Genomic DNA, 50706 nt, shown 5'->3' on the forward strand with positions numbered 1-50706 from the left:
AGCCGTCGTGACTGCTTCCCCTCGCCAGGCCCGTGGCTTCAGCCTGCTGGAAGTGATTGCGGCCATCATGTTGCTGGCGATCACCTTCGGTGCGCTGATGGAAGTGGCGGGTGGGTCGATCCGGCTTTCACAGAAGTCATCCGACTATACGCAGGCGGCGCTGTGGGCGCGGTCGGCGCTCGACACACGCTTCGTGCTGGAACCCTTGCAGCCGGGCGTGACGCAGGGAAATTTCGACAATCGCTACCGCTGGCGTCTGCAGGTAACGCCGTGGACAGTGCCGAACTCAACAGCGCCGAGTACGCAGTATGCGTTTCGAATGTACAAGCTTGATCTCGACGTGATGTGGGGCTCGGCGCCGTTCGAACACACCGCGCGTTTCAGCACCTTGCGCATTGGTAGCAACGCGCCATGAAGCACCTCTCCAACCACCGCGTGCGCAAGACCGGCCTCGTTCCCGAAGGCAAAGGGAAGGCATGCAAAGCGGGGCACGCCGCGGGCTTCACCCTGCTGGAAGTCCTCGCCGCCATGGCGCTGCTCGCCCTGCTGCTGCTCGGTGTGTACTCCGGTGTGCGCTCGGCCACGCACACTGTGCAGGCCGGCAGCATAAAGATCGAGCAGCTCGATGAAATACGTTCCGCGCAACAGTTTCTCGGCCGCGAACTTGCGCAGGCGATGGCGCAGCCGATGGGACACGACGACAACGGCAACGGCATCTTTTTTGTAGGCGGCGGCGACAGTATGCGTTTTGTCGCACCGCTGCCTGGCTATCTGGGGCGCATGGGGCCGCAGCTGATCGAAGTGAAGCTGGTCAAGGGCGAGCATGGCAAGCAACTCGTGGCGAGCCTGGCCGTGCTGCCGCCGGATGGCAGCGCGCCCAAACCCCTGGGCGAACCGCAGGTGCTGCTGGACGGCGTGATCGACGGCAGCTTCAGCTATCGCGGCGTGAACCAGCAAGGCCAGCCCACGGACTGGCAGAACGCCTGGAATGCCCCGGCCACCATGCCGAACCTGGTCACGATCAAGCTGGCGCTCGACCAGGGCCGCCCGTGGCCGATGCTTAGCGTGCCGTTGCGGGTGAACGCGGCGGCGATCCAGGGGCCGGGCAACCTGCTGCGTGGCTTGCGTGGGCCGGGAGTCGGGCCATGATGCGCGCCTTGCGCCGAAACCAGCGCGGCGTTGCCTTGCTGCTGGTGATGTGGGCATGCACCTTGCTCGCCATTCTGCTTGGCGGCTATGCGGTACTGGCGCATACGGAGGGTGTACAAGCGAACTATCAATTCGAGCAGGCGCGAGCGCACTACGCGGCTGAAGCCGGCGTGATGCGCGCGATCTACGCACTGCAGGCGCCTAGCATCAACGACCGCTGGATCGCTGACGGGCGCGTGTATCCGATGTTGTTCGAGCAGGCCAAGGTGGGGGTGTCGATCACGGCCGAAAGCGGCAAGGTGGACCTGAACTCCGCTTCGCCCGATGTGCTTACCCGTCTGTTCCAGAACGCCGGCGTCGACAATGGGCATGCAGGCCAGATCGCTCAGGCGATCGCGGACTGGCGCAGTTTCCCGATTTCGCCGCAGCAGGTTGCGCAGCGCAATGCCGCTTACACCGCGGCGGGGCGCGACTACGGTCCGCGCAACGGACCCTTCGCCAGTGTGGAAGAATTGCAGATGGTGCTCGGCATGACCCCTGAGCTGTACGCGAAAATTGCGCCGTATGTCACGATCTGGTCCGGACGCGCCAGTCCCGATCCGAATACGGCACCTCTGCTTGCGCTGGCTTCGAGTCCCGGTATGGATCTGCAACATGCCGCTGCCATCATCGCCGCGCGCCCCAGCTCCGCGGGGGCCAATGCCGCGGCCGGGCTGGTCGCCAATAACGGCATCACGCATAGTATTCGTGCAGAGGCCGTGCTTGCCGACGGCACGCGCGCGATCTTGCGCGCCACGGTACGCTTACAAGGATATCGACCCGGTTCGCAGGCTTTTGCGGTGCTGCGCTGGCAAGAGGGAGAAGGGGAGTGAATTCCGCTACGCAGACACTGCGACCACAACTTGAGCGCGCACGCCGCGCATGGCGCGGCTCGCCCATGCCGGGCTTCCTTGCCTGGTGGTGGGGCGAGTTGCGTGAGCTGCTGCCGGCACGCTGGCAGGCGTTTTTCGGTGGTGGCAACGTGTGGTGTCTGCTGCACCACCACGACGGGCAATGGTCCGTGCGCCGCAGCGGCCGGCCGGCCACCTCCGCACCCTGGAGCGATGCGCTGGACGCGCCCGATCAGCAGGCCCTGTTGAACGCTGCGGTGGCCGACGTGGACCGCCAGGATCTGCGCCTTGCCTTGTGCCTGCCGCAGGAAGCCGTGTTGCGCCGACGCCTGCTGCTGCCGGAGGCCGCGCGCGAAAACCTGCGCCAGATCGGCACCTTCGAAATGGACCGGCAAACCCCGTTCCGAGTCGACCAGGTGTACTACGACTTGCGCGAGCTGCCCGGCCCGGCGCCGGCCGGGCGCATTGCAGCCGAGCTGGTCGTGGCCACGCGTACGGCGGTGGACGCCAAGCTCGGACATCTGCGTAATGCCGGCATCGCCATCGATGCGGTGGATTTGTGCGATGGCGATACACGGCTCGGTGTGAACCTGTTGCCGCCGGAAATGGCATCTGCGCATCGTGATCCGCGTCGCCGGCTCAACCTTGTGCTTGCCGTTGCCGCGCTGGTGCTGTTGGTGCTGTGCCTGGGCCAATACCTGCACAATCGCCAGGAGGCGCTGGCCGCCATGCAGGCCCAGGTCGATGACATGCGCGCCGATGCGCAGAAGATCGGGCAGCTGCGCAAGCAGCTGGAGGACAGTACCGGCGCGTCCGGCTTCCTGGCCAAACGCAAGACCGATTCCGTGGCGGTGGTGGATGTGCTTGAGGATCTGACCGCCCGCATCCCGGACGACACCTGGTTGGAACGCTTCACGGTGGACAGTGCCGGTCGCGTGGGCATCCAGGGCCAAAGCGGGAAAGCCGCATCGCTGATCGACGTCCTGCAGGGCAGCAAGCTGCTCACTGGCGCGAATTTCCAAGGCGTAATCCAGCGCGATCCGGCCACCAACAAGGAACGCTTCTTCATGGATGCGCAATTGCGCAAGCCTGCCACCGGCAAGCCTGCCGCGAACAGCAGCACCGGGGGCGCGCCATGAAGATGAGGCCGATGAAACCGGCCGAAAGCCGTGTGGCCGCGATCGGCCTGCTGATGCTGTTGCTGCTGCTGGCGTATTTCCTGTTGCTGCACTGGTGGTTCGTTGCGCCGCTGCGCGAAATCGACAGCCAGATGGACGATTTGCGCGACACGCAAGGCCGTTATGCGGCAGCCATCGCGCAGAAGCCGCAACTGCTCAAGCGCATCGAACAGCTCGGTCAAAATCAGAGCGACAGCAGCACCTTCCTGCCCGAATCCGATCCCAATGCAGCCTCCGCTGCGTTGATGCAACGCGTGGTGGACGATGCTGCCAAGTTTGCGCAGCAGGGCAGCTGTGAAGTCAGCCAAAAGATGCCGGTGAACAATCCGGGCAGCAGCTCTTCGGATCCTTATCAGAAGGTGGTAGTCAGCATCAGCCTGCATTGCGACATGCAGCCGCTGGTCGGATTGCTGTACACCCTGGAGAAGGGCAAGCCGTATCTATTCGTGCAGGATTTCAGCGTATACCGCAACCCGCTGGTGAACACGCAGAAGAATGTCGCCCCGCTGGAAGTGCAGTTCACCTTGGCCGGTTATGTGCGTGCATCTGGCGCGCCGGCGGCGAACGCGCCGGGACCGACCGAACCACAGGCGCCGGGAGACGACAACGAATGAACGCCGCCGCCCAACGTCGTCTTACCCCTGTCTTCGGTGCCGTCGTGGCGGTGCTTGGCGTCGGGCTGCTTTCGCTGCTGTTCGGCGCAGGACGCGGCGTGAGCTGGGAAGCTCCGCGTCCGGTACCGTCGCTGCCCGCCGTGCGAGCCGTGACCTTGCCGACACCTGCGCCGCTGCAAAGCTTTGCGCAAACCTGGGACCATCCCCTGTTCAGTGCCGACCGCAAGCCCATTGTCACCCAGGGCGGCGGTAGCGAAGGGGTGAGCCTGGGTGACCTGCAGCTCACCGGCATCATCCTCACGCCCAAGCTGCATATGGCCTTGCTTGGTCCCGTCAACGGCAAGGGGGACGATGACAAGCAGGTGAGCGTGCGCGAAGGCGCCAACCTGCCCGACAGCAACTGGAAGTTGCTCCAGGTACTGCCGCGCTCGGCGATTTTCGCCTCGCCCAGCGGGCGTACGGAGCTGAAGCTGCCGGCCGGCGCCCCGATCGACCAGAAGGCGACGCCGAACCAGGCGCCGGTCCCGATGAACAGGCCAGGGCAGGAGCCGGAAGCGCCGAGCAGCAGTGGGCACATGATCGAGCCTTCGCCGCCGCCTGCGCCACCGCAATCCAACGATGCGCAAGCGGAGCGCTTGCAAAAACTCAGGGCCGCCATTCTCAAGCAGCGTTCCCAGCGACAAACGGGGAATCAGGGAGATCACTGATACATGTCACACACGCTCATGCAATCCCATACCCGCCTCGGTCTGCGTATCGGCGCGATCGCACTGGCGGTCTTCCTGAGCGGCTGCGCCGCGAACAAACCCCTGGTGCCTGAAAACCACGACCTGGAACGCGAAGCGATCGCCGGAACGGAAAAGCCGGCACCGCAACCGCAGCCGTTGAACAACAACCTCAGCAATACGCCGCCGGCGCCGGCCGTGGCCAGCATTGCGCAGGGTACCGGCCAGTTCGTACGGCCGACCGGCCCCGCCACGCCACACCGCCCGGCTTCGGGCGCCGGTGCGGTGACCTTCAACTTCGAGAACCAGCCGGTGCAGGCGGTGGTGAAAGCGATCCTGGGCGATCTGCTGCACGAGAACTACACCATCGTGCCGGGCGTGCAGGGCAACATCTCCTTCTCCACCTCCGAACCGGTGGACAGCAGCCAGGCGATGCCGATCCTGGAAACGCTGCTGTCGTGGACGCACAACGCGCTGGTGAAAACCGACGGTCGCTATGTGGTGATGCCGGAGAAGGATGCCGTTGCCGGCAATGTCGCTCCCAGCCTAGGGGCTGCAGCGCCCGCCGGCGGCATGCAGGCGCGGTTGTTCCCGCTGCACTACATTGCTGCCGACCAGATGCAGAAGCTGCTGAAGCCGTTCGCGCGGCCGGATTCGATCCTGCTGGTGGACAACGCGCGCAATGTGCTGGTTGTTTCCGGCACACCTGATGAACTGGCCAATTACAGCCGCACCATCCGCACCTTCGACGTGGACTGGCTGCGCGGCATGTCGGTGGGGGTGTTCAACCTGCAGCACGCCACGGTCGAAGACCTGATGCCGCAGCTGGATGGGATGTTCGGCCCCAAAGGGGATACCCCACTGGCCGGCATGTTCCGCTTCATTCCGATCAAGCGCACCAATGCGCTGGTGGTGATCAGCACGCAGCCCAGCTACCTCACCGAAGTGGGCAACTGGATCGCCAAGATCGACCTGGGCGGCGGCAACGAACCGCAACTCTACGTGTATGACGTGCGCAATATTGGCGCGGCGGATCTCGCTCATTACCTGGCGCAGATCTATACCGATAACGGCGGCGGCAGCTCGGACCGAGGTGGCAGCGTTGCTCCCGGTGCGGGTGGCGCGACCACGCTGGGTATAGGCAATAACGCTGGCGGCAATAGCAGTGGGATGGGCAGTACGGGGGGCGGCTTCGGCAGTTCCGGCACGGGTGCGAGCGGTGGACAGCAGAACGGGCTTTCCAGCGGCGGCCTCGGTGGTACGGGCAGCAATTCGTATTCGGGCGGTGGTGGTATCGGCGGCGGGGGTATTGGTGGTGGCACCGGGATCAATGGCGTCGGTATGAACGGTGGCTTGGCCAATGGTCAGAGCCAGGACCAGGGCTATAGCTCCAAGGACGGCAGTATCCGCATCGGATCGGTGAGTGCCAATAATCAGTTGTTGGTGCGTGTGCGTCCGGCGCAGTGGCAGGAAATGCTCGGCGTGATCAAGCAGCTCGACGTGGCACCGTTGCAGGTGCAGATCGAGACGCGGGTGTTCGAAGTGGCATTGACGGGAGATTTCCAGTTCGGCGTGCAGTGGTATTTGCAAGGACTGGCTAACGGGCAGAAAAACAGCAGTGGTGGATTTACGCCCGGCAATCCCTTTTCGCATCGTCAGATCGGTCTGGGTGGCGGTGTTGACAGTAACGGCAACTACGGCAACAGCTATACCGGGCAGCCTCTCTTTTATTCCTTCCTGAGTTCGAGCGGAAAATTCCAGGTTGCCCTCAATGCGCTGGAAACCAGCGGCAACACCAAGACGCTTTCCGCGCCATCGCTGGTTGTGCTCAATAACCAGGTGGCGCACATCACTGTGGGCAACCAGATACCGGTGAACCAGACTTACTACAATGGCCTGGGTACGACGGGAAGTACCGTAGGTGAGGTCCAGTACATCAGCACTGGCGTTATCCTGGACGTGCAGCCACGCGTGAATCCGGGTGGCCTGATCTATCTCAATGTCGATCAGGTGGTCAGCACGCCTAGCAATACCACCAACGCGCAAGGGAACTACACGATCGCGAACCGCCAGATCGCGACGCAGCTGAGCGTGCAGAATGGCCAGACTGTGCTGCTGGGTGGCCTCATCCAGCAGGTGGACAGCAACGGCGATACCGGTGTGCCATGGCTGAGCCGCGTTCCGCTTTTGGGCAAATTGTTTGGCACGACCAACAAGAGCAAAAATCGCACGGAACTGATCGTACTCATCACTCCGCGCGTGATCACCAATAGCGACGACGCCAAGCAGATCACCGACGAGTACCAAGAGAAATTCCAGTCCTTGGCGCCGCTTCGCGGCGGACCGGCGCCCGCGCTGGAATATCCGCTGCGGCGATAAATGCTGACCCCTACCTCCCTTCTGGCGCAAAGGAGGTGGGGCAGACGCCGAGATCGGTTTCCCTAAGGCTCCCGTTCTTTTCGCACGCGTCAATGGGTCGATGTTTCCGATCATTCTCGATGTTCGCTTGATGTCGCACCCGCTGGCTCAGCTAGCTCTGAGGCTAGCGGGTACGGCGCCGCCACCATGTCGAACACAATACAGAACCCTGCACCGCCGATAGATAAGCGGAAGGATGATTTACTTGTAGGAATTTGCCGATACATGCGTTTTTTCGGCTGTCTGACGTTGAGAGAATTTTTTTAAGAAATAGCATCGTCAGCCACGTCCAGCTGTCGATACATAAACTGATGTCATCCTACCCACGCCCCGCACTGCGCATAGGCGCAGCCGCGTTGGTGATACTGCTCAGCAGCTGTGCGGGCAACAAGCCGCAGCCCGAGAACCACGACCTGGAACGCGAGGCGATCGCCGGAACGGAAAAGCCGGCACCTAAGCCGCAACCACTGAACAACAATCTCAGCAATACGCCGCCTGCGCCGGCCGTAGCCAGCATCGTTTCGGGCACCGGTCAGTTCATACGGCCGACCGGACCTGCCACGCCAAGCCGCCCGGCTTCGGGCGACGGTACGATGATCTTCAACTTCGAGAACCTGCCGGTGCAGGCAGTGGTGAAGGCGATCCTGGGCGATCAACTGCACGAGAACTACACCATCGTGCCGGGCGTGCAGGGCAACATCTCCTTTTCCACGTCCGATCCGGTGGACAGCGGCCAGGCCATGCTAATCCTGGAAACGCTGCTGTCGTGGACGCACAACGCGCTGGTGAAGATCGGCGACCGCTATGTAGTCATGCCGGAAAAGGATGCCGTCGCTGGCAATATCGCGCCGAGCCTGGGCGCCGCGGCGCCAGCCGACGGTATGCAGGCACGGCTGTTCTTGCTGCACTACATCGCTGCCGACCAGATGCAGAAGCTGCTGAAACCGTTTGTGCACCCGAATTCGATCCTGCTAGTCGACAACGCGCGCAATGTGCTGGTCGTGTCCGGCACGCCCGACGAACTGGCCAATTACAACCGCACCATTCGCACCTTCGATGTGGACTGGCTGCGGGGAATGTCGGTGGGCATATTCAACCTGCAGCATGCCACAGTGGAAGATCTGATGCCGCAGCTGGAGGGAATGTTCGGTCCCAAGGGCGATACGCCGCTGGCCGGCATGTTTCGCTTCATGCCGATCAAGCGCACCAATGCGCTGGTGGTATTCAGCACTCAACCCGGCAATCTCAAGGAAGTTGGCAATTGGATCACCAAGATCGACCTCGGTGGCGGCAACGAACCTCAGCTGTACGTGTACGACGTGCGCAATATCGGCGCGGCGGACCTGGCGCATTACCTGGCGCAGATCTACACCGACAACGGTGGTGGCAGCTCCGATCGTGGCGGCAGCGTTGCCCCCGGTGCGGGTGGTGCGACCACGCTGGGCATAGGCAATAACGCTGGCGGCAACAGCAGTGGCATGGGTAGTGGCGCGGGTGGCTTCGGCAGCCCTACTACGGGTACGGGCGACGGACTTCCTGGTAGCTCGGGTAGTAACGGCGGCTTCGGTTCTTCATTGAGCGGCGCCATGGGCGGCGGGGGTATCGGAGGGGCTGCAGCCAATGGCGTGGGCATGAATGGAGGCCTGCCCAGCGCGCAGAGTCAGGATCAGGGCTATAGCTCAAAAGACGGCAGCATTCGCATTGGTTCGGTGAGTGGCAACAACCAATTGCTGGTGCGTGCGCGCCCTGCGCAATGGCAGGAAATCCGTGGCGTGATCAAGCAGCTCGACGTGACGCCCTTGCAAGTGCAGATTGAGACGCGCGTATTCGAGGTGGCGTTGACGGGTGACTTCCAGTTCGGTGTGCAGTGGTATCTGCAAGGCCTGGCGGGTGGCAAGGTCGCCGCCACAGACAGCAACGGCAATGTCACCAAATTTGATCCCGGAAACCCATACGCGCATCGCATGATTGCATTGGGCGGCGGCAGTTCTGCGACCAATACGTATACCTCACAACCGTTTTTCTATTCCTTCCTGAGTTCGAATGGGAAATTCCAGGTGGCGGTCAGTGCACTGGAAAGCAGTGGAAATACAAAGACGCTATCGGCTCCGTCGCTGGTCGTGCTCAACAACCAGGTGGCACACATCGCAGTAGGAAATCAGTTGCCGATCAACCAGGTTTCCTACATTCCAAATGGCGGTTCAAGTACGCCTACTCTGAATCAAGTGCAATATCTTTCCACCGGTGTCATTCTGGATGTGCAGCCGCGCGTGAATCCGGGTGGTCTGATCTACCTCAATATCGACCAGGTGGTCAGTCAGCCAAGCGCCACAACCAACCCCCAAGGCAACCCCAGCATCGCGACACGCCAGATCGCCACGCAACTGGGGGTGCAAAATGGCCAGACCGTTCTGCTTGGAGGCCTGATTCAACAGGATAATATTGACAGCACAACCGGCATTCCGGGCTTGAGCCGGATTCCGATTCTACGTTGGTTGTTTGGATCCAATTCCAAGCACAAAGACCGCACCGAGCTGATCGTGCTGATCACTCCACGTGTGATCAGCGACGGTGATGAAGCCAAGCAGCTCACCGACGAATACCAGGAAAGATTCGAGTCGTTGGCGCCCCTGCATGGCAAGTCGGTGTCCAAGCCGGGGTATCCGCTGCGGCGATAAGGGCCTGCCTGCCCGTTTCCATGCATATCAAAGAGGGAGGCAGGATGACGGATTCGAGTTGCATGGGTCACCGGCTATCATTTGCGCATGAACGCGCTGATGTTTCCCATTACTCCACTGTTGCCGGAGATCCAGGCTGTATTGGCCACGCAGTCCAGGCTGGTGTTGGAAGCCCCGCCGGGTGCTGGCAAAACCACGCAGGTGCCCTTGGCCCTGCGCGGCGCGCCATGGCTCAAAGGTAAGAAGATCGTCATGCTGGAGCCGCGCCGTATTGCCGCGCGCGCTGCTGCGCAATTCATGGCGCAGCAACTGGGCGAGCCTATTGGGCAGACGGTGGGTTATCGCATCCGTTTCGAATCGAAGGTAAGCGCCGCCACCCGCATCGAAGTGGTGACCGAAGGCATTCTTACCCGCCTGATTCAGGACGATCCCGAACTCAGCGGCATCGGCGCGATCCTGTTTGACGAATTCCACGAGCGGCATCTGGCTGGCGACCTGGGGGCGGCGCTGGCACTGGATATCCAGCACACCCTGCGACCGGATCTGCGCATTGTGGTGATGTCCGCCACCCTGGACGGCGAGCGTATCGCGCAATGGCTGGATGCGCCGCGCATTAGCAGCCCTGGGCGCAGCTTTCGGGTGCGCATCGAGTACCCGCCTGCGCGTACGCAGGAAGGCACGGAGCAGCATCTGACGCGCGTCATGCGGCAGGCGTTGGAAGAAAACCCCGGCGACGTGCTGGCTTTCCTGCCGGGTCGGCGCGAAATCGCGCGCGCTCAAGGCATGCTGCAGGCGCTGCAGCAGGATGACCTGGAAGTCGTGGCGCTGCACGGCGAACTCTCGCTGGCCGAGCAGCAGCTCGCCCTGGCTCCAGCGGAAGAGGGTATGCGGCGCATCGTATTGGCCACCAACGTCGCCGAATCCAGTGTGACGCTACCGGGTATTCGCACGGTAATCGATACCGGCCTCGCGCGTGAGCCGCGTTTCGATCCCAACTCCGGCTTCACCCGCCTGGAAACGGTGAACATTTCGCAGGCTTCGGCCGATCAGCGTGCCGGACGCGCCGGTCGTGTGGCGGAAGGCGCTGCTTATCGGCTGTGGCCGCAAAGTCGTCGGCTGGATGCTTCGCGCACGGCGGAAATCATGCAGGCGGAATTGTCCGGCCTTGCGCTGGAGTTGGCGGCTTGGGGCAGTGCGCAATTGCCGTGGCTCGACCCGCCGCCGACAGGCGCACTGGCGCAGGCACGGGAGCTACTGACGCGGCTGGGAGCGCTCGATGCCCAGCAGCGCATCACGGCTTTGGGGCGCCGCATGCTGGAGCTTGGTGCAACACCACGCCTTGGTGCTGCAGCCCTGCGCGCACCGGAAACGCTGCATGCATTGGTCGCTGATCTGCTTGCGCTGATGGAGGCGCGTTCTCCGCTGCGTGGAGAGCAGGCGCGCACTGATGATTTTCGCGCGCGCGTCTCAGCGCTACATGCTTGGCGTGACCGGCGCAGCGCGACCGGTTCCAGTCATGGCGCCGATGCCGGAGCGCTGGCCGCCATCGAACAAGCCAGCAAAGGCTGGCGCCAACGCCTGAACTTGCGCAGCGCGGCCAGTGGTGTGCCGCATAGTCACGCTGTGGGCGACTTGTTGCTGCATGCTTTTCCCGATCGCATCGCGCGCCAGGATGAAGGCAATCGGCTGCGTTATACCTTGGCCAATGGCCGCGGCGCACGTCTGCATGAACAGACGGCTTTGATGGGCGAGCCTTGGCTGGTCGTGCTGGATTTGCGCCATGAAGCACGCGACAGCCTGGTTCTTTCCGCCGCGCCATTCGATCCGCGCGTATTGGAACAAGACTATCCGGACCAGTTCCGTCGTGTGCGCAACGTGCGCTGGAACGAAGATCGTGCTGCGGTGGAGGCGTTCGAGGAACATCGCTTTGGCGCCATCGTGTTGGAACGCCGAAGCGTTCCTGTGCAAGTCGAAGACGCCGTTGCGGCTTTGCTCGCCGCGATTCGACAACGCGGCCTGGATGCGCTGCCCTGGAGCGAGGCGGCACGCCGCTTGCGGTTGCGCATGCAATCGCTGCGCGGATGGATGCCGGAACTGGGCCTGCCGGATGTTTCTGAAACGCATTTGCTGGCCACGCTGGAAGACTGGCTAGCCCCTTATCTGCAGAACAAACGCAAGCTCGATGCCTTGTCAGAGGATGAGCTTTCACAAGCGCTGGCTGCCTTGTTCGACTATGAGCAACGCAAGCGGCTCGATGCGCAAGCACCCGATAGCCTTACCGTGCCCAGCGGGCAGACGCGCCGTCTTGAATACAGCCCTGGCGGGCCACCCGTGTTGGCGGTAAAGCTGCAGGAACTGTTCGGTCTGGCCGATACGCCACGCGTGGCCGGTGGTCGGATTCCCGTCACCCTGCATCTGCTGTCCCCGGCGGGGCGCCCAATCCAGGTTACGCAGGATCTGCATGGCTTCTGGGAGCGCACCTATCCGGAAGTGAAGAAGGAGCTGAAAGGACGCTACCCCAAGCATCCCTGGCCGGACGATCCGTGGACGGCGACGCCGACGCATCGGGCCAAACCAAGGGGTACATGAATCGCGTGGTAAACGTAGGCTGGGATGATAATCCCAGCTGCTACCCTCCGAAGCTGGGATTATCATCCCAGCCTACATACAACCAAGTCCCACCAGCGTAGTGCGCAGTGCCGTGTCAATCGGCGTATAAGGCTGCTTGCCGAGAAACGCTACCAGCTTGGCGTCATCCAACCGGATCGTTTCCTTCCATAGATAACGCATCTTGCGTAGTTCGCGCAGCGTTTCCATGAAGGGTGCGACCAGGGCAGTCAGCCACCAGGGGAAGCGCCGCAGCGCGATGTTCGGATTGTTGGTCACGCGGCGAACCGCATCCGCTATCGAGTGGCCATCCAGCCAATAGCCACCGAAGTTGTAAGTGGCGAAAGCGGCCAATTCAGGCTCGCGCTCAAGCAGCAGGGCTATCGTTTCCGCTACATCGGGTAGATAAGCCCAGGCGTGATGGTGTGCGTAATCGGCAGGGTAGCGAAGCGTCGTGACCTGCTTGCCGGGCTGCACCAGCCCCTGCCCGAACCAGTTGTTGCCCGCATGCGGCCCGATGAAGTCGCCGCAGCGCAGGATCAGTGAGCGCACGCCGATGCGTGATGCTTCGGCCAGGCGCCGCTCCATCTCGGCGCGGATTTCGCCCTTTACGGTGGGGGGATGCTGCGGCGAATCCTCGCGCACTAGCGGGAACGCGTCGGCACCAAAATTGTAGATCGTACCGGGCAACACGATGCGCGCCCCCGTCGCTTTGGCCGCGGCGATCGTGTTGTCGAGCATCGGCAGCACCAAGCCGCCCCAATTACGGTAACCCGCAGGATTGACCGCGTGCACGATTGCGTTCGCGCCCTGTGCAGCCGCGAGCACATCGTCACGCTGCATGGCATCGCCCCTGATCCACTCGATGCCATCAAGTTCCACGGGCAGGTTGCGTACCAAGGCACGCACCTGCCACCCATGCCGCTTGAGCGCCAGGCAGGCTTCACGACCGATGCCGCCGTTTGCACCGATCACCAGTACGGTTCGGGATGTACGCATGACTTTTCCTCCGTTGGGATGGGCAAAGTCTGGTCCCGGCACAGATAAAAGAAAATTGCTTAATCATGTAGATCTGCTATACAAATATGTATGGCTGACCTGGATCCCGGCTGGGAACTCTACCGATCCTTCCTCGCCGTCATGCGCGAAGGGAGCCTGTCTGGTGCCGCGCGGATGCTGGGCATGACCCAGCCTAGCCTAGGCCGGCATGTCCGCGAGCTGGAGGAAACCCTGGGCGTCTCCTTGTTCGCTCGTTCGCCGCAGGGCCTGGCGCCCACGGATCTGGCGCACGCCTTGCTTCCACACGCGCAGGCGATGGCATCGGCCTCGGCTGCTTTGCGTCGGGCCGCCGCGACCCGGCATGACATGATGTCAGGTGTAGTGCGCATCGCCGCCAGCGAAGTGATTGGCGTGGAGGTGCTGCCGCCCATGCTTGCCGCCTTCCGGCAACGCCATCCGGGCGTGGTCATCGAATTGTCTCTGTCCAGTCAGCTGGAAAACCTGCTGCGCCGGGACGCTGATATCGCCATCCGAACGGGACGTCCCACCCAGGACGCGCTAGTGGCACGGCACCTGGGCAAGATTGCGTTGGGCATGTATGCGCACAAGCGCTATCTGAAAGCGCATGGTTTTCCAAAAACGATCGCGGACCTCGCCACGCACGCGCTGATCGGCTTTGATCACGAAAAGCCCTATATCCGAGCCATGCGGCCGGCCGGACTGCCGTATACGCGCGAGAACTTCGCGTTGCGTACGGATAACGACCTGGCCGCTTTGGCTAGCTTGCGTGCAGGCTATGGCATCGGCTTCTGCCAATGCGGTGTCGCACAGCGCGACCCGGCGCTGGTACGCGTGCTGGCCGACAGCTTCGATCTATCCATGGATACGTGGTTGGTGATGCATGAAGACCTACGCCGCAACATGCTGATGCGCGCGCTATACGATCATCTCGCCATCGCATTGGTCGACTACGTCGAAACGGCGTCTCCCCCGGAGGAGACGCGTGACCGCAAGCGCATGCTTCGAGCACCAACGAAACGTTGATGGCAGTCGGCGATTAGACTGAGCGCATGAACGACGCCAGCCCGCTCAACCGATACCAGCTGGCCGGACTCGGCGCTTTGCTGGCCGAGCCGGCACGCGCGGCGATCCTGCTTGCGCTGATGGACGGCAGCATGCGCCCCGCGGGTGAATTGGCGGAGATCGCCGGCGTCAGTGCCGCAACCGCCAGCGCCCATCTCAAGCGACTGCTCGAAGGTGGCCTGCTTGGCCTGCACGAACAGGGACGTCACCGCTACTACCGCCTGGCGAATGACGATGTGGCGGCATGGCTGGAAGCGATGGCGCTGCCGCATGTGGCACTAGCCGCTCCCAAATCGGCACCGCGTGATGCTGCACTATGCCGGGCACGTACGTGCTATCGCCATCTTGCCGGGCAAATGGGGGTGGCCCTATGTGAAGCATGGTTGCAGCGTGGCTGGCTGCAAGCCGAAAGCGACGGCATGCTGCTGCTTCCTGCCGCAGCGGAGGCACTGGTGTGCGCGGGATGGCAAGAGGCACCGACGCAACATCTGCTGCGCTTGCGTGGACGCGCTTGCCTGGATTGGACCGAGCGGCGCCTGCACCTGGGTGGTCCGCTAGGCGTCGCCATTACCAGTGCCATGCTCGATGCGGGCTGGTTACGGCGCGCGCAGCGCAATCGAGCATTACTGCCTACACCCGATGGGCTACGTAGGCTCGCCGAACTGGGTGTGCGCATCGATCATTGAGCAAGCATTCATGCTTGTGGTCGGCGGTTTCACTTATGCAGGTAGCCGCATGCCGATTCCTGCGGAAAAACGTGAAAATGTTGTGCACATGTGACCGTACAAGCTTGCGAAAAGCGCATGTTTTCATGGGCGTTGATTGTTGCGGCCTATCGGAAAGGCGTCATTGCAAAATCCAATCGCGTGAAGCGAAAGCTTGGCCAAAGTAGAAGGAAAACCAGTCAGGAAAGGCCGAACGGCATCGATACCGGTACGAACTCGGGCGCACGCAGGCAGCAGCTGCTCGCGAAATTAAAACGCACGCAATAGAGCATTGCTATTAAGTATGGTGTATTTCCCGTGCATATGTTTTCTTAAAAGTCGTTGCATGCGGCTTGCTTGACGCTGACGTTTTCCCTGGATACTTTCAAACGCATTCGCCCGCAGGGAGTCACGCGGCGGATGATTCCGTGACGACGCGGCTGCAAGGGGAGCGTCGTTTGAGCGCTGGAGTCGGCACTGCCCGCAATGGGAGCGAAGGGGGAGCAGCAGCACGCCGAAGCTCGGGGAATCGCAAGCGTCCACTGTTCCAATCGGCGTCGCGCGCCTGCGCGACTTCACTGTCATGAGGTACACGCGACCTCAGCGGTTGCGTGCGCCCTCAATAATCTGGGGAGTGAGAAATGTCTAGCCGTTTTCGCATGAAGGCCATGCTGGTTGCATTGGGCCTTGTTTCGATGAGCGCCGTGTACGTGGAAGCAGCACCTTTGCCGACCGCTGACAACGCGGTGCAGGCGCCGAGTTCGGCCATGGTGGCGATCCATCCGGCGGTCAGCTTGCACAGTGGCGATCAGGTGCTGGGCGCTTTGGCGTTTTCGCACCCGATGCATGTGGTGGTCACGCTCAAGTTGCGCAATGAGCAGCAACTGGACCAGTACATTGCCAAGCGGGGTTTCAAGCCATTGACCGCCGATCAGTTCAATGCGCAATACGCACCTACGGCGGCGCAGGCGCAGGCTGTGGCCGACTATCTGAGCAAGGCTGGGTTTAGCAACGTACACATTGCGCCCAATCGTGCGCTGGTGGAGGCCGATGGACACGCCGACACCGCGCAAGCTGCCTTCAATACGACGCTCGTGCACGTGAAAACGCACGACGGACGCGATGCTTTTGCCAATAACAGCCCCGTACACGTTCCAGCGAACCTGCAAGCCTCCGTTAACGCGGTGCTCGGCATGCAAAACGTGCATATCTCGCACGTTTTCGCCAAGCGCCTCAATCCGAACGTGGTGCATCATGCGAACCAGCCCTTCGCAACGGGTTCGGCGGTTGGGCATCAGCCTTCCGACTTCCCGTCGATCTATGGCGCCAGTGGCATGGGCAACGTTACCTCGGTAGCGGTCGGCTCGATCGCCCAGAGCCCCTTGACGAGTGTCAAAAGCGACTTGCAGTCGACCTTCCCCAGCGTCAGCGTGGTCGTGAAAGGCCCTGCGGGCGGTGCCAGCAGCGCCAGTGGCGATGGCGAGTGGGACCTGGATAGCCAGGACATCATCGCCATGACCGGTGTCTCGACGTATTACTTCTACAGCGCCAATTCCTTGTCCGATGCGGACCTGGAAACGGTCTACAACGATGTGGTGTCGGACAACCTGCTCAAGGCGATCGACGTCTCCCTGGGCGAATGCGAGACCACCGCGCAGTCCAGCGGCGCCGCCTCGTCGAACGACACCACGTTCAAGCAGGCCGCGGCGCAAGGCCAGACGTTCTTTGTCTCGGCCGGCGATTCGGGGGCCGATGAATGCGGTACCGGCGGGGTCACGCCAAGCTGGCCGGCCAGCTCCCAATACGTCGCCGCCGTAGGTGGCACCGAGGTCTACACCAGCCCCAACACCACCTGGCAAAGCGAAACGGTGTGGAACAACCTCAGCACCAACGAGGGCGCCACCGGAGGCAGTCCAAGCACCTTCGAGCCGATTCCGAGCTGGCAGCAGGGCGTAGCCGGCGTTACCGACCAGTCGCATCGCGGCGTGCCTGACATCGCTTTCGATGCGAGCCCGGTCAGTGGTGCGCTGGTGACGGTGGATGGCCAATCCGGTCAGCAAATCGGCGGTACCAGTCTTGCCGCGCCGTTGGCGGTGGGCGCGTGGGCGCATGTGCTGCAGGCCAATTCCAGCCTGGGCTTTGCTCCACCGGTGATCTATCAGGTAGCGCAGTCCTCCGCGGCCAACTACGCCGCAGCCTTCCATGACATCACCTCGGGCAACAACAGCGGTGAAAACGCCGGAACCGGTTATGACTACACCACCGGCTGGGGCAGCATGATCGTCAGCCAGTTCAGCAGTCTGGCCGGCGGCGGCTCTTCGGGTGGCGGCAGTCCGGTGGCCAGCTTTACCGATAGCGTGAGCGGGCTGACCGCGAACTTCACCAATACCTCCACGGATACCGGTGGCACCATTAACGCCTATGCGTGGACCTTCGGTGATGGCGGCACCTCGACCAGCGCCAGCCCCAGTCATACCTATACCACCGCGGGTACCTACACCGTAACGCTGAAGGTGACGGACAACACCGGTGCTACCAACAGCAGCAGTCAGCAAGTAACGGTGAGCAGCGGTGGTGGCGGCTCCGTGCAGGTGATCGCCAATCCGGACTTCACCAACGGTACGTCGTGGACGGCCAGCTCAGGTGTGCTTTGCAGCAGCGACACCAGTAGCGCGGATTACTGCTCGGGCGAGAATCCGTACACCGGAAGCTGGTTCATGTGGCTGGATGGCTACAGTGCCGCGCACACGGATACCTTGTCGCAGTCGGTAACCATTCCGACCGGGCATTCCACGGCGACGCTGACCTATCAGCTGCACATCGATACCACGCAGAGTTCGTCGTCAGCCATCGACAAGCTGACTGTGCAAGCGGTCGTCGGCAGCACTACCACCACGTTGGCGACGTATTCCAACCTCAATGCCAATTCGGCCTATACGGCTTATTCGGTGAACGTCAGCTCGCTGATCGGCAAGACCTTCACTTTGAAGTTCACGGGTAAGCAGCAAGGGACGGGTGGCGCGGAAACCTCGTTCGTAGTGGGCGAGGTCAAGTTGAACGCGCAGTAAGCGCTTGTCCTGCCGTGCGTGCATGCACGGCCAAGTCGGAGGCAGGGCCGCGGGATGGCGACCCTGCCTGGGACGCGTCTGGTTGTGTAGGATCAGGAACGCAAGCCGACGCCGCGCTTGAGCAGATTCAGGGCGACCCACGACAGCCCGATCACGAACAGCAGCATCACCCCGAACGCCACGGCGATGTGCACGTCGCTGATGCCCAGCACGCCGAAGCGGAATGCGTTCACCATATACAGGATGGGGTTGACGCGCGAGATCGCCTGCCATGGCTCGCTCAGCATGTTCACCGAATAAAACACGCCGCCAAGGTAAGTGAGCGGGGTGAGCACGAAAGTGGGGACCAAGGCAATGTCGTCGAACTTTTTCGCGTAGATCGCATTGACGAAGCCGGCAAGCGAGAAGATCGTGGCGCCGAACAGCACCGACAGCAGCGTGATCAGGATGTGCGCTACTTGCAAATGGGTGAAGAACAGTGCGATCAGCAGCACCAGGACACCCACGGTCAGGCCGCGCGTCACCGCGCCGGTCACATAGCCAAGCAGGATTACCCAGTTCGGCATCGGCGACACCAGCATCTCTTCCACCGAGCGCTGGAATTTCGCGCCGAAGAACGAGCTGGAAATGTTGCCGTAGCTGTTGGTGATGATGCTCATCATCACCAGGCCCGGCACGATGTACTGCATATAGCTGAATTCGCCCTGGATGTTGCCGATGCGGCTGCCGATCAGCTTGCCGAAGATCACGAAGTACAGCGTCATGGTGATCGCGGGCGGGATCAGGGTCTGGGTCCAAATGCGCATGATGCGCACGATCTCGCGCCGCACGATGGTCTTGAGCGCGACGAGGTTGCCGGACATATTGCTCATGCCGCCTTCTCCTTGGAATCCTGGCGGCCGGGCTCTTGTCGGCCGTTCTCCACCAGCCGCACGAACAGCTCTTCCAGGCGGTTGGTCTTGTTGCGCATCGAAAGCACGGTGATACCGTGTGTGGTGAGTGCATCGAACAGTGCGTTCATGGCCTGCGTGCGCGGCATTTCGGCTTCCAGCGTATGTGCGTCGACGCGGCGGAATGCAATGCCAGGAAGGCTAGGAAGTTGTTCCGGCAGCTTGTCCACGTCAAACACGAAGGTTTCCACGTCGAGCTTGGACAGCAGCTGCTTCATCGAGGTGTTTTCCACGATGGTGCCGTGGTCGATGATCGCGATGTTGCGGCACAACTGCTCGGCCTCTTCCAGGTAATGCGTGGTGAGGATGACCGTGGTGCCGGCCGCGTTGATGCCGCTGATGAACTGCCACATCGAGCGACGGATTTCGATATCCACGCCCGCGGTGGGTTCGTCCAGGATCAGCAGGCGCGGCTCGTTCATCATCGCGCGGGCGATCATCAGGCGGCGCTTCATGCCGCCGGACAGCATGCGAGCCTGGTCCTGTGCCTTCTCCCACAGGCGCAATTCCTTCAGGTATTTCTCTGCGCGCTCGGCAGCGAGCTTGCGCGGGATGCCGTAAAACCCGCCTTGGTTCACGCAAATGTCAAACGGCTTTTCGAACTGGTTGAAGTTGATTTCCTGCGGTACCAGGCCAATCAGCTTCATCGCCTCGTTGCGCTGCTTGTTCACCGACACGCCGAAGATGCGCGCGTCGCCCTCGCTGGAGTTCACCAGCGAGGAAAGGATGCCGATCAGGGTGGACTTGCCGGCGCCGTTCGGGCCCAGCAAGGCGAAGAAATCGCCCGGCTGTACCGTGAGGTTGATGCCCTTGAGGGCCTGGACGCCGTTGCCATAGGTCTTGCGCAGGTTTTCGACGACTAGTGCGGGGGGAGGGGACATGGGCTGCACCAAAGGGTCTAGCCCCGTATTATAGCGGGCCTTGTCCCGATGACTCGTTCAGCCGGGGCGTACTGACTGTTCTTGCTGGATATCCAATGGCCGAGCACTTCACTCTCCGTCTCGTCGACAGCCGCATGCTTGCGCCCAGCGTGCGCCATTTGGGCTTCGAACGCGCCGATGGACAGCCGCTGGCCTTCATTCCGGGCCAATTTCTGCAAATCCACTTCCACTATGACGACGGGACTGCGACCAAGCGCAGCTACTCCATCGGCACCGTGGGCGACGGCCATTCGCCAGTGCAGCGCATCGAGATCGCCGTGAGCTATGTGGACGGCGGCGCGGCCACCAAGCTGCTCAGCGGCCTGGAGCTTGGCGGCACCATCGAGGCCAGCGGCCCGTATGGGCGGTTCTGCCTGCAGGACAGCGACGCGCATCCGCGCTACTTGCTGTTGGCCACGGGCACGGGCGTAACGCCGTATCGCGCCATGTTGCCGGCATTCGAAAAGCTGTTGGCGCAGGGCGACCGGGAAGTGGTGCTGCTGTATGGCGCCCGCAATGAAACCGAATTGCTGTACGGCGAAGAGTTCGAGGTATTCGCCCAGACCCACCCGGGCTTTTCGTTCTACGGCTGCCTCAGCCGCCAGCCGCGCGCCGCAGCGCGGCCCAATGATCGCCCGGGTCACGTGCAGGGCGTGTTGGCCGAGCTGCAGCCTTCCGCCGGCCGGGATATCGCGTACCTGTGCGGCAATCCCAACATGGTCGATGCGGGATTCAACGCGCTGAAGGAATTTGGCCTGCCGATTCCGCAGATCCGGCGCGAAAAGTACATCTCCTCGCGCTGAGCGCGGCGAAAAGATTTGCAGGTGGCGCTAAAGCGCGTCGGATTCTTGCCGATAAAACTACTGCGAGGATGCAGGGTTTTGCGCAAACGTCATAGTCATGACGTTCTCAATCCCCTAACCTGCCGCTGCACCGTCCAGCTGCCCTCTGGATGGCGAAGCAGCGCATCGCTTGGCTGATTGCCTCGCGACGAAATGCCGACGCCGACAAGTGCACGTCCAAGTGCTTGTTTTACAAAGAATTCACAATTTCCAGGTCATGGCCGTCAGGTAGCATCCACGCAGGCTCCTTGTCGGTCGTATTGCATGACTTATGTGATGCGCTTGGCATTTTCGTGACAAGAGTCGGAGGAGCCTCTAAAGCGCCGGTACACCGCAGCCGATGGTGCCTACAGGTACGCGCGATTTGCGCAGGTACCGGTGGAGGGCAGCATCATGCGTGGGATGCGTTTACTCGTACTGGTGGGTTGTTGCGTCGCGATGGCGCTGGGCTCGTCGGCCGCGAAAGCGGGCGGAGGCGGCAGCATCGAGGGTGGCACAATCACATTCACTGGTGCGGTGGTGGAGCCGACCTGCAGCGTCGCGGCAATGCCTGCTGACATGAATCTGGTCGTCAGCGCTGCGCAGGTGCATCAGTCACTGCAACGAAGCTGTTCGGACACCTCGGCGGCGGCAGCGGTAGCGAGCGCCTCCCGGCCTTACCTGGTGGATGTGGCGAGCTTGTCCGGTACGCAATCGGATCGAGTGCTGCAGTACTTCGCCAATTATGTTCGCGCGGCCCAGCCTGAATCTGCCAATCCCGTGTTGGTAACGCAAACCTATGAGTGATGCCGGTATTTATCGGTATGCCGCAAGGAAACTTGAGCGTTGATAAGTGCTCGTTACACGCTAGCGTGATGTGCTGGCCGACCGATCATTGATAGGACATCGTAAAGGTGGCGGTACCGCAGACCTGACCTGCACCTACGGGCGAGCCGGTTGCGTAGTATTGGGCGTAATAGTTGAGCGTAAGGGTGCCGGACGGCGGATTGCCAAGCGATTGCGCCGTATCGAACGGCACCGGCTGCAGATTGCTCTCAAGCAGTTGGATGCCGACATTCGACGCTGGCGTGCCGGCCGAGCACGATGCTGATGGCATGATCACGCCAGTGGCAGTGCCAGGGTTGGCCGTGCTCATAGTCATGTAGAGCGACCAGTTGGCCTTGGCCGACTGGCAGTCGTACTGGATGTTGAAAGCCGTTTGGCCGGCTACGGAGCCGGTTGACGGCAGTGCGTTGTTGAAGATCATCGGCAAGGTGACGCTGAGATTGCTCGAGCCTGCGGTGACACTGCAGGTGCTCATGTTCAATGTTACGGCATTCAACGTCAGCGTGGTGAATGTATTGGAAGGAGCGGGGTAGTCCTGAGTATCGTTGGGGTCCGACGGCACGTTGTCGGAATTGTAGACCTGCAGCAATTGAATGCTGTTTATCGTGCCGGCGGCAACTGGACCGGTTTTGACCAGTTGCGCGGTAAATTTCACGCTAAGCGGACTGGGGCTGCAACTGTAGTTGTTGGTATAGCCCTGGCAATCGACTTCTCCCAATTCCCAGCCGGAAGTGCCGTTCGGGCCGGTGTTGGTGCTGCTGGCCTGAGTCTGTCTAGCGGTGAGACGAACGTCGATGCCTTGTATGTTGGTCTGGAACATGATGCCCACGCCCCCTGGAGGAGCGCTGGTCGAGTCCAGCGCAGCGAGATTGCCCGACCAGACGAGAAAATCGTCGTAGAGGTTAGGCGTGATCAAGAACGCGTTGGTGCAATCGAAGGTTACCGTCACGGATCCCGCGCTGCCGATCAGCCCATTTTTGGCGCCCGGTGCAATGCTGATGGGAGAGGGAATGGTGATGTTGGCGTTGCTTGACGATGGTGTGCATGGAGGGGATTGCGCAGCACTGGCGGCCAGCGCCATGAAGCGCATCGGTCTGCCGGTTTTCTTGCCGGATGCGCCCCTGGTGGCGACCGCGGCGCAGGTGCTGGGAACAATCAGGGCGAGCGCCAGCAACAGCACGACGACTTGGCTTACCAGGCGCGAGGTCAACGACGCCGATTTCATGGGCCGTCCCTCAAGGCGAGTGCGTCGGTGCCGGCTTTTGTGCATATCACGTTCATATGTTCGTAGCTCACGGCTGTCTGCGCGCGCTTGGCCCTAGGCGCAAGCCGGTAGTCGAAGGAGCATGACTGCTCGGTGCCATTATCATTCTGCCAACGGGCGGTCAGATGGCCAGCCTGATCGACGCCACGCAGCAGGATCTGCCCCGCCTGGCCGACTACACCCAGTGAATTGCCTTTTTCGTTGAACACTTCCGCTCCGAACGGCAACGCCTGGCCGTCTTTCAGGCGGGCTTGCACGATAAGCGTACGACCGCTTTCGGTCTTGAACTTCAGCATCACCACCGCACCGGCATAGGGTACGACTTGCGCGCTGGTGGTATCGAGTTGCACATCCAGTGGCAAGCCCTTGGGGTCGACCTGGATGGTGTTGAGCTGGTAGGGCGTCAAGTAGGGCACGATCGCGTAGCCGAAGTGATCGACGCGGGCGCCGGGGGCGTTGGCCAGGCGTGCACCGGCGGCGTCCGGCAAATAGACAATGCCGACCGTATCGCCGAGCGGTTGGCCAAAGGTAACGCCGCCCTGATGCGCGATCATTGAGCCGCTCATGTTCAACGATGCCTGCGAGTAACCGCTGCCATTGCCATAGCTGGCATTGAATACCGCATATGGACTGCGATAGCCCACGTTCACCGAGCCGGCGTTGCCGCCGCCATTGCCACTGTGCGTTGCCGCGGCGCTGTAGTTGAACTGGCTGTCGCTGCCGAGCGTGCCGCTGACCAGGGCCTGGGCTTGCGAGCCGCCCGCGTGATCGTGGCTGAGGTTCAGGGCGAGGGTCGGCGAGTGTATGTTGCGGCCCAGCGGCAAGCTCAAGCTCACGAAGTACGCATTGTCGTAACGGCCCAGCGGATCCACCGAACGCGTCGCCGATACGCTATAGGTGAGCTGGCGGAAATGGTTGTTGTAGCCGACCTGGAACTGCGTATCGTTGCCGCGCCGGTTCCAGTAGTCGCTGGCAGATGCGTTGGCGTAGATCGAGCCGCCAGTGCGTCCCAGCGGCTGGTTGAGCGAGAGCGTGAAGCTGCTGCGCTGGCGTTGCACTCCCCGCGCGGCAAGAATCGGATTGGTGATGAACGCGCTACCGGCGAGCGCCGCCTGCTGGGCAGGTGTCAATACGCTCTGTACGGGTACGCCATCGATCGTCGGCACGGTCTGCTGGGTGACGACATTGAAGGCATTGATGCCCTGGCGCGCGTAATAGCGGGCTTGCTCGGCCTGGGTCAGGCTGAGAAAACCGCCAGTGGAATAACGATAGGTGGCCACAGACAAGACGGTCTGGGTCGACGGGATGATCTTGCTATAGGTCAAACGTAGGCTTTGGCCCGACTGGGTCGAGTAACCAGGGATGTGCGCATTGGCCTGGGTGATGTCGGTTGCGAATGCGCCGTAGCGCGTGTTGATGGCGGCGCCGGCCAGTACCGCGCCGTAGCCTTGCGAGCCCGCGATGCCGGCATAACCGGTCAGCAGATTGTTGAAACCGTGCTGGACGGTAGCCTGCAGCACGGCCGGCTTGTTCTTGATGGTGGCGCTGCGCAGTTGGCCGGCGGCGATATCGAAGCGCGTGATGCCAGGACGCAACAGCTGGGCTACCGAGGCATACGGCACGCTGAAAGTGCTCACGTGACCGTCGGCTTCGGTCACCGTCACTTGCAGGTTGCCGCCATAGCCGGTTGGGTACAGGTCCTTGAGCGAGAACGGACCGGGCGACACGGTGGTTTCGTAGATCACCATGCCGTTCTGCCGTACCGTGATCTTGGCGTTGCTCTGGGCAACGCCTCGCACGACAGGGGCGTAGCCCTGCAACGATTGCGGCAGCATGCGGTCGTCGGTGCCAAGCTGCACGCCGCGGATACCGTAGCTGTCGAAGACGGCGCCGTCCGTAAAGCTATCGCCAATCGTCAAATTGGCGCGCAGCGACGCCAGATCTCGTTCCACATAGGTGTCAATGTTTTGCCACCTGCGGCGCGCTGGCTCTCCCGCGCTCGCCGATTGCCAGTCGACCGTGGCATCTTCGCGAAAATGCCAGGGACCCAGGTTGAGGCCGCTGTTCAGGCCCAGATACGAGGTGGTTTGCGTCTGGCCGCGGCTGCTGCTGCGGTAGGTGTTGAAGTTGTAGTTCAACAGTGCCGCGGGCACACCGGCATCCCAGTATTCCGGGTTCACATAGCCACGCGCCGTCTGGCCCAGGTAGGCCTGCGGAATGCTGACGTCGATGCGCAACTGCGACATATCGAATGTCACGGTGGCCCCGGTAATCAGATTGCCCATGCTTACGCAGGCTTTCGGATTGCTCAGGCTGGCCAGGGTTTCGATGGACAGCTTGGCCGGATGCAGGTTCAGTTGGTCGAGCAGCCTACGGTCGACACATGCGGTGGCGCTGACGTTCGCGGACGGCGCGGCGAAGCGCACATCGTTGCGGCCAACCCAGACATTGTTGAGGTAGATGTCTGCGTTGTAGCTGCCCGGAAGCACAGGATTGCCGTGTTCGAAACGGGACAGGTCCGTGGTGTTCTGGCCGGCCCCTGCCAGCAGGCTACGATCGAAGTCGGCATAGCCGCCGCTGGCGCTGGCGTCCGCGCCACTGGCCGCGGCGGATGCGTCAGGCGATGCGTTGGCGGGAGCGGCCGAAACGTTCGTCCAGCCACTCAGTGCGGCGGCAATTCCCGCGCACAGCAAAATCTGGCGGTACACACCATGCTTAGACGCATGAAATGTGTGCCGGCGACGTGTCACGGCGAGACGCTGCCCTTGAAGCTAGCGGTTGCGCCGTAATCGTTGACGATGTCATAGGCGATGGAAGTGCCCGCTGCCGGAGCCGTCGTCAGCCCTTTGACCTTGAGGCGCAGCGAGCCGAACGGATCGACCATGCCCGCGTCCGCGCTATAGGGCTTGCCGCCGACGTCCAGCGATGACTTGACGATGGTGACGTGGTACGGCGTGGGATTGCGCACTTCCAGTGCATAGCCCTGGCCATCGGCGACGGCCTGCCAGGTCACTTGTCCAGGTGCCGCCTGCGCATTGCCGGGCAGATGCGCAGGGCGAAAGAAGAGCTTCAGGCGCGAGCGAATCGCGAACTGCAAGAGGTTTTTGCCAGCTGATTCTTCCGTGCTGGGCTTGGGCGGAATTTCCAGTACGTTGAGCCAGAACAGCGACTCGCGATCGGCGGGCAACTGTGCCGGCGTGGAAATGATGCGCAGGTTCTGATCCTTGTGCGCCTCCATGCGAAACAGTGGCGGGGTGATCAGAAACGGTACATTGACCTTGTCCGGCGTGGACTTCGGGTCGCCGCTGTCGATCCAAGCCTCGACCAGCGCCGGATGGGCGTTATCGTTGGTCAGCCGCACGGTGACTTCACCATCCTGGGCGGGGAACACCACGCGCGTGCCGGCGATCAGAACGCTGGCATTCGCAGCACCGGTGAAAAGGCACATGGTCAGCAGTCCCACGCGGACGGCGCGGATGAAGGCATTCATGGATGGGTTCTCAGGGAGCAACGAATGGCGGGACGAGCGGGAACTACGCTGCGGCTGCAATAGCGCGCCGCAGCGTGTTCGTTCTGCGACTTATTGATACTGCGTGGTGTACGTAACGGTCGTGTTCACCAGGCCGGCCGTCGCTGCGGCGGTGGCGTAGTACTGCGCCTGGTAGTTCAACGTTACGCCGCCGCTGGAAAGGGTTCCCACCGGCGAATTGTTGTTGTTGTTGAGGTTGATGACCGAACCGGTGCCGCTGAGCAGCTGCACTTCGACATTGCCGGCGACCGTCTGCGGAGCCGACGCGGTGGCGATGTTCTTGAGGTTGCCATCGGTAGCGTTGATGTTGCTGCCACCGAACTGTTCCTGCACGCTGGTGAGGTTCGGATCGCAACCGGTCACCTTGATGCTGAACGGGGTATTGCCGGCAACGCTGCCCGAAGACGCCAAGGCAGTGGTGAACACCACGGGCAACTGGACGGTGTTGCTGGCGCTGCCACCGTTCACGCTGAACGTGCAGGTGTTGGCCACCACCTTGCCGGTGATGGTGATGGTGCCGTCGGAGGCGGCCACCGAGGTGGAGAACAATGCTGCCGCGCCGAATGTGGCGGCGAGGGCAGCGGACAGGACGATCTTCTTCATGCGGATTCCCTGGTTAACGGGTAGGTGAATTACAGGCATTCGGTAAAGCGCTTGCAGTGGGCCGGCGTATTCCCGCCCCCTCACGGGCAGGCCCACGCCTTGAGAGGCGAGTGAGCAACATTCAGGCCAAAGCGTGACCCCCATCACATTGTCGGGGAAACTCCGGTTATTTCCTACACATGGCTTACACGATTACATGGCATTCCCCTACTTTTGTCGGGAAAAAGTGTGAACTGCTTCTCCTGACAGGGCAGGGGGCCGTCAAAAAGTGACGTGCAGTGTCAGGGGAGCCACGCGATTTACATGGCCTTTGTAAAGCGTGCTTGACATGAAGCGAGGGTCTGGATAGGCTTCGTGTCAAGCGTGCTTTACATAAGGGGATATCACGATGAAGCGTTGCCGTAACGCCTGTACCGCCAGGCGCGCTGCGCCCACACGGTCATTGGCCCGGGTTGCTTGAGGGGCTGGCCATGCCAAAGTTTTCTCCGCAGCAATACCAATGGCGGGTAATGATCGCGATGTCGATCTATACCGCTTTCATGTTGATCGCCTGGCCGCTGGCCAGCGAAACCACGAGCTTGCCGCTTAAGATTCTGCTGGCGGTGGCACCCACGGTGCCGGTGCTCTATGTGATCGGCCAAATGGCACGGCTCATCCTCAACAGCGACGAACTTGAGCGCCATACCCATTTGGTGGCATTGGGCACGGCGACGGCGGTGGTGAGCGCGCTGAGCATCGTTGCCGGCTTTTTGGCCAGTGCGGGTGTGGTGAAGCTGGATGGATCGAGCTTGCTCTTCGTGTTTCCGGCGATGGTGGTGTGCTACGCCCTGGTCCGTTGGTGGGTCATGCGCAGCTATGCGGGAAGCGGGAGCTGCGAGGAGGGATTCAGCATTAAGCCGTCTGTTTTCATGATGCTGGGCGGTGTCGCCCTGCTTCTGGCGGCTTTGCTGCTCAAGCATCATGCGCAAGCGGATCGCCTGACAGCCCTGAGCGGGGTGGGTTTCGGTTTCATGGCGGGCGGTCTGTTACCTGTCCTCTTACGCTGGTTCAAGCGCAAATACCGCCGTGAATAAGCATCATGAATAATCTTGTGCGTGACTTGCGCGGCGAGTACGGCTGGTCGCAAGCCGAACTCGCGCAAAAACTGGATGTATCGCGGCAAACCATCAACGCCATCGAGACCGGCAAGTACGATCCGAGTCTGCCGTTGGCGTTCAAGATCGCGCGCCTGTTCGGCAGGCCGATCGAAATGATCTTTGTCCCTGAGGAGTGAGGGAAGCAATGGCCTTGAAGGCAAGAACCATTTTACGAGTGACGGCAGGGGCGGTGGTGCTGGGCGTGCTGGCCTATCAGCATTGGCGGCATCCCGGTCAACCGGCTGGGACAACCGCGGATGTGGCGCCCGTTTCGGCAACGGTTCAGACCAAGGAGCCGTCGCAGCCCGAGCATGCTTGGCGACACGGATCGCTTACCTTCAAGCCGTGCGAATTGGCTCGCCCCGGCAGTGGTGCGCGAGCGCATGCGTGGTGCACTACGCTCGACGTACCGGAAAACCGCGCCGATCCAAACGGTCGCCGTATCAGCCTGAGGCTGGCGATTGCCCGCAGCGATGCACAGGTGCCCGCGCCCGACCTGGTCACACTGCTCGCCGGCGGCCCCGGCGAAGCGGCGACCGAGGCATGGGTGTTCGAGGCGCCCGCGTTTAGCGAGGTTCGCAAGCATCACGATGTGCTGCTGCTGGATCAGCGCGGTACCGGAGGTTCCAATCCGTTGAGCTGCAAGAACGCGCAAGAGGCGTCCGACCAGAATGCGCTGACGCTTGACCTGGACAAGGTTCGCAAGGACGTCGCGGCGTGCTTGAACGAAGTGCGACAAAAAGCCGATCCGCGCTACTACACCACCACCATTGCGGCGCAGGATCTGGAAGATGTGCGCAAGGCGCTGGGATCGCCGGCGCTGGATCTGGTCGGCGTGTCCTACGGTACGCGCATGGCGCAGCAGTACCTCAAGCGTTATCCCGCTAGCGTACGCAGTGTCGTGCTTGACTCGGTGGTGTCGAACCAGGCGGTGCTGGGTCAGGACTTCGCCGCCGACCTCGATGACGCATTGAAAAAGAATTTTGCCGGCTGCGCGGCGGTGGCCACCTGCAAGCAGCGTTTCGGCGATTCGATGCAAACCTTGTATCAGCTGCGCGACGCCCTGCGGGCGAATCCGCACAAGGTCAGCTTCCGCGATCCGGAAACCTACCAGACGGTGGAGCGGCCCTTGAACGAATTCGCGCTCGCCAGCGTGGTGCGCATGTTTGCCTACCAGCCGGAAACCGCCGCGCTGCTACCCCTATCGATCAACGCGGCGGCGCATGGTGACGTCGGTCCCTTGCTGGGGCAAGCCAAGATTCTCAACAGCGATCTCAATGGCGACATGAATAGTGGCATGTCCATGAGCGTGATCTGCAGCGAAGATGCCGACCTGCTGCAGCCACGCCCGCAAGACCAGAACACCATCCTGGGCAATCATCTGGTCGATGCGATCAAGGCGCAGTGCCAGATATGGCCGCACGGCGCACGCCCGGACGATTTCCATGCGCCACTGAAGAGCGATAAACCGATCCTGATGCTTTCCGGCGAACTGGACCCGGTTACGCCGCCACGCTATGGCGTTGAAATCCTCCCGGGCTTGTCCGACGCGCGACAGCTGATTTTCAAGGGGCAGGGGCATTCCCTGCTCGGCCGTGGTTGCATGCCGCAGTTGCTTGGCAAGTTCATCGACCGGCCCGATCCGAAGGCGCTCGATGCAAGCTGCCTGAACAAGTTGGGCGGAACCCCGGCATTCATCGATTTCAATGGAGCTTCGCCATGATCGAGGTGAAGGACTTGCACAAGCATTTCGCCGCCGTGAAAGCCGTGGACGGCGTGAGTTTTACGGCGCGCGACGGGGAAATCACCGGGCTGCTGGGACCTAATGGCGCCGGCAAAACCACCACGCTGCGCATGCTCTACACGCTGATGCAACCGGACCGCGGACAGGTACTGATCGACGGCATCGATGTCGCGACAGACGCCCTCGCCGTTCGCCGCCAGCTCGGCGTGTTGCCGGATGCGCGCGGTTTGTACAAGCGGCTCACTGCACGCGAGAACATCGAATATTTTGCCCGCCTGCAAGGCATGGACGAATCGCTCATTCGCATGCGTTGCGAGCAGTTGGTCAAGGCATTGGACATGACGGACATCGCGGAACGCCGCGCCGAAGGCTACTCGCAAGGGCAGCGCGTCAAGACGGCGATTGCCCGAGCGCTGGTTCATGATCCAAGAAACGTGATTTTGGATGAGCCGACCAATGGCCTCGATGTGATGGCGACCCGTAGCATGCGTCAGTTCATGCGGCGGTTGAAGGAAGAGGGGCGCTGCGTGCTGTTTTCCAGTCACATCATGCAGGAGGTGGCGGCGCTGTGCGATCGCATCGTGGTGATCGCACACGGCCGCGTGGTGGCGGACGAAACACCTGACGCGCTGCGCGCGCAGACCGGCGAGGCCAACCTGGAGGATGCCTTCGTGAAGATCATCGGCAGCGAAGAGGGGCTGGCGGCATGAAGACCCTGCTGACCGTCTTCCTCAAGGAAGTGAAGGAAAACCTGCGCGACCGGCGCACCATCATGAGTGCCCTGATCCTGGGGCCGCTGCTTGGGCCGGTCATTTTCATCATGATCATGAACGTGGTGCTCACACGCGAGTTGAACAAGGCCGATCAACCGGTCAAGGTGCCGGTGATCGGCGCGAAATATGCGCCGAACCTTATCGATGCGCTCAAGCAGCAGGGCCTGGTGCCGCAGCCGCCCATCGCCGATCCGGAAGCCGCGGTGCGCGACCGGGACGCCGAGATTGTGCTGCGCATTCCCGCCGGCTTTGGTGACTCCTGGCGCAAGGGCCAGACCTCGCAGGTGGAGCTGATCTATGATTCCTCCCAGAGCGACACCGGCAGTACGGTCGGACGCGTGAAAGGCCTGCTTGAAAACTACAGCCGCCGCCAGGGCGTGATGCGGCTGGTAGCGCGCGGCCTGTCACCCGCCATGATGGCGCCGGTGGCGATCGACGAGCGTGACCAGTCCACGCCGCAGTCGCGCGCCGGAATGATGTTCGGCATGCTGCCCTACTTCTTCGTGCTGACGGTATTCATGGGCGGTATGTACCTGGCGATTGATCTCACCGCCGGCGAACGCGAGCGGCAATCGCTGGAGCCCCTGTTCGCCAATCCCGTGCCGCGCTGGAAGATATTGCTGGGCAAGCTGGCTGCAACCTGTGTTTTCTCCTTGGTCAGCCTGCTGATTTGCGTTATCGCATTTGGCTTCTGCGGCAAGCTGATACCGATCGAGCGACTCGGCATGCGTATGAACCTGGGCATTTCCTTCGCCGCGCAAGTACTTTTGATGATGCTGCCGCTGGTGATGTTGCTGGCCTGCCTGCAGACGCTGGTTTCGGCCTTCGCCAAGAGTTACCGGGAGGCGCAGACCTACCAGTCGGTGCTGATGATGGTGCCGATTTTCCCGTCGGTGCTGCTGAGCGTGACGCCCATGAAAATCACGGACTGGATGTTCTATGTGCCGTTGCTCGGACAGCAGGTCGGCATCATGCAGTTGCTGCGTGGTGAGCAGGTCACGCCTGTGCAGCTATCGAGTTGCGTCATCACCGGTCTGCTAGTGGCGCTACTGGCGATGGCGGCGACGGCATGGGTGTATCGGTCCGAGCGACTGGCGATTTCTACCTGAGGCCTTGGTAGGCTGGGATGACAATCCCAGCCTCGTTTGCGCTGCATGGATGGCAATGCCGGGATGGTCTTCCCAGCCTACATGGCTTCGAGCAGCCAAGCGGCAACCGCACCCGGATGTTCCAGCTGCAGATGATGTCCGCCGTCCATGGGCGTTACGGCGATGCGTGGCACCTGTTGCGCACGCAGCTCCATCATCTCGCTGGGCAAATAGGGCGTGGTCGGTCTGGAAAGCAGCAACGAAGCGGGCGCCTCGATGCCTGCCAGCAGTGCACGTATCTGTGCTTCGGCCAGCCGTATCGCACTGGGTCGTGTAAGGCGCGGATCGCTGCGCCAGCGATAGCCGCCTTCGACTTCGGCCAGGCCGCGCTGCACGATCGGCCGCGCCAGATCCGCCCGCAAGCCGCTGGCGATCGTGCGTGCGCTGACGGCTTGATCCACATTCGCGAACACCCGCAGCGACTTGCCATGGGCGGCAGGCGCGGCATAGGCATCGCGAAAGCGCTGCAGAGTGTTCGAGCCGTCATCGCCCAAGGGGCCAAGCCCCTCGATCAGGAACAGGCGTTCAATGCGCTGCGGCGCTGCGGCAGCAACAAGCGAGGCGATGCCCGCACCCAGCGAGTGGCCCAGTAAGGCATAACGCCCCAGCCGCAGTGTATCGGCGGCGCTGAGCACGGCGCTTACATAGTCGACGTAGTGATAGCTAATGCCCGCGGGCAAGTGGTCGGAATGCCCGTGTCCGGGCAATTCCAGCGCGATGACGCGAAAGTGCCTGGCGAGTCTGGGCGCTAGCAAGGAGAAGCTGCCAGCATTGTCCAGCCAACCGTGCAAGGCCAGCATGGGCGGGGCGCTCTCGTCGCCCCAGATCAATGCCGTAAGCGAAAGATGGTGCGACAGGTGGATGCGCTGCTCGATCGGCAGCGCTACATCGGAGTACAAGGTCATGGCGCATCACTCACTGCGAATTCCGGCCAGCCCTGGCCGTGCTGCAGAATCAATGCGCCAAGGCTGGCGACCTGCGCGTCGCTGTCGTTGAGCGCTGGAATGTAGCGCAGCGTCTCGCCACCGGCTGTGGTGAAGAACTCCGCGTTCTGCATGGCGATTTCTTCCAGCGTTTCCAGGCAGTCCACCGCGAAGCCAGGGCAGGCAACGTCCAGCCGCCTGACGCCTTCGTGGGCAAAGCGTCGCACGGTTTCATCCGTATACGGCTGCAACCATGGTTCACGGCCCACGCGAGACTGGAAGCTCATGCTCAACTGCGAGGCTTCCAACCCCAGTCGCTCGCCCAGCAAGCGCGTCGTGACCTGGCATTGATGCAGATAAGGATCGCCGGCAGCCACGTAGCGCTGCGGAATACCATGGAACGACAGCAATAGTTTGTCAGCCCGGCCGTGCTCGGCCCACCAGTGTTCGATCGACTGGGCCAGTGCTTCGATATGCCCGGCGTCGTCGTGATAGCTGTTGATGATGCGCAGTTCCGGCGGCCAGCGCAGCTGCTTGAGCATGTCAGCCACGGCATCGATCACCGAGCCGGTGGAAGTGCCCGAATACTGCGGATACAGCGGCAGCACCAGCAGTCGGCGCACACCTGCGCGCCGCATCTGCTCGATCTGCTCGCCTACCGAAGGCTTGCCATAACGCATGGCCAGCGCAACGCGTACGGGTCCCGCGGCGGCCTGATCCAGCCTGGCCTGGAGGGCGGCGGCGAGTTTTTCCGAACCTACCCGCAGGGGCGAACCCTCCGGCGTCCACACCCGCGCATAGGCATGCGCCGAACGAGCCGGGCGCAGGCGCAGGATGACGCCATGCAGGATCAGCCGCCACAGCCAGCGCGGATACTCGATGACGCGTGGATCGCCCAGAAACTCGGCCAGATAGGGGCGTAGTGCCTGTGCCGTAGGGGCGTCCGGTGTGCCCAGGTTCACGACCAGTACGCCAGCCTGAGCGGGTTGGTCGTAGGATTGTCCGGCAAGGCCGGTATAGTGGTGGACTGGCATGGCGGCGTAGACGCAGTATGAGCCGGCTCAGTCTGCCATAAGCCGCCACCAGCCTTTCGCACAAGGCGGCTATGCTTGCCTCCGTTTGCGATCGCGGTCGACTCATTCAAATCGGGAGCCATCCATGTTCAATGCATTGCGTCGCCTTTCGCTCGTTGCCCTTGTGCTGCTGCTGCCCGTCGCCGCTGCGCATGCCGGGGACGATACGCCCGAGCAGCGCGCCCAGAATGCGGTGCGTGTGCTCAACGAGATCGAGCAGGCGCCGGACAAGTCCATCCCCACCGATCTGCTGCGCGATGCGCGGGCGATCGCCGTGATTCCCGATGTGCTGAAGGTCGGTTTCGTGTTCGGCGGCCGCCGTGGCGAGGGCCTGGTTTCGGTCAAGAATCCGGACGGCACCTGGTCCAACCCCAGCTTCATCTCCTTCGGGGGCGGTAGCGTGGGCTTCCAGATTGGCGTGTCCAAGACGGATGTGATCCTGGTGTTCCGCACGCAGCGCGGCGTGGATTCGATCGTCAACGGCAAGTTCACGGTGGGGGCTGACGCCTCGGCCGCCGCCGGCCCGGTGGGCCGCACGGCCTCGGCCGCGACTGACCAGCAGCTGAAAGCGGAGATTTATTCCTATTCCCGCGCCCGCGGCCTGTTTGCCGGCGTGGCGCTGGACGGCTCGGTGATCAAGATCGACTACGACGCCAACCAGCAGGTTTACGGCAAGGGCATTACGCCGCGGCGCATCTTCGAGGGCGGGGTGAGCAATGTCCCGGCGGCGGTCGTGCGCTTCCGCGACTCCCTGGAGGAGTACACTGCACGCTGAGGTCGCGCAGGGCGCGCCTTTCACTTGACGGAACGCCGGTGCGCCCGCACTTCCGCAGGCGCCATGGCAGGACTCCGCAACGAGGTTATTCATGGGTTTTGACAGCATTTGGCACTGGGCGATCCTGCTCGTCATCATTCTTGTGGTGTTCGGCACCGGCAAGTTGACCAAGATCGGCCCGGATCTGGGCAATGCCGTGCGCGGCTTCAAGAAGGCCATGCAAGGCGACGAGGACGAAGCAAAACGCAAGGCTCAGGAGAAGCTGCACGCCGATCCGGAACCCGGCGCCAGCAGCTCTGCTGGCCAGCAGCAGCGCGATTCCAGCGAAACGAAATAAGCGCATAGGAAAGCCATATGATCGAGATCAGCCTCGGCAAGCTGGTGTTGCTGGCGCTGATCGCGCTGATCGTGCTTGGCCCGGAAAAGCTCCCGCATGCCGCGCGCACGGCCGGTGCGCTGGTGCGCCGCTTGCGGCAGGGCTGGGACAGCGTGCGCGCCGAGGTCGAGCGTGAGCTGGAAATCGAGGAACTCAAGCGCACCGCGCGCGAAGCGGCGGCCCGTGCTGAAAGCCTGCAGGCCGATATGACCAAGGCGGCAAGCGAGACGCGCGAACAGGTGACAGGCACAGTTGCGGAGGTGCGCAACACCATCGTCAACGCGAGCCAGGATTCAGCCTCCGCGGAAGCGCCGAAGGAAACTCCCCATGGCAGCTGAGCCTGAACTGGATTTGCAGCAAGGTCTGTTCTCGCACCTGCTTGAGCTGCGCACGCGGCTGATCAGGGCCATTCTTGCACTGGCGGTGGTGCTGGCAGTGCTGGTGCCGTTCGCCAACCGGCTCTACGCCTGGCTCGCCGCGCCATTGGTCTCGCGTCTGCCCGAAGGCGCGCACCTGATCGCCACCGAAGTGGCCAGTCCCTTCATCACCCCGTTGAAGCTTACCTTCTACGCGGCGCTGTTCATCAGCATGCCGGTGATCCTGTATCAGCTGTGGGCGTTCGTGAGTCCAGGCTTGTACAAGCATGAAAAGCGCCTGGCGCGGCCATTGCTGGTGTCGGCGCTGGTGCTGTTCTACATCGGCTGCGCGTTTGCTTATTTCCTGGTATTGCCGGCAGCGTTCCGCTTTCTTACGGCGGTCACGCCGCAGGGCGTGGAGATGATGACGGACATCACGCACTACCTCGACTTCGTCATGTTGATGTTCTTCGCCTTCGGTCTGTGCTTCGAAGTGCCGGTGGCGGTAGTGGTGCTGGCGGCAGTGGGCGTCGTCGACCTGGACAAGCTGCGCAAGGGCCGGCGCTATGCCGTCGTGGGCGCTTTCGCCATCGCCGCAGTGGTCACGCCGCCGGACATTACCTCGATGATCATGCTGGCCATCCCGATGTGCCTGCTCTACGAAATCGGCCTGCTCGCCGTGCGCTGGCTGCTGAAGCCGAATGCGGCCGACGCAGCTTCCCATTCATGATGAAGCCGTCCCAAGCCTCGCGTCTGCCTCAGCCCACGGCCGAAGAGATTGAGCATTCCGAGCGCCTGCTGCAGCACTTGCGCGCAACCATCGCCTCGCACGGGCCGATGCCGTTTTCGCAATACATGGAGCGCTGCCTCTATGCGCCGGGGCTGGGTTATTACAGCGCTGGCAAAACCAAATTCGGCGCGGCCGGTGATTTCGTCACTGCGCCGGAGTTGGGCGAGCTGTTCGCTCGCTGCGTAGTACATGCCGTGCAGCCGGTGCTGGCCATGCTCGGTAGCGAGGCGGATTTCCTTGAGCTCGGCGGCGGTAGCGGCGCCTTTGCTGAAGCTGCGATCCTGGCGTTGGCCGAGAACGGCGTATTGCCGCGCCGCTATCTGATTCTCGAGCCCAGCGCCGATCTACGCGAGCGACAACGCGAGCGTCTCAGGGCGGCGCTGCCGGCGGATATCATGACGCGCCTGGCCTGGATTGACCGTCCACCCGAGCAGAGCTGGCGCGGCATCCTGTTCGCCAACGAAGTGATCGATGCCTTGCCGGCCACACGCTTCGTGCTCCGCCGTGGCGAAGTTTACGAAGAGTACGTCGCAATCGATGGCGAGGCGCGCCTTATGCGCGTGGATCGCCCGGCCGACGCCCTGGTTACCGGTGCCGTGCGGCACGTCGAACGCGATCTTGGCGGAAACTTCCAAGACGGCTACCGTTCGGAAATCCTCCCGCAGTTGCCGTACTGGATGCAGGCCATTGCCGGTTCGCTTGATGCCGGCCTGATGCTGTTCATTGATTACGGTTACGTGCGGCGGGAGTTTTATCTACCGGAACGGCGGGACGGCACGCTGATGGCACATTATCGCCATCGTGCGCACAACGATCCGCTTTACCTGCCGGGACTCAACGACCTCACCGCCTCCGTCGACTTCACCGCCCTGGCCGAAGCCGGCAACAGCGCCGGCTTCGGCGTGGCGGCGTATCTGCCGCAAGCCCACTTCCTGATTGCTGCCGGCTTGCAGGAAGTTTTCGAACATGCCTACGAGCAAGCCACGGACGATGCTGCACGCCACCGTCTCGCCCAGCAGGTGAAGAAACTCACCTTGCCGGATCAGATGGGGGAGCGGTTTCAGGCAATGCTGCTGGCGCGTGGGCTGCCGGCGCTGCCGTTGCCTGCGGAGCTGCTTGCGGCCGATCAGGGCGGCCGTCTTTAGGCGGCGCCACTTCGCCGGGCGCGAATCGACCTTCCAGCCAATAGAACACGGGACGCCCATCCAGGGTGGTGAAAGTGCGCTCGGTCGTCGCCGGGATGCCTGCTTCCCATAGTATCTGTGCATAACGGTCCCGATCGGCAGGATGCCAATAAGTCAGGCGAAGGTCCTCGTAGCCAAGACGTCTCAGGTCGCTGAGCGTTTCGGGCGCAACATCCTCGGTAAAGCGGACCTTGTTCTCAGTGAGCAGGCCAAAAGAGGTAAAAAATCCCCATTCGGGGAAAAGGTACGCGGTGTCCGACGGCGCGTGCCGTGCCTCCAATGCCAACTGCGTCAGCGCATAGGTGCTCATGCCTTCCCCTCCGCTGCGCGCCAGATGTTGATGGAAGGTGTATTGCTGAGACCCATTGCCGAGCAGGCAGCCCGCACCTGCTAGCCCCATGACTGCGCCTCGCATCATCGGGTTCATTCGAAGCTTGATAGGCATGTTTGCCACCAGCGACGGCGGCAGCAAGTACACGAAGGGAACCAGCACGCAGAAGTGATGAGCCCATAATCGCGAACCGAGTAGCGACGCGGCGACTATATAGGACAGTGGAAGCAAGCCGATCAGTGCCCACGACGGGATTTTGCGACGACGCAGCGAATAAACCAGGGACCAGGCCACCAGGATCAGCGTGCAAGCCGCGAAGACATAGAACTTGGTTTCGCCCCACCAGGAGGGCAGCGAGTACCCGAAAATCATCGCGTCGTTGCCACTATTGGTGATGGCAAGTCGAGCCATCTGCCAGGCGTAGAGAAGATTACTTCCGCTCGTCCCGCTGCCCTGCAGCGGATGCAGCATGTCCAGCATGCGGCGAATGAACGCGACTGTTGGACTGACGCCATGCAGCTTGATCACCAGCGATAGATAGCCAAGTGCATAGGGAGCGAATCCTGCCACCAATCCACAACCCCATCGAATGAGCTGGCGACGATCGGATTGCGGCCTGAATGCGACCAGGGCCAGCATGCCGGGCACAAAGAACAGCAGAACGAAGTAACCATAGGCTGCCAGCCCCGCAAAGAAGCCGGACCAAAACAACCTGTGCATTGGCACGCGTTCATCCGGATTGGATTGCAGGGCAAGCATCAGCGAAACGAACAGCCAAGTCGCGCCGCCCATGACTATATAGAATTGGGTGCGGAACGATGCCGTAAAGGCGATCTCGCTAGCCAGTCCGAGCGCCCCCAGCATCGCAAGCGTGGTAGACCTGGTCAATCTTTGCGCGACAATGAAAAAAGCCACCAGCAGCACGGCACCGAACGACGCCTGCGCAATGCGCAGCGGAGCAACGTCGCAGCCGAAAATGGCGAAGATCGGCAGGTCCACATACAGATTCTGCACGCCGTGATAGAGGCTACCCAAAATGGGAAAGATCTTGGACGGTAGCGTGGCCGAGGGGTTGTGCAGATGCGTCGGATGCAGCTTTTGCGCCGCGACGAAGTCCGGGTTCACTGCATCGAAATACAGGCCGGGAAGGTGGATGTGGAAGATGATGGCAGACGTGAAGACGAGGACAGGGATAACCCATCCATAGCGATGCACCAGATTGGCCCGATCGAATGTCATGTTGATTCCATCTGTGGATCACCATTTAGCCTCATTCCGCTCGACGGTGTGCCTTGAACAGGATTTTGCGCCGTATACAGATTACTTTCCGCCGCGATGAGCAAGGCATAAGCGTAGATCGCCCGAGTCCACCCCGGGTTCGTGATCGAGGTTTGAGAGAATAGGCCGGCAATCCCCGATGGAAAGGTCGGGAGTCAGGCTATGCAGCAGGTCCAAATCGTCCTTGTCGTCCTGGCGCAGCACGATATAGAGCGGTCCTTTTCGCTGCTCCAGTCGTTGTTGAATCGTGTTCCAGAGCCGATGCCTATCTGACACCTGCACAAACCAGTTCAGGCCGATAAAGTCGATCTGCTGGGAGTGGGGAAAGAAAGGAATGAGGTAGGCCGAAGGGATGCCGCCAAGTAACACCAGGCTGCCCGGCGGTACGTCATTCGTAGTGATGGCGAAGACCTGCTTTCCAAATCGGATTCGCCCCCAGCCGGGGTAGTGAGTGGTTGCCGCAATAAGAACAAGCAACACGCCCATGCTCAGGCCTATGATTTTCTGCTGCGTCTGGTCGTCTCGCGGAATAAAAATCCATGCTTGCACCGCCATCAACATTACGATGCCGGTCAGTGCCTCGATGGCAACGGCATATCGCAAAATGGAAAACAGCACAAGCCAGAACAGATAGGAGAGGCTGAGGAAGACACCGAAAAGCCGAATGACCGGATGAGTTACTGTTCTTGCGGCACTTAGTTTTCGCCGAGACCCTAACAAGGCGAAAACCGCAATAAGCGCCAAAGACAGCATCGTGAGCGCATAGCGGGGGTCGGCAAACGGCGGTTCGGTGACGAGACTTGCACGCTTATGCAGCCAGTAGAACGGATAAAATACCCATTGCATGGCATCGCGTGGCAAGAAGCGCGCATCGACCGTACTCATGGGCGGTATCAGGTCGGATCGGAATATCTGATTGAATAGCGGAAACACAGGGTTGCCGCTTAGGCGGTAGAGGTGCCAGCCCCACCACCCATAGCTCAATAAAAACGCCAAGGCAGCGCCCACCGTGAATGCGGCGCCCCATTTCAGGCGGCGGCCCATCGTTGCAGGCGCCAAGAGCACCGCCAAGCCTAGCGCCGGCAGGTAGACAATGGCGGTAGGTTTCAAGCCGGCGGCCAAGCCGCAACTGAGTCCGGCGAGCCACACTGCCAGCAGAGGCCTTTGCACAGCGCCATGAAACAACGGCATTAGCAGGTAAAGGCCGAGCAACACAAAAAACGCAAGCGCGATCTCATTGGACGTGCCGCCGGTCTGCGATACGGCCATGGTTCCGCTGACGCCGATCAGCACGGCAATCAGATCTCCCCAGTGCGGCTTGCGGCCCTGGTACTCGGCCAGACGAAAAGCAATTCGCAGCACTACATAACAAAGCGCTCCGAACCATAGTCCCTGCACGGCGGCCAGCAGTCTTGGCCACTGTTCGAGTGGTCCGGTCGAGAGCAGGTAATAGGGCAAGTCCAGCAGCGGATTGAAATAGCTCTGCATACTGGCGGGCACGAGATCGCGTGCATAACGATCGTTGAGCAGGGCCCAGGCGTTATACAGGTGATAGTTCTTCAAATCCCAGGAGGCATCCTGCTTCAGCTTGATGGAAAGCAGCGCGCCGACGGTCAAGCAGATACCCAGCCAGGGTTGCTTATCCAGGCTCCATTTGGATGTAGGGGAGAGATTCATCTCAGTCGGTTTCATCCATGGGGTGTGGCGATTGATAGGCGAGATACACCAGATGCTTCAGTTCTCGCCGTCCGAGCGTAACGGTGTCCAGCACCAGTCCGCAGACGAGGAAAATGGCTGCTAGCACCATTAATCCGCTGCATAGGACCGCCGTCGGAAAGCGCGGCACCAAACCGGTATGCAAATACGTAATCAGTAGCGGCAAAGCCAGCAAAACTGCTATCAACATGGACAGGGTTGCTGCGATGCCAAAGAACAGCAGGGGTTTCCCGTTCTTGGTGAGTTTCAAGATGGTAGCCAGAATCCGCCACCCGTCGCGCCAAGTACTCAATTTACTGTGCGATCCATCCATGCGGCTTGCATATTGGGTCGGATGCTCCGCCACAGGCATGTGTTGTTCCAACGCATGGACGGTCAACTCCGTTTCGACTTCGAAACCGCCTGCACGGGCGGGGTATGACTTTACGAAACGCCGGGATAAGACGCGGTAGCCCGAAAGCATGTCGGTAAAGGTTCTGCCGAAGATATATCCCGTCAAGCTGGTCAGTAGCCAGTTGCCGAAGCGGTGCCCCCGGCGATAGGCCTCAAGCTCTGTACTGACGCGCGTGCCGACGACCATATCCAGGCTTTCTTCGAGGAGCTTCTGCACCATGATGGGGGCGGCCGACGGATCGTACGTGGCATCGCCATCTACGAGGACGTAGGCATCGGCTTCTATATCGGCAAACATGCGGCGAACGACATGACCCTTGCCTTGAAGCTCCTGCTTGCGAACGATGGCCCCGGCTGACTTTGCCAGTTCGATCGTGTTGTCCGTAGAGTTGTTGTCATAGACATGGATCGTTGCCGTGGGCAGGGCAGCTTTGAATTCGGCAACGACCCTGGTAATAGAAACAGCCTCGTTGAAGCACGGGACCAGCACAGCTATACGTGTCATTTGTTCAATCCCAAATCCTGGGGTATCAATATGGTCAGCAGGTCCTGAAAATGCGCGAGCGGGGCGCAGGCGCGTATTTTCGCACGGCCATGTATTGAAGAGGGGCCGCCAACAGCGAAACCTCAGTCAGGGCGACATTGCGCAATGGCTTGCACCCGAGCCTGTTCCATGGCGGCCCCGATGGCAGGCCCTTGCAGACCTTGTGCGACGAACGGGGTTGAAGTGATAGCGGCAGCAGCGTCGCGTGCACGACGAAGGTACGCTGCCTGCGGGTAGTCGTCTTGTTCGTGACCCAGGCGGCCGCGTTTGTCGGCCAGGCATGCAGTGAGAAAGGTCTGTAGCCGTTCGGGGCGGCGCAAGGCGTCCAGCGCCGTCAGCAGCTTCAACACCGTCGCGGGCTTCAGTTCGAATGCGCGGTGTGCGTTGAGGTGCTCGCGGCAGACCAGTTCGGCCAGTTCAGCGTACTCGGTAGGCACCTTCAGGCGTGCCGCGAGCCCTTGCAGAGGCGGGATGCCGCGGTGTTCATGGCCGACATGGCGCGGCAGTTCTTCCCTCGGGGTCAGAGCTTTGCCGAGGTCGTGAGTGAGCGCGCAGAAGCCGATGAGGTCGTTGCCGGGGGCCAGCCTGGCGGCAGCGTCCAGCACCATTTCCAGATGGATGCCGGTGTCGACCTCGGGATGGAATTCGGCGCGTTGTGGAACGCCGTACAAGGCATCGATTTCCGGGAATAGTACGGACAGTGCGCCGGACTCGCGCAATACACGCAGAAAGGCCGAGGGCTGGGTTTCACCCAGTGCCTTGCGTGTTTCCGCCCACACGCGTTCGGACACGAGATGATCGACCTCGCCATCGCGCACCATCTGTTGCAGCAAGGCCATGGTTTCGTCGGCAACCGTGAATCCAAGTGGAGCGAAGCGCGCGGCGAAGCGGGCCACGCGCAGCAGGCGTACCGGATCCTCAACGAAGGCCAGCGAGACATGCCGCAGCACGCGCCGTTCGATATCGCCTGCACCGTTGTAGGGGTCGACCAGCCGCCCCTCCTCGTCCTGCGCAATAGCGTTGATGGTAAGGTCGCGCCGCGCGAGGTCCTGCTCCAGCGTCACGCCGGGATCGGCATGGAAAGCGAAGCCGTGGTAGCCGCGTCCGGTCTTGCGCTCGGTGCGGGCGAGAGCATATTCCTCATTGGTTTGCGGATGCAGGAAAACCGGAAAGTCCTTGCCGACCGGCTTGTAGCCAAGCGCTAGCATGTCATCTGGCCGCGCACCGACTACCACGTGATCGTGGTCAATCACGGAACGTCCCAGCAGTTTGTCGCGGACCGCGCCGCCGACCAGGTAAGTGCGCATGCCCTATTGTGCCATGGTCGCCTTTACACTCCGCGATGGCGGAAGGTCTGGCGTGACACGTCCAGGCGCTGCTGCCGAGGCATGCCCAGGATGATGCGCGGGAGCCACGCTGTGAACGGTTGCGGCACGATGCCGAGCGCGGCGTAGCCATCCCTGCTGCCGACGGAATCGGTGCCCAGTGAGAGGAAGTTGTCGAGCGAGAAAGGTTTGCCCGGAAGCATGCCCGCGAACCGCGCCTGCCATCGGCCCAAGCTGTCGGGCAGCGGCATGATGGAGGTGTGCAAGCCTGCGGCGTCGCGAATGGCGCGTACTATTTCGACGAGAGTAAGTATCTCCGGGCCGTACAACTCGAAGCTACGGCGCGTAGCGCGTTTGTCGTCGGCTACACAACGTGCGATGGCTTCGGCAACGTCGCCCACATAAGTGGGAGCCATACGCGAGGTGGCACGCGCCAGCGGAAGCACGGGCATCTTGCGCAGCAGCTTGGCGAAGCGTGTAACCAGGCCGTCGCCGGGCCCGAAGATCACGCTTGGTTCGTAGACCGTCCAATTCAGCGACGATACCTTGACCAATGCCTCCGCTTCACCACGTGTTTGCAGGTATTGCGACTGGCCTTGGCCGGCTTTCAGTGAACTCATCTGGTGCAGCCGTTGTACGCCGGTGACCTTGCAGATCTCGATCAGGCGTCGTGCCATCTCCACATGCGCGCGTTGAAAGGTATGGCAGCCGCTGTTGTTGAGGATGCCGATGAGGTTGATCACGCTATCGGCACCGTCGCAATGGCGGCGCAATACGGCATCGTCGTACACATCCGCGCTGCGGATGGCGATGCCGGGCAGCACGGCCAGCGAACGATGCTGCTCCCGGTTGCGCGAGAGCAGGATGACGCGATGCCCATCGGCGGCAAGGCGAGGTACCAGATAGCTTCCAACGAATCCGGTTCCACCGAGGATGACGATGCGTTGCGGGGTCATGACGAAGTCCCCCTGGGAGGGAAGCAGCCCGGCACGAATTTTACTCTACTGGCGGCGCAATCCAGGCGAAGCGGACATGCTCAGCGCGACTTGCCCCTGGCGGGTGCGGCAATTGCCGAGCTGGTAGCCGCCGCCGGTGCCGCAGCTGACGAAGTCGCCGTCGCTACTGCGGGTGCCGGACAAGTCAAACGCTTGCGCTCATCCGGCGGATCCAGCCGGCCATTGGGCTGCCCGATCGGCAGCATGCGGGTGGAGATCGGGGCGGCCTTGCCATGCAGGCGCCAGTCGTAAATCACGCTGTAGTACATCACGCGCGCCACGTATTCACGGGTTTCCTTGTAGGGAATGGTAGCGACGAACAGGTCGGGCGGCAGCATGCCGCGGGCCGTGACCCATTGGCTCACACGTGCCGCGCCGGCGTTGTACGCGGCGCTCGCCAGCCACAGCGAGCCGTTGAAGCGTTGAACCATCTGCGCCAGGTAACGAGTACCCAGCTCGATGTTGGTCGCAGGGTAGTACAGGCTATCGCCGCCGTTCCATGGCAGACCGTTGCGGCGTGCCACACCAGCGGCGGCGCTGGGCAGCAATTGCATCAATCCGCGCGCGTCGGCAGCGGACTGCGCATCGCTCATCCAGGCGCTTTCCACGCGCAGGATGCCGTAGGCCCAGGATGGATCGATGCCAGCTTGCTCGGCCTGTGGCACCAGGCCATCCTGGCTGGCGAGCGGAAAGCGCAGCGGGTAGTAGCTCAGCGCGTCGCCTTTGTTGAACGCGAACACCGCGCGGTCGTACCAGCCGCGCTCATTGGCGAGGATGACCGCCTGGCGGATTGTCGGGGCATCGGCATTGGCCAATGCCAGGCTCCACTCGCGGCGTGCCTGCTTGGGCATGCCGACCGCGAACAGTTCGAAGGCGCGGCGGATGCCGGGGATCGCCAGCACGGCCTGCTGGGCCCCCGCATCGGTAGCGGGCTGTGTGCTGCACAGCGCATACGAGGCATTCTGATGGTCGGCGGCCAGGAAGCCGAAGTAGCTGGACTGGTCGGCGACGCTGGCGTACACGCGCTGTGCTTCTTCCGTACGGCCCAGTTCATCCAAGGCCCGTGCACGGAAGTACTGCCACTCATCGTCCTGTTGCTGGGCGGACGGCATGGCGGCAATTGCATCCAGCACGGCTTGCCAGTCTTTTGCCACCAGCGCCATACGCACGCGCCATTCTCGGCTGGTCGGCGTTTGCGCGGAGGGCGGCAGCGCAATCAGGCGCGCTAGCGCATCGCTGTCGAAATCGGCGGCGTGGAATACGGCGAGGGCATTCAACACTCGATCGCGCTGCGCGGGAGTGAAATGGAAGCGGCCCTGCAACTGCTGCCAGGTACTGTCGGCCTGGTCGGATTGGCGTCGCGCCAGGCGCAGCAGCGCCAGGGTGATGGCTGCGCGGGAGCGCGTGTTGTCGGGCCACTGTTTCGCGGCCAGCAGGGCCGCTGCGGGGTCGTTGAGCGCCAGCACCAGGTTCTGCGCCGTCCTGGCCTCATCCGGCGGCAACCATTTCGACGAACCGGAGATCGTGCCGGCCTTACCCGCCTCCAAGGCTACGTCGATGCGTGACCAGACGCGTGCGGGGGGCAGCAAGCCCTGGTCGAAGGCGGCCTGCAGTACCGGATCGCAGGCCGAAGGCAGCGCGGGCTCAGCCCATAGCGCGGCCAGATCGCGATTGAAATCCAGCTTGGCGCCACCGGCGAGCTGCGCCTGCAGGGCGTCGCAGCTCAGTGCGTCGCCCAAGCCTGGCTGATACATCGCGACGAAATCGGTCCAGTCCTGGCGGCGCGCCAGTTCCTGCAGGAAATCGCGCTTGAGGTCGCTGGCCGGAATCAGGTCGGGGGCCTGCCGCAGGTAGGCTTCCACGCTGGGACGGTCCACCTGTTGCAGGTCGTGCTCCAGCGACGCCGCTTGCAGATAGGGATATAGCGGATAGTCCATGAGCCCCTTGGCCAACGCACGCCAGCCGTCGCCGCCCTGGCTGGCGGCGGCATAGGCCTGTTTGAACGCGGCGCGTTGCGCTTCCAATGAGGTGCTATGCGTTTGTGCGACGGCTGTACCGGTCAGCATCCCGCCGGCCAGAACAGTCAACAGGTAGCGGCCGATGCGCGATACGGCTGGCGGGGCCATGAGGATTCCACTCCTTCGGAAGAACGCAACAGAGTGTAAAGGGATGGATTTTTGCGGGTATGAACGGTGCTTCATCTGTCGAACACGCAAGTTCCCTGTCCGCCGTTCCCTGTTCCCCTTTATCCTTCGATGTTCCGTCCCATTACGCGCCCAAAGCCCGCATGCCGCCCAAGCCCAAGAATATCGCCCATTACGGCCTTGCCTGGCTGGCACTGATCCTGGCCACGCTGGCCGGCCTGGCCTGGTGGTGGCAGATCGGCCGTCCGGTCGACTTGCCGGATGCTCCCTCGGCGCGGATCGCCTGCGTGTCCTATGCGCCGTTCCGCAAGCCGGGCGAGACACCCTTTGACACGCATTTCGTGATGACACCCGAACGCATCGACGAAGATCTGCGCGCCCTGTCACAACGCTTCGACTGTGTGCGCACCTATTCGCAGGGCAATGGACTGGCCGCGGTGCCGGCCATTGCCGCGCGTTATCACATGCAGGTGTTGATGGGCATCTGGCTGGGCGGAGTGGAGAAGATCAACGAACGGGAGATCGAGCAGGGCATCGCAACTGCCAAGGCCAATCCCGGCGTGATCCGCGGCATCGTGGTCGGCAACGAAGTGCTGCTGCGCGGCGATCTTTCGCCCAAGCATCTTGCCCAATACATCCGGCGCGTGCGCGCGGCGGTACCCGCGACGATTCCGGTGACCTATGCCGACGTGTGGCAATACTGGTTGCGTTACCCGCAAATGGAGAGCGCTGTGGATTTCGTCACCATCCACATCCTGCCGTATTGGGAAAACGAACCGGTAGCGGCGATCGATGCCGTGCAGCATGTCAAGGAAGTTTACGCACGCGTGCAGCAAACGTTTCCCGGCAAGCAAATCATGATCGGCGAAACCGGCTGGCCTAGCGCCGGGCGCTTGCGCCGGTCGGCCGAACCCAGCTTGGTGGACGAGGCGCTGTATCTGCGCGCCTTTCTGCGTTACGCCGCGCAGGTGCATATGCCCTACAACGTCATCGAAACCTTTGACCAGCCGTGGAAGCGCGCGCTGGAGGGGACGGTAGGCGGCTATTGGGGTATTTTCGATTCCAACGCGAAGCCGAAATTTCCGATGCTCGGCCCGGTGACGGAGGAGCCGCACTGGTGGTGGGGATGGCTGGCAGGGGCGGTGGGCGCCATTGCGTTTGCGTTCATCGGTGGGCGCCACCGTAGCTGGCACGGCATCCGAGGCTGGATCGCGCTGTCGCTGGCCGGTTTTGCTGCGGGTAGTTCCATAGCCTGGCAATTGCGGCAAATGATGTTCGCTTGCGAAGGGTGGTGGGAATGGCTGCTTTCATCGGTGTGCCTGGCCGGCGCGTGGGCGGTTGCGGCGGCGCTGGCGCGACGCTTCGCGGCGCATCTGGCCGACCATCACGATCACACCGAGCCTTCGCCGTGGTGGCGCTATGCCGCGTTGTTCGCTCTGGTGCTGTACGACATCCTGCTCGCCTTCAACGGGCGCTACATGGATTTTCCGATGGGCTTGTTCGCCCTGCCGTGCGTGGCCTATGGCGTGTTTGGCTTGCTGACGCATGAGTATTCCATGCCGTCCGCGGAGCAGCGCTTCATGGCTTGCGTCGGTCCCCTGCTTGCCATCGCCCCGGTCGTGCAGGAGGCGGGCATGAGCAAGGTCGCATGGCTATGGCTGGGCTTGAATCTGGCGATCGCGCTGCCGGTGTGGGTCGCTTGGCGTTGCCATCATGTCGCTCGCCTACAGGCGTACCAGGCGCAGGCTGCCGACTAGCGCGTAGGCTGGGATGCTAATCCCAGCTTTCCACACGGAATCCCGATGCTGGGATTGTCATCCCAGCCTACACGCAGCCAGACGCGCACACATAGTGCGGTGACAGGCACGTAGGACTAGATCAGAGGCTCTCTGGCTTGCAGACGTACCAGGCGCAGGCTGCCGATTAGCAGGGCAATCGCACCAGGGATGTAGCAGTACAGCGTGAGCGCAAAAAGACCAAGCGCGGCTGCCAGGCATGCCAGCCAGGGCTTTCTGCAGAGCAGCGCCGGCGCTGTAGCGATGATCGCGGCGATGCCATAGCCGTAAGTGTTGAAACCGATCACGATCGCCGCGCGTGCACTGCACCACGCGGGCCCTTTGGCGTCGTCGCAAAGATGCGCCAGTTCCGGCGGCTGGATGAAGCCATAGCGCAACCATGCCGCCAGCAGGCCGATCGCCACGAGCAGGAACCAGGGAAGTGCGATGGAAAAAAAACGTCGTGCGGTCATTTATGCGCTTTGGATGGGGCGGAGGGAAGCTGGATTTCAGCGGCGAGCGCCAGATGATCGGAAAAGGCTTGCGGCAGTGTCCACATCTTGTCGATGCGGATGTCCGACGACACCAGGATGTGATCGAGCGCCCGCCTTGGTTTCCAGCTCGGAAAGGTCGGTACGCTCTGTTCCGGCGGCTGCAGGCTGGAGTGGGCGAACAAATGGCGCATTTCGACGCTGCGCGTATCGGTGTTGAGATCGCCCATCAGCACTGCATGCGGGTGATCCTGCAGCACCTCAGCGATAAAGGCCAGCTGTTTCGCACGCGCCTGCGCGCTCAGCGAAAGATGCGCAATCACCACCGCCAGCCCATGTGCTTCGTCGCCAAAGCGCGCCAATAGGGCACCCCGCCCGGGAATGCGGCTGGGCAGTGGATAGTCGACCACTACCTCCGGCTCCAGACGGCAGATCAGGCCGTTGGCGGTGTGCGAAAGCTGGGCGACGGGCCGGTTGGGCTGATGGCTCCAGAACGGCATGCGCGAGGTCTCGGCAAGATAGCGCGTCTGGTTGAGGAAACCCGAACGCAGGCTGCCGGCGTCGGCTTCCTGCAAGCCGATCACATCGAACTGCGGCAACAGTTCTGCCAGGCGATCGAGGTTGTCCAGCTTGCTGCGGGCGGGCAGCACAGCGTTGATGCCGCGCGTGACGTACTGGTGGTAACGCTGCACGCTGGCGCCCGCCAGGATATTGCAGCTCAGCAGGCGCAGCCGTTGATGCTTGCCGGGGGCACGTGTCATGGCAGCCGATGCCGGGTACCTGGGGGAACAGATCGGGGCATCCTAAAGGTTCTCGATGCGGTTATTGTGAAAACCGCCGCCACCGGGCACGTAGGAATAGATCACCGGCTCCTCGGCATCCCGCCGCCGGGATGGTCATCCCAGCCTACCGCTTGGCGTTCAATTCCCGCTGCACCAGCCATTTGGTGAGATCCGACAGCTCCTTGAAACTCTGGACGTTGGCGCTGCGGTACTTGCCGTCGACCACGATGGTGGGCGTGCCATCCACGCCCCAGGTCTGGATCAGCGCCAGATCCTTCTTGATCTGCGCATTCACTTCCGGCGAATTGGCAATCTTCAGGAACTCGGTGCGGTCGGCGCCGTGATGCGCATAGAAATCCGCGATCTCGTCCATCGAATTGATCGGATACTGCTGCTTGAACTTCGCATCGAACAGGGCATCGTGTGTCTGCTCCAGCAGGCCAAGCTTCTTCGACGCATAGTAGGCGCGCGCGAACGGCACCCAGGCGTCGTTGAACGGTGCCGGCACCAGCTTGAATTCCACGCCCTTGGGCAACGACTTGCGCAGTTCATCGGCATACGTGGAGAACTCGGCGCAATGGATGCAGCCATAGGAGAAGACCTCCACGACCTCGACCTTGCCGCTGCTGCTGTCACGCTGATTGGGTGCCGGCAGGGTGACGTACTGGTTGCCGTCGGTATACGGAGCGGCTGCATCGGGAGCTGCCGCGCTGCATGCCGAGGTCAGCAGCAGGCCGCACAGCAGGGTGGCGAGACGGAATCGGGCGCTCTGGAACATGGTTCTTCCTAATGACAAAGCGGGTCAAACATCGGGATTAAACAAGAAGCGCCCGGCGAACCGGGCGCTGCGCCTACCTGGCCTACTTGCCCGCGGTTTCCTTGGCGACCAGCCATTTGGCCAGCTCGATGGTCTGGGCGTAGCCGCCGGCGTCGCTCGGCGTGAATCGGTATTTGCCGTTGACGATGATCGTTGGCGTGCCTTCTACACCATACGCCTTCACCATGTCATCGGCCCGCTTCATCTGCGTGTTGATGCTGAAGGAGTTGGCCACAGCCACGAATTGCTTGGGATCGACGCCGTACTTGCCGTAGAACTTCGCCACGTCATCGATCGTTGGCCATGCCGATTGCGGCTTCGGGCGGCCGGTGGTGAGATCGTCGGAGGCCAGCTCGCCGCTCTTCCACACGGCATCGAACATCGCATCTTGCGTTTTATCGGCCACGCCCAGCGCCTTGGCAGCGTAGTAGGCGCGCTGAAACAGCGGGAAGTTCTCGTCCGGGCGGAACGATACCGGCAGATAGGTCATCACCGCATTCGACGGCAGGCCCTGTTCGAGCTGGTCGACCGTGGTGTGGAAGGCGTTGCAGGCCGGGCAGGCATAGGAGAATGCCTCGGTCACCACGATCTTGTCCGGATTCCCGGTGGGCTGTTGCGGCTCGACGGTGAAGTAGTTCTTGCCTTCCACCCACTTGCCGTTGTCCACGAAGGGTTCGGCCGGCGCGGAGGGTTTGCGCGGTGCTGCCGCCGTGGCAGCCGCAGCCGGCGCGGCTGCGGTGCTAGCGGATGCCGCGGTGGAAGCGGCGGCTGGCGCCTGCGCGGTGCCGGCG

Annotated in this window: 44 protein-coding genes and 1 pseudogene (1 of these 45 cut by a window edge); 26 read left to right on the forward strand and 19 right to left on the reverse strand. The window is 62.0% G+C overall.

The window, feature by feature from the left end; genetic code table 11:
* From QQJ96_RS15710 to hrpB, 10 genes are all read left to right on the forward strand, one after another.
* Window positions 1–11, forward strand: partial view of a GspH/FimT family pseudopilin gene (locus tag QQJ96_RS15710; RefSeq protein WP_284332965.1) — the 3' portion only. 433 nt of this gene lie to the left of the window's left edge; 11 of the gene's 444 nt are visible here — the last part of the coding sequence; the start codon falls outside the window, past its left edge; it ends in the stop codon at window positions 9–11.
* Window positions 8–415 carry a type IV pilus modification PilV family protein gene (locus QQJ96_RS15715; RefSeq protein ID WP_284332966.1) on the forward strand — a complete coding sequence of 136 codons (408 nt, stop codon included), beginning with the start codon at window positions 8–10 and terminating at the stop codon, window positions 413–415. The genes QQJ96_RS15710 and QQJ96_RS15715 overlap by 4 nt, the downstream gene beginning before the upstream one ends.
* Complete coding sequence (locus tag QQJ96_RS15720) at window positions 412–1149, forward strand: prepilin-type N-terminal cleavage/methylation domain-containing protein (protein ID WP_284332967.1); 738 nt, start codon at window positions 412–414, stop codon at window positions 1147–1149. The genes QQJ96_RS15715 and QQJ96_RS15720 overlap by 4 nt, the downstream gene beginning before the upstream one ends.
* Window positions 1146–2021, forward strand: a complete 876-nt coding sequence (locus tag QQJ96_RS15725) for a type II secretion system minor pseudopilin (protein ID WP_284332968.1) — start codon at window positions 1146–1148, stop codon at window positions 2019–2021. Before QQJ96_RS15720 ends, QQJ96_RS15725 begins: the two co-directional genes overlap by 4 nt.
* Window positions 2018–3178, forward strand: a complete 1161-nt coding sequence (locus tag QQJ96_RS15730; protein WP_284332969.1) for a PilN domain-containing protein — start codon at window positions 2018–2020, stop codon at window positions 3176–3178. The genes QQJ96_RS15725 and QQJ96_RS15730 overlap by 4 nt, the downstream gene beginning before the upstream one ends.
* 11 nt (window positions 3179–3189) lie before the next feature.
* Entirely contained in the window at window positions 3190–3831 is a 642-nt protein-coding gene (gspM, locus tag QQJ96_RS15735; protein ID WP_345782710.1) for a type II secretion system protein GspM, read from the forward strand.
* On the forward strand, window positions 3828–4538 hold the full coding sequence (locus QQJ96_RS15740; protein WP_284332971.1) for a general secretion pathway protein GspN: 711 nt from the start codon (window positions 3828–3830) through the stop codon (window positions 4536–4538). The genes gspM and QQJ96_RS15740 overlap by 4 nt, the downstream gene beginning before the upstream one ends.
* 3 nt (window positions 4539–4541) lie before the next feature.
* The gene (gene gspD, locus QQJ96_RS15745; RefSeq protein ID WP_284332972.1) at window positions 4542–6935 is read left to right on the forward strand and encodes a type II secretion system secretin GspD; all 2394 of its coding nucleotides are present in this window, start codon (window positions 4542–4544) and stop codon (window positions 6933–6935) included.
* A gap of 350 nt (window positions 6936–7285) precedes the next feature.
* The gene (gene gspD, locus QQJ96_RS15750) at window positions 7286–9652 is read left to right on the forward strand and encodes a type II secretion system secretin GspD (RefSeq protein WP_284332973.1); all 2367 of its coding nucleotides are present in this window, start codon (window positions 7286–7288) and stop codon (window positions 9650–9652) included.
* Between the two features lie 87 nt (window positions 9653–9739).
* Window positions 9740–12241 (forward strand): ATP-dependent helicase HrpB, encoded by a 2502-nt coding sequence (gene hrpB, locus QQJ96_RS15755; protein WP_284332974.1) that lies wholly within the window; start codon window positions 9740–9742, stop codon window positions 12239–12241.
* 72 nt (window positions 12242–12313) lie between these two features.
* On the opposite strand, the gene QQJ96_RS15760 is transcribed toward hrpB, so the two are convergent.
* On the reverse strand, window positions 12314–13258 hold the full coding sequence (locus QQJ96_RS15760; protein WP_284332975.1) for an NAD(P)H-binding protein: 945 nt from the start codon (window positions 13256–13258) through the stop codon (window positions 12314–12316).
* Between the two features lie 90 nt (window positions 13259–13348).
* On the opposite strand from QQJ96_RS15760, the gene QQJ96_RS15765 reads away from it, so the two are divergent.
* The 3 genes from QQJ96_RS15765 to QQJ96_RS15775 all read left to right on the forward strand — a co-directional run bounded on the left by QQJ96_RS15765 (window position 13349) and on the right by QQJ96_RS15775 (window position 18113).
* Complete coding sequence (locus QQJ96_RS15765) at window positions 13349–14302, forward strand: LysR family transcriptional regulator (protein ID WP_284332976.1); 954 nt, start codon at window positions 13349–13351, stop codon at window positions 14300–14302.
* Between the two features lie 26 nt (window positions 14303–14328).
* A complete protein-coding gene (locus tag QQJ96_RS15770) occupies window positions 14329–15027 on the forward strand; it encodes an ArsR/SmtB family transcription factor (protein ID WP_284332977.1) in 699 nt (232 codons plus the stop codon).
* A 659-nt stretch (window positions 15028–15686) separates the two neighbouring features.
* Window positions 15687–18113, forward strand: coding sequence for a protease pro-enzyme activation domain-containing protein (locus QQJ96_RS15775; RefSeq protein WP_284332978.1), 2427 nt, complete (start codon window positions 15687–15689; stop codon window positions 18111–18113).
* Between the two features lie 92 nt (window positions 18114–18205).
* Here QQJ96_RS15775 and QQJ96_RS15780 read toward each other — a convergent pair whose 3' ends face one another.
* Together QQJ96_RS15780 and QQJ96_RS15785 are read right to left on the reverse strand one after the other, a co-directional pair.
* Entirely contained in the window at window positions 18206–18985 is a 780-nt protein-coding gene (locus QQJ96_RS15780) for an ABC transporter permease (RefSeq protein WP_284332979.1), read from the reverse strand.
* A complete protein-coding gene (locus QQJ96_RS15785; RefSeq protein WP_284332980.1) occupies window positions 18982–19944 on the reverse strand; it encodes an ABC transporter ATP-binding protein in 963 nt (320 codons plus the stop codon). The genes QQJ96_RS15780 and QQJ96_RS15785 overlap by 4 nt, the downstream gene beginning before the upstream one ends.
* 95 nt (window positions 19945–20039) lie before the next feature.
* On the opposite strand from QQJ96_RS15785, the gene QQJ96_RS15790 reads away from it, so the two are divergent.
* Window positions 20040–20786 (forward strand): FAD-binding oxidoreductase, encoded by a 747-nt coding sequence (locus QQJ96_RS15790; RefSeq protein ID WP_284332981.1) that lies wholly within the window; start codon window positions 20040–20042, stop codon window positions 20784–20786.
* A 441-nt stretch (window positions 20787–21227) separates the two neighbouring features.
* The gene (locus tag QQJ96_RS15795; RefSeq protein ID WP_284332982.1) at window positions 21228–21611 is read left to right on the forward strand and encodes a hypothetical protein; all 384 of its coding nucleotides are present in this window, start codon (window positions 21228–21230) and stop codon (window positions 21609–21611) included.
* A gap of 85 nt (window positions 21612–21696) precedes the next feature.
* Here QQJ96_RS15795 and QQJ96_RS15800 read toward each other — a convergent pair whose 3' ends face one another.
* From QQJ96_RS15800 to QQJ96_RS15815, 4 genes are all read right to left on the reverse strand, one after another.
* A complete protein-coding gene (locus tag QQJ96_RS15800) occupies window positions 21697–22875 on the reverse strand; it encodes a fimbrial protein (protein WP_284332983.1) in 1179 nt (392 codons plus the stop codon).
* Window positions 22872–25622 carry a fimbria/pilus outer membrane usher protein gene (locus tag QQJ96_RS15805; protein WP_284332984.1) on the reverse strand — a complete coding sequence of 917 codons (2751 nt, stop codon included), beginning with the start codon at window positions 25620–25622 and terminating at the stop codon, window positions 22872–22874. Before QQJ96_RS15805 ends, QQJ96_RS15800 begins: the two co-directional genes overlap by 4 nt.
* A 38-nt stretch (window positions 25623–25660) precedes the next feature.
* A complete protein-coding gene (locus QQJ96_RS15810; protein WP_284332985.1) occupies window positions 25661–26404 on the reverse strand; it encodes a fimbrial biogenesis chaperone in 744 nt (247 codons plus the stop codon).
* Window positions 26405–26494: 90 nt separating this feature from the next.
* Complete coding sequence (locus QQJ96_RS15815) at window positions 26495–27046, reverse strand: fimbrial protein (RefSeq protein WP_284332986.1); 552 nt, start codon at window positions 27044–27046, stop codon at window positions 26495–26497.
* Between the two features lie 470 nt (window positions 27047–27516).
* Between QQJ96_RS15815 and QQJ96_RS15820 the strand changes: the two genes are divergently transcribed.
* The 5 genes from QQJ96_RS15820 to QQJ96_RS15840 are packed head-to-tail and all read left to right on the forward strand — an operon-like array spanning window position 27517 to window position 31808.
* The gene (locus tag QQJ96_RS15820) at window positions 27517–28119 is read left to right on the forward strand and encodes a hypothetical protein (protein WP_284332987.1); all 603 of its coding nucleotides are present in this window, start codon (window positions 27517–27519) and stop codon (window positions 28117–28119) included.
* A 5-nt stretch (window positions 28120–28124) separates the two neighbouring features.
* The gene (locus QQJ96_RS15825; protein ID WP_284332988.1) at window positions 28125–28319 is read left to right on the forward strand and encodes a helix-turn-helix transcriptional regulator; all 195 of its coding nucleotides are present in this window, start codon (window positions 28125–28127) and stop codon (window positions 28317–28319) included.
* 8 nt (window positions 28320–28327) lie between these two features.
* Window positions 28328–29905, forward strand: coding sequence for an alpha/beta fold hydrolase (locus QQJ96_RS15830; protein WP_284332989.1), 1578 nt, complete (start codon window positions 28328–28330; stop codon window positions 29903–29905).
* Window positions 29902–30636, forward strand: coding sequence for an ABC transporter ATP-binding protein (locus QQJ96_RS15835; protein WP_284332990.1), 735 nt, complete (start codon window positions 29902–29904; stop codon window positions 30634–30636). The genes QQJ96_RS15830 and QQJ96_RS15835 overlap by 4 nt, the downstream gene beginning before the upstream one ends.
* Window positions 30633–31808, forward strand: coding sequence for an ABC transporter permease (locus QQJ96_RS15840; RefSeq protein WP_284332991.1), 1176 nt, complete (start codon window positions 30633–30635; stop codon window positions 31806–31808). Before QQJ96_RS15835 ends, QQJ96_RS15840 begins: the two co-directional genes overlap by 4 nt.
* Window positions 31809–31885: 77 nt before the next feature.
* Here QQJ96_RS15840 and QQJ96_RS15845 read toward each other — a convergent pair whose 3' ends face one another.
* Both QQJ96_RS15845 and hemH read right to left on the reverse strand, forming a co-directional pair.
* Window positions 31886–32752, reverse strand: coding sequence for an alpha/beta fold hydrolase (locus QQJ96_RS15845; protein ID WP_284332992.1), 867 nt, complete (start codon window positions 32750–32752; stop codon window positions 31886–31888).
* Window positions 32749–33804: a ferrochelatase gene (hemH, locus tag QQJ96_RS15850; RefSeq protein WP_284332993.1), complete on the reverse strand. Its 1056-nt coding sequence runs from the start codon at window positions 33802–33804 to the stop codon at window positions 32749–32751. Before hemH ends, QQJ96_RS15845 begins: the two co-directional genes overlap by 4 nt.
* Before the next feature lie 136 nt (window positions 33805–33940).
* On the opposite strand from hemH, the pseudogene QQJ96_RS15855 reads away from it, so the two are divergent.
* The 5 genes and pseudogenes from QQJ96_RS15855 to QQJ96_RS15875 all read left to right on the forward strand — a co-directional run.
* Window positions 33941–34615 (forward strand): annotated as a pseudogene (locus tag QQJ96_RS15855) (lipid-binding SYLF domain-containing protein); the annotation flags it as partial.
* A gap of 94 nt (window positions 34616–34709) precedes the next feature.
* Window positions 34710–34955 carry a Sec-independent protein translocase subunit TatA gene (locus QQJ96_RS15860; protein WP_284332995.1) on the forward strand — a complete coding sequence of 82 codons (246 nt, stop codon included), beginning with the start codon at window positions 34710–34712 and terminating at the stop codon, window positions 34953–34955.
* A 17-nt stretch (window positions 34956–34972) separates the two neighbouring features.
* Window positions 34973–35332, forward strand: coding sequence for a Sec-independent protein translocase protein TatB (gene tatB, locus QQJ96_RS15865; protein WP_284332996.1), 360 nt, complete (start codon window positions 34973–34975; stop codon window positions 35330–35332).
* A complete protein-coding gene (gene tatC, locus QQJ96_RS15870; RefSeq protein ID WP_284332997.1) occupies window positions 35322–36080 on the forward strand; it encodes a twin-arginine translocase subunit TatC in 759 nt (252 codons plus the stop codon). The genes tatB and tatC overlap by 11 nt, the downstream gene beginning before the upstream one ends.
* Complete coding sequence (locus QQJ96_RS15875) at window positions 36077–37285, forward strand: class I SAM-dependent methyltransferase (protein WP_284332998.1); 1209 nt, start codon at window positions 36077–36079, stop codon at window positions 37283–37285. The genes tatC and QQJ96_RS15875 overlap by 4 nt, the downstream gene beginning before the upstream one ends.
* Here the strand turns inward: QQJ96_RS15875 and QQJ96_RS15880 are convergent.
* The 6 genes from QQJ96_RS15880 to QQJ96_RS15905 form a co-directional block, all read right to left on the reverse strand.
* Window positions 37170–38894, reverse strand: coding sequence for a hypothetical protein (locus QQJ96_RS15880; protein WP_284332999.1), 1725 nt, complete (start codon window positions 38892–38894; stop codon window positions 37170–37172). The two genes, QQJ96_RS15875 and QQJ96_RS15880, sit on opposite strands and share 116 nt — an antisense overlap.
* Window positions 38895–38975: 81 nt before the next feature.
* Window positions 38976–40610, reverse strand: a complete 1635-nt coding sequence (locus QQJ96_RS15885; RefSeq protein WP_284333000.1) for a hypothetical protein — start codon at window positions 40608–40610, stop codon at window positions 38976–38978.
* Between the two features lies 1 nt (window position 40611).
* Window positions 40612–41547 (reverse strand): glycosyltransferase family 2 protein, encoded by a 936-nt coding sequence (locus QQJ96_RS15890; RefSeq protein WP_284333001.1) that lies wholly within the window; start codon window positions 41545–41547, stop codon window positions 40612–40614.
* Between the two features lie 122 nt (window positions 41548–41669).
* A complete protein-coding gene (locus tag QQJ96_RS15895; RefSeq protein WP_284333002.1) occupies window positions 41670–42893 on the reverse strand; it encodes a multifunctional CCA addition/repair protein in 1224 nt (407 codons plus the stop codon).
* 23 nt (window positions 42894–42916) lie between these two features.
* Window positions 42917–43867, reverse strand: a complete 951-nt coding sequence (locus QQJ96_RS15900) for a complex I NDUFA9 subunit family protein (RefSeq protein ID WP_284333003.1) — start codon at window positions 43865–43867, stop codon at window positions 42917–42919.
* 80 nt (window positions 43868–43947) lie between these two features.
* Window positions 43948–46032: a transglycosylase SLT domain-containing protein gene (locus QQJ96_RS15905; RefSeq protein ID WP_284333004.1), complete on the reverse strand. Its 2085-nt coding sequence runs from the start codon at window positions 46030–46032 to the stop codon at window positions 43948–43950.
* Between the two features lie 161 nt (window positions 46033–46193).
* On the opposite strand from QQJ96_RS15905, the gene QQJ96_RS15910 reads away from it, so the two are divergent.
* Entirely contained in the window at window positions 46194–47807 is a 1614-nt protein-coding gene (locus QQJ96_RS15910) for a glycoside hydrolase family 17 protein (protein WP_284333005.1), read from the forward strand.
* Between the two features lie 116 nt (window positions 47808–47923).
* On the opposite strand, the gene QQJ96_RS15915 is transcribed toward QQJ96_RS15910, so the two are convergent.
* The 4 genes from QQJ96_RS15915 to QQJ96_RS15930 all read right to left on the reverse strand — a co-directional run.
* Window positions 47924–48298 (reverse strand): hypothetical protein, encoded by a 375-nt coding sequence (locus QQJ96_RS15915; protein ID WP_284333006.1) that lies wholly within the window; start codon window positions 48296–48298, stop codon window positions 47924–47926.
* Window positions 48295–49077 carry an endonuclease/exonuclease/phosphatase family protein gene (locus QQJ96_RS15920; RefSeq protein ID WP_284333007.1) on the reverse strand — a complete coding sequence of 261 codons (783 nt, stop codon included), beginning with the start codon at window positions 49075–49077 and terminating at the stop codon, window positions 48295–48297. Before QQJ96_RS15920 ends, QQJ96_RS15915 begins: the two co-directional genes overlap by 4 nt.
* 145 nt (window positions 49078–49222) lie before the next feature.
* A complete protein-coding gene (locus QQJ96_RS15925) occupies window positions 49223–49876 on the reverse strand; it encodes a thiol:disulfide interchange protein DsbA/DsbL (protein ID WP_284333008.1) in 654 nt (217 codons plus the stop codon).
* Window positions 49877–49958: 82 nt separating this feature from the next.
* On the reverse strand, window positions 49959–50706 hold a 748-nt coding region (locus QQJ96_RS15930; RefSeq protein WP_284333009.1), incomplete at its 5' end, for a thiol:disulfide interchange protein DsbA/DsbL.

The sequence above is a fragment of the Dyella flagellata genome (assembly GCF_030160275.1).
Lineage (GTDB): Bacteria > Pseudomonadota > Gammaproteobacteria > Xanthomonadales > Rhodanobacteraceae > Dyella_B > Dyella_B flagellata.

Coding starts and splice junctions, on each gene's coding strand:
- QQJ96_RS15720 (WP_284332967.1), top strand. CDS start 412: ATGAAGCACCTCTCCAACCACCGCGTGCGCAAGACCGGCCTCGTTCCC.
- QQJ96_RS15725 (WP_284332968.1), top strand. CDS start 1,146: ATGATGCGCGCCTTGCGCCGAAACCAGCGCGGCGTTGCCTTGCTGCTG.
- gspM (WP_345782710.1), top strand. CDS start 3,190: ATGAAACCGGCCGAAAGCCGTGTGGCCGCGATCGGCCTGCTGATGCTG.
- QQJ96_RS15740 (WP_284332971.1), top strand. CDS start 3,828: ATGAACGCCGCCGCCCAACGTCGTCTTACCCCTGTCTTCGGTGCCGTC.
- gspD (WP_284332972.1), top strand. CDS start 4,542: ATGTCACACACGCTCATGCAATCCCATACCCGCCTCGGTCTGCGTATC.
- gspD (WP_284332973.1), top strand. CDS start 7,286: ATGTCATCCTACCCACGCCCCGCACTGCGCATAGGCGCAGCCGCGTTG.
- hrpB (WP_284332974.1), top strand. CDS start 9,740: ATGAACGCGCTGATGTTTCCCATTACTCCACTGTTGCCGGAGATCCAG.
- QQJ96_RS15760 (WP_284332975.1), bottom strand. CDS start 13,258: ATGCGTACATCCCGAACCGTACTGGTGATCGGTGCAAACGGCGGCATC.
- QQJ96_RS15765 (WP_284332976.1), top strand. CDS start 13,349: ATGGCTGACCTGGATCCCGGCTGGGAACTCTACCGATCCTTCCTCGCC.
- QQJ96_RS15770 (WP_284332977.1), top strand. CDS start 14,329: ATGAACGACGCCAGCCCGCTCAACCGATACCAGCTGGCCGGACTCGGC.
- QQJ96_RS15775 (WP_284332978.1), top strand. CDS start 15,687: ATGTCTAGCCGTTTTCGCATGAAGGCCATGCTGGTTGCATTGGGCCTT.
- QQJ96_RS15780 (WP_284332979.1), bottom strand. CDS start 18,985: ATGAGCAATATGTCCGGCAACCTCGTCGCGCTCAAGACCATCGTGCGG.
- QQJ96_RS15785 (WP_284332980.1), bottom strand. CDS start 19,944: ATGTCCCCTCCCCCCGCACTAGTCGTCGAAAACCTGCGCAAGACCTAT.
- QQJ96_RS15790 (WP_284332981.1), top strand. CDS start 20,040: ATGGCCGAGCACTTCACTCTCCGTCTCGTCGACAGCCGCATGCTTGCG.
- QQJ96_RS15795 (WP_284332982.1), top strand. CDS start 21,228: ATGCGTTTACTCGTACTGGTGGGTTGTTGCGTCGCGATGGCGCTGGGC.
- QQJ96_RS15800 (WP_284332983.1), bottom strand. CDS start 22,875: ATGAAATCGGCGTCGTTGACCTCGCGCCTGGTAAGCCAAGTCGTCGTG.
- QQJ96_RS15810 (WP_284332985.1), bottom strand. CDS start 26,404: ATGAATGCCTTCATCCGCGCCGTCCGCGTGGGACTGCTGACCATGTGC.
- QQJ96_RS15815 (WP_284332986.1), bottom strand. CDS start 27,046: ATGAAGAAGATCGTCCTGTCCGCTGCCCTCGCCGCCACATTCGGCGCG.
- QQJ96_RS15820 (WP_284332987.1), top strand. CDS start 27,517: ATGCCAAAGTTTTCTCCGCAGCAATACCAATGGCGGGTAATGATCGCG.
- QQJ96_RS15825 (WP_284332988.1), top strand. CDS start 28,125: ATGAATAATCTTGTGCGTGACTTGCGCGGCGAGTACGGCTGGTCGCAA.
- QQJ96_RS15830 (WP_284332989.1), top strand. CDS start 28,328: ATGGCCTTGAAGGCAAGAACCATTTTACGAGTGACGGCAGGGGCGGTG.
- QQJ96_RS15835 (WP_284332990.1), top strand. CDS start 29,902: ATGATCGAGGTGAAGGACTTGCACAAGCATTTCGCCGCCGTGAAAGCC.
- QQJ96_RS15840 (WP_284332991.1), top strand. CDS start 30,633: ATGAAGACCCTGCTGACCGTCTTCCTCAAGGAAGTGAAGGAAAACCTG.
- QQJ96_RS15845 (WP_284332992.1), bottom strand. CDS start 32,752: ATGACCTTGTACTCCGATGTAGCGCTGCCGATCGAGCAGCGCATCCAC.
- hemH (WP_284332993.1), bottom strand. CDS start 33,804: ATGCCAGTCCACCACTATACCGGCCTTGCCGGACAATCCTACGACCAA.
- QQJ96_RS15860 (WP_284332995.1), top strand. CDS start 34,710: ATGGGTTTTGACAGCATTTGGCACTGGGCGATCCTGCTCGTCATCATT.
- tatB (WP_284332996.1), top strand. CDS start 34,973: ATGATCGAGATCAGCCTCGGCAAGCTGGTGTTGCTGGCGCTGATCGCG.
- tatC (WP_284332997.1), top strand. CDS start 35,322: ATGGCAGCTGAGCCTGAACTGGATTTGCAGCAAGGTCTGTTCTCGCAC.
- QQJ96_RS15875 (WP_284332998.1), top strand. CDS start 36,077: ATGATGAAGCCGTCCCAAGCCTCGCGTCTGCCTCAGCCCACGGCCGAA.
- QQJ96_RS15880 (WP_284332999.1), bottom strand. CDS start 38,894: ATGACATTCGATCGGGCCAATCTGGTGCATCGCTATGGATGGGTTATC.
- QQJ96_RS15885 (WP_284333000.1), bottom strand. CDS start 40,610: ATGAATCTCTCCCCTACATCCAAATGGAGCCTGGATAAGCAACCCTGG.
- QQJ96_RS15890 (WP_284333001.1), bottom strand. CDS start 41,547: ATGACACGTATAGCTGTGCTGGTCCCGTGCTTCAACGAGGCTGTTTCT.
- QQJ96_RS15895 (WP_284333002.1), bottom strand. CDS start 42,893: ATGCGCACTTACCTGGTCGGCGGCGCGGTCCGCGACAAACTGCTGGGA.
- QQJ96_RS15900 (WP_284333003.1), bottom strand. CDS start 43,867: ATGACCCCGCAACGCATCGTCATCCTCGGTGGAACCGGATTCGTTGGA.
- QQJ96_RS15905 (WP_284333004.1), bottom strand. CDS start 46,032: ATGGCCCCGCCAGCCGTATCGCGCATCGGCCGCTACCTGTTGACTGTT.
- QQJ96_RS15910 (WP_284333005.1), top strand. CDS start 46,194: ATGCCGCCCAAGCCCAAGAATATCGCCCATTACGGCCTTGCCTGGCTG.
- QQJ96_RS15915 (WP_284333006.1), bottom strand. CDS start 48,298: ATGACCGCACGACGTTTTTTTTCCATCGCACTTCCCTGGTTCCTGCTC.
- QQJ96_RS15920 (WP_284333007.1), bottom strand. CDS start 49,077: ATGACACGTGCCCCCGGCAAGCATCAACGGCTGCGCCTGCTGAGCTGC.
- QQJ96_RS15925 (WP_284333008.1), bottom strand. CDS start 49,876: ATGTTCCAGAGCGCCCGATTCCGTCTCGCCACCCTGCTGTGCGGCCTG.